46 protein-coding genes and 3 pseudogenes are annotated in these 44183 nt (G+C 46.1%); 21 read left to right on the forward strand and 28 right to left on the reverse strand.

The window, feature by feature from the left end; translation table 11 throughout:
- Positions 1-393: 393 nt before the first annotated feature.
- A complete protein-coding gene (locus tag QUB56_RS26385) occupies positions 394-2445 on the forward strand; it encodes a diguanylate cyclase domain-containing protein (RefSeq protein ID WP_332959196.1) in 2052 nt (683 codons plus the stop codon).
- The gene (locus tag QUB56_RS26390; RefSeq protein WP_332959197.1) at positions 2426-2959 is read left to right on the forward strand and encodes a GNAT family N-acetyltransferase; all 534 of its coding nucleotides are present in this window, start codon (positions 2426-2428) and stop codon (positions 2957-2959) included. The genes QUB56_RS26385 and QUB56_RS26390 overlap by 20 nt, the downstream gene beginning before the upstream one ends.
- Before the next feature lie 20 nt (positions 2960-2979).
- Here QUB56_RS26390 and hppD read toward each other — a convergent pair whose 3' ends face one another.
- The 5 genes from hppD to QUB56_RS26415 form a co-directional block, all read right to left on the reverse strand.
- Complete coding sequence (hppD, locus tag QUB56_RS26395) at positions 2980-4041, reverse strand: 4-hydroxyphenylpyruvate dioxygenase (RefSeq protein WP_332959199.1); 1062 nt, start codon at positions 4039-4041, stop codon at positions 2980-2982.
- Between the two features lie 365 nt (positions 4042-4406).
- The gene (locus tag QUB56_RS26400; RefSeq protein WP_332959201.1) at positions 4407-5114 is read right to left on the reverse strand and encodes an SDR family oxidoreductase; all 708 of its coding nucleotides are present in this window, start codon (positions 5112-5114) and stop codon (positions 4407-4409) included.
- Between the two features lie 83 nt (positions 5115-5197).
- On the reverse strand, positions 5198-6607 hold the full coding sequence (locus tag QUB56_RS26405; RefSeq protein ID WP_332959202.1) for an NYN domain-containing protein: 1410 nt from the start codon (positions 6605-6607) through the stop codon (positions 5198-5200).
- A 42-nt stretch (positions 6608-6649) separates the two neighbouring features.
- Positions 6650-7921: an APC family permease gene (locus QUB56_RS26410; protein ID WP_332959203.1), complete on the reverse strand. Its 1272-nt coding sequence runs from the start codon at positions 7919-7921 to the stop codon at positions 6650-6652.
- 420 nt (positions 7922-8341) lie between these two features.
- Complete coding sequence (locus QUB56_RS26415) at positions 8342-9745, reverse strand: NYN domain-containing protein (RefSeq protein ID WP_332959204.1); 1404 nt, start codon at positions 9743-9745, stop codon at positions 8342-8344.
- 78 nt (positions 9746-9823) lie between these two features.
- On the opposite strand from QUB56_RS26415, the gene QUB56_RS26420 reads away from it, so the two are divergent.
- From QUB56_RS26420 to QUB56_RS26425, 3 genes are all read left to right on the forward strand, one after another.
- Entirely contained in the window at positions 9824-11332 is a 1509-nt protein-coding gene (locus tag QUB56_RS26420) for a UbiD family decarboxylase (protein ID WP_332959205.1), read from the forward strand.
- 304 nt (positions 11333-11636) lie between these two features.
- The gene (locus tag QUB56_RS37405; RefSeq protein WP_445243400.1) at positions 11637-11822 is read left to right on the forward strand and encodes a DUF6888 family protein; all 186 of its coding nucleotides are present in this window, start codon (positions 11637-11639) and stop codon (positions 11820-11822) included.
- A gap of 10 nt (positions 11823-11832) precedes the next feature.
- Positions 11833-12300, forward strand: coding sequence for a DUF6887 family protein (locus QUB56_RS26425; RefSeq protein ID WP_332959206.1), 468 nt, complete (start codon positions 11833-11835; stop codon positions 12298-12300).
- 127 nt (positions 12301-12427) lie between these two features.
- On the opposite strand, the gene QUB56_RS26430 is transcribed toward QUB56_RS26425, so the two are convergent.
- The 7 genes from QUB56_RS26430 to QUB56_RS26460 form a co-directional block, all read right to left on the reverse strand.
- Positions 12428-14848 (reverse strand): tetratricopeptide repeat protein, encoded by a 2421-nt coding sequence (locus QUB56_RS26430; protein ID WP_332959207.1) that lies wholly within the window; start codon positions 14846-14848, stop codon positions 12428-12430.
- A 104-nt stretch (positions 14849-14952) separates the two neighbouring features.
- A complete protein-coding gene (locus tag QUB56_RS26435; RefSeq protein ID WP_332959208.1) occupies positions 14953-15594 on the reverse strand; it encodes a hypothetical protein in 642 nt (213 codons plus the stop codon).
- A 163-nt stretch (positions 15595-15757) separates the two neighbouring features.
- The gene (locus tag QUB56_RS26440) at positions 15758-15970 is read right to left on the reverse strand and encodes a helix-turn-helix transcriptional regulator (protein ID WP_332959210.1); all 213 of its coding nucleotides are present in this window, start codon (positions 15968-15970) and stop codon (positions 15758-15760) included.
- Between the two features lie 20 nt (positions 15971-15990).
- Complete coding sequence (locus tag QUB56_RS26445) at positions 15991-16203, reverse strand: helix-turn-helix domain-containing protein (RefSeq protein ID WP_096831645.1); 213 nt, start codon at positions 16201-16203, stop codon at positions 15991-15993.
- Between the two features lie 20 nt (positions 16204-16223).
- A complete protein-coding gene (locus tag QUB56_RS26450; protein WP_332959211.1) occupies positions 16224-16436 on the reverse strand; it encodes a helix-turn-helix transcriptional regulator in 213 nt (70 codons plus the stop codon).
- 20 nt (positions 16437-16456) lie between these two features.
- Positions 16457-16669 (reverse strand): helix-turn-helix domain-containing protein, encoded by a 213-nt coding sequence (locus tag QUB56_RS26455; RefSeq protein ID WP_006635455.1) that lies wholly within the window; start codon positions 16667-16669, stop codon positions 16457-16459.
- A 20-nt stretch (positions 16670-16689) separates the two neighbouring features.
- Positions 16690-16902: a helix-turn-helix transcriptional regulator gene (locus QUB56_RS26460; RefSeq protein ID WP_332959212.1), complete on the reverse strand. Its 213-nt coding sequence runs from the start codon at positions 16900-16902 to the stop codon at positions 16690-16692.
- A 124-nt stretch (positions 16903-17026) separates the two neighbouring features.
- On the opposite strand from QUB56_RS26460, the gene QUB56_RS26465 reads away from it, so the two are divergent.
- The 4 genes and pseudogenes from QUB56_RS26465 to QUB56_RS26480 all read left to right on the forward strand — a co-directional run.
- Positions 17027-17269 carry a hypothetical protein gene (locus tag QUB56_RS26465; RefSeq protein ID WP_332959213.1) on the forward strand — a complete coding sequence of 81 codons (243 nt, stop codon included), beginning with the start codon at positions 17027-17029 and terminating at the stop codon, positions 17267-17269.
- 84 nt (positions 17270-17353) lie between these two features.
- Positions 17354-17643: pseudogene (locus tag QUB56_RS26470) on the forward strand (ISAs1 family transposase); the annotation flags it as partial.
- Positions 17644-17954: 311 nt separating this feature from the next.
- Positions 17955-18116 (forward strand): hypothetical protein, encoded by a 162-nt coding sequence (locus QUB56_RS26475; RefSeq protein WP_332959214.1) that lies wholly within the window; start codon positions 17955-17957, stop codon positions 18114-18116.
- A gap of 354 nt (positions 18117-18470) precedes the next feature.
- Positions 18471-18708: pseudogene (locus QUB56_RS26480) on the forward strand (transposase); the annotation flags it as partial.
- Positions 18709-18961: 253 nt separating this feature from the next.
- Here QUB56_RS26480 and QUB56_RS26485 read toward each other — a convergent pair.
- From QUB56_RS26485 to QUB56_RS26495, 3 genes are all read right to left on the reverse strand, one after another.
- Positions 18962-19678, reverse strand: coding sequence for a GUN4 N-terminal ARM-like repeat domain-containing protein (locus QUB56_RS26485; RefSeq protein WP_332959216.1), 717 nt, complete (start codon positions 19676-19678; stop codon positions 18962-18964).
- Between the two features lie 232 nt (positions 19679-19910).
- Positions 19911-20483: a hypothetical protein gene (locus QUB56_RS26490; protein ID WP_332959217.1), complete on the reverse strand. Its 573-nt coding sequence runs from the start codon at positions 20481-20483 to the stop codon at positions 19911-19913.
- A 280-nt stretch (positions 20484-20763) separates the two neighbouring features.
- Positions 20764-20973, reverse strand: a complete 210-nt coding sequence (locus QUB56_RS26495) for a hypothetical protein (RefSeq protein WP_332959219.1) — start codon at positions 20971-20973, stop codon at positions 20764-20766.
- Positions 20974-21753: 780 nt separating this feature from the next.
- On the opposite strand from QUB56_RS26495, the gene QUB56_RS26500 reads away from it, so the two are divergent.
- The 3 genes from QUB56_RS26500 (at position 21754) to QUB56_RS26510 (ending at position 24448) form a co-directional block, all read left to right on the forward strand.
- Complete coding sequence (locus QUB56_RS26500) at positions 21754-22050, forward strand: hypothetical protein (RefSeq protein ID WP_332959221.1); 297 nt, start codon at positions 21754-21756, stop codon at positions 22048-22050.
- Between the two features lie 213 nt (positions 22051-22263).
- On the forward strand, positions 22264-22971 hold the full coding sequence (gene bioD, locus QUB56_RS26505) for a dethiobiotin synthase (protein WP_332959222.1): 708 nt from the start codon (positions 22264-22266) through the stop codon (positions 22969-22971).
- A 262-nt stretch (positions 22972-23233) separates the two neighbouring features.
- A complete protein-coding gene (locus tag QUB56_RS26510) occupies positions 23234-24448 on the forward strand; it encodes a M20 family metallopeptidase (protein WP_332959224.1) in 1215 nt (404 codons plus the stop codon).
- Between the two features lie 128 nt (positions 24449-24576).
- Here the strand turns inward: QUB56_RS26510 and QUB56_RS26515 are convergent, their stop codons facing one another.
- Together QUB56_RS26515 and QUB56_RS26520 are read right to left on the reverse strand one after the other, a co-directional pair.
- Positions 24577-25557: an aldo/keto reductase gene (locus QUB56_RS26515; RefSeq protein WP_332959226.1), complete on the reverse strand. Its 981-nt coding sequence runs from the start codon at positions 25555-25557 to the stop codon at positions 24577-24579.
- Between the two features lie 470 nt (positions 25558-26027).
- Positions 26028-27419 (reverse strand): glycoside hydrolase family 10 protein, encoded by a 1392-nt coding sequence (locus QUB56_RS26520; RefSeq protein ID WP_332959228.1) that lies wholly within the window; start codon positions 27417-27419, stop codon positions 26028-26030.
- Between the two features lie 232 nt (positions 27420-27651).
- Here QUB56_RS26520 and QUB56_RS26525 point away from each other — a divergent pair, with 232 nt between their 5' ends.
- The 3 genes from QUB56_RS26525 to QUB56_RS26535 all read left to right on the forward strand — a co-directional run bounded on the left by QUB56_RS26525 (position 27652) and on the right by QUB56_RS26535 (position 30680).
- Positions 27652-28941, forward strand: coding sequence for an FAD-dependent oxidoreductase (locus QUB56_RS26525; RefSeq protein ID WP_332959229.1), 1290 nt, complete (start codon positions 27652-27654; stop codon positions 28939-28941).
- Positions 28942-29067: 126 nt separating this feature from the next.
- Positions 29068-29727 carry a DUF2834 domain-containing protein gene (locus QUB56_RS26530; protein ID WP_332959231.1) on the forward strand — a complete coding sequence of 220 codons (660 nt, stop codon included), beginning with the start codon at positions 29068-29070 and terminating at the stop codon, positions 29725-29727.
- 200 nt (positions 29728-29927) lie between these two features.
- A complete protein-coding gene (locus QUB56_RS26535; RefSeq protein ID WP_332959233.1) occupies positions 29928-30680 on the forward strand; it encodes a gamma-glutamyl-gamma-aminobutyrate hydrolase family protein in 753 nt (250 codons plus the stop codon).
- A gap of 4 nt (positions 30681-30684) precedes the next feature.
- Here QUB56_RS26535 and QUB56_RS26540 read toward each other — a convergent pair whose 3' ends face one another.
- The 9 genes and pseudogenes from QUB56_RS26540 to QUB56_RS26580 all read right to left on the reverse strand — a co-directional run bounded on the left by QUB56_RS26540 (position 30685) and on the right by QUB56_RS26580 (position 36427).
- Entirely contained in the window at positions 30685-30873 is a 189-nt protein-coding gene (locus QUB56_RS26540) for a CPXCG motif-containing cysteine-rich protein (RefSeq protein ID WP_332959235.1), read from the reverse strand.
- Positions 30857-31318, reverse strand: a complete 462-nt coding sequence (locus QUB56_RS26545; protein ID WP_332959237.1) for an SRPBCC family protein — start codon at positions 31316-31318, stop codon at positions 30857-30859. The genes QUB56_RS26540 and QUB56_RS26545 overlap by 17 nt, the downstream gene beginning before the upstream one ends.
- 39 nt (positions 31319-31357) lie before the next feature.
- The gene (locus QUB56_RS26550) at positions 31358-31681 is read right to left on the reverse strand and encodes a transcriptional regulator (RefSeq protein WP_332959239.1); all 324 of its coding nucleotides are present in this window, start codon (positions 31679-31681) and stop codon (positions 31358-31360) included.
- Between the two features lie 53 nt (positions 31682-31734).
- Positions 31735-31920: pseudogene (locus tag QUB56_RS26555) on the reverse strand (type II toxin-antitoxin system RelE/ParE family toxin); the annotation flags it as partial.
- 19 nt (positions 31921-31939) lie between these two features.
- Positions 31940-32590 (reverse strand): hypothetical protein, encoded by a 651-nt coding sequence (locus QUB56_RS26560; protein WP_332959241.1) that lies wholly within the window; start codon positions 32588-32590, stop codon positions 31940-31942.
- 155 nt (positions 32591-32745) lie between these two features.
- Complete coding sequence (locus QUB56_RS26565) at positions 32746-34401, reverse strand: radical SAM protein (RefSeq protein WP_332959243.1); 1656 nt, start codon at positions 34399-34401, stop codon at positions 32746-32748.
- A 393-nt stretch (positions 34402-34794) separates the two neighbouring features.
- Positions 34795-35304: a signal peptidase II gene (lspA, locus tag QUB56_RS26570; RefSeq protein ID WP_332959244.1), complete on the reverse strand. Its 510-nt coding sequence runs from the start codon at positions 35302-35304 to the stop codon at positions 34795-34797.
- Positions 35305-35462: 158 nt separating this feature from the next.
- Positions 35463-35900, reverse strand: a complete 438-nt coding sequence (locus QUB56_RS26575) for a hypothetical protein (protein ID WP_332959246.1) — start codon at positions 35898-35900, stop codon at positions 35463-35465.
- Positions 35849-36427 (reverse strand): biotin transporter BioY, encoded by a 579-nt coding sequence (locus QUB56_RS26580; protein ID WP_332959248.1) that lies wholly within the window; start codon positions 36425-36427, stop codon positions 35849-35851. The genes QUB56_RS26575 and QUB56_RS26580 overlap by 52 nt, the downstream gene beginning before the upstream one ends.
- 384 nt (positions 36428-36811) lie before the next feature.
- On the opposite strand from QUB56_RS26580, the gene pstS reads away from it, so the two are divergent.
- The 4 genes from pstS to pstB all read left to right on the forward strand — a co-directional run bounded on the left by pstS (position 36812) and on the right by pstB (position 41237).
- Positions 36812-37996 (forward strand): phosphate ABC transporter substrate-binding protein PstS, encoded by a 1185-nt coding sequence (gene pstS / locus QUB56_RS26585; RefSeq protein ID WP_332959250.1) that lies wholly within the window; start codon positions 36812-36814, stop codon positions 37994-37996.
- Positions 37997-38460: 464 nt separating this feature from the next.
- On the forward strand, positions 38461-39417 hold the full coding sequence (pstC, locus tag QUB56_RS26590) for a phosphate ABC transporter permease subunit PstC (protein WP_332959252.1): 957 nt from the start codon (positions 38461-38463) through the stop codon (positions 39415-39417).
- 34 nt (positions 39418-39451) lie between these two features.
- Positions 39452-40345, forward strand: coding sequence for a phosphate ABC transporter permease PstA (gene pstA / locus QUB56_RS26595; protein ID WP_332959254.1), 894 nt, complete (start codon positions 39452-39454; stop codon positions 40343-40345).
- A 91-nt stretch (positions 40346-40436) separates the two neighbouring features.
- Positions 40437-41237 carry a phosphate ABC transporter ATP-binding protein PstB gene (pstB, locus tag QUB56_RS26600; protein WP_332959256.1) on the forward strand — a complete coding sequence of 267 codons (801 nt, stop codon included), beginning with the start codon at positions 40437-40439 and terminating at the stop codon, positions 41235-41237.
- A gap of 647 nt (positions 41238-41884) precedes the next feature.
- Here pstB and QUB56_RS37410 read toward each other — a convergent pair.
- On the reverse strand, positions 41885-42148 hold the full coding sequence (locus tag QUB56_RS37410) for an NblA/ycf18 family protein (RefSeq protein ID WP_445243399.1): 264 nt from the start codon (positions 42146-42148) through the stop codon (positions 41885-41887).
- A 135-nt stretch (positions 42149-42283) separates the two neighbouring features.
- On the opposite strand from QUB56_RS37410, the gene QUB56_RS26610 reads away from it, so the two are divergent.
- Positions 42284-42880 (forward strand): phycobiliprotein lyase, encoded by a 597-nt coding sequence (locus QUB56_RS26610; protein WP_332959258.1) that lies wholly within the window; start codon positions 42284-42286, stop codon positions 42878-42880.
- Here the strand turns inward: QUB56_RS26610 and QUB56_RS26615 are convergent.
- The gene (locus QUB56_RS26615; protein WP_332959260.1) at positions 42859-43026 is read right to left on the reverse strand and encodes a hypothetical protein; all 168 of its coding nucleotides are present in this window, start codon (positions 43024-43026) and stop codon (positions 42859-42861) included. The two genes, QUB56_RS26610 and QUB56_RS26615, sit on opposite strands and share 22 nt — an antisense overlap.
- A 154-nt stretch (positions 43027-43180) precedes the next feature.
- Here QUB56_RS26615 and QUB56_RS26620 point away from each other — a divergent pair, with 154 nt between their 5' ends.
- A complete protein-coding gene (locus tag QUB56_RS26620) occupies positions 43181-43939 on the forward strand; it encodes a phycobilisome rod-core linker polypeptide (RefSeq protein ID WP_332959261.1) in 759 nt (252 codons plus the stop codon).
- The last annotated feature ends 244 nt before the right edge of the window (positions 43940-44183 follow it).

The raw sequence follows: 44183 nt of genomic DNA on the forward strand, positions 1-44183 counted from the left end.
CCCAAATCTCAAATCGAAAATCCTCAAGCCCCCGCATTTATCCGTGGGGTCAATCTAAAATCTCAAATCTAAAATCTCAAATCGATTGACTGCGCTTTCTCAAAAAACAAGTGGGTCAAATTAATATTTAGCCCCCTTTTTTTAATCAGCCAAAAACTGCTTGGAGAATCCAAAGTGTACTGTTTCCATAAATAAATTAGTCAGCGGTAACAGTTGGTGACATCCGCCAGTATAAAAATTCTCCTGAGAAATAGCAGCAAAACAACAACTAACTTTATCTGCTAACCTTTGAGAGTGATGCTCTACAATAACGAAATACTTCCAACATTAACTGTAGAGAGCAGCCCAAGAAGTCTTAATATTCTTCTTTCTAAGCTGTTATCCTTACGCAGGATGGAACACCTCGCAGTCGCTCGGGAACTTAAGATTAAAGAAATATCGGTGAAAGTGCAAGATTTTGCCGACATTCATGAGGAAGTAGGGGAAGGGAAATACCTGCCAGAGAGTTGTCCTGAACTAATCGAAATTGAAGGGATTATTGAAGGCATTCTTGAAGAAGAAGAGCAAGAAACTTCGTTAAAATCAATTACCAAGGTTCTTAAAGACGGAGCTTATTTGTATCAAGATTTGTACATCTTTGGTTATAAGAGACAAGCCAATGCTGACAGATTGATTATTTTATGCGAAGATGTGAGACATAGCATGGCAGCTCAGGAAAGCATGGTTCAGGCTGCCAACGAAAACACTATTAAAGTCGATTACTTAGCTGCGACTGGCGATTATATTGACAAACTTATTAATTCCCTAGGCGATGTTTTGTTAGTAACAGGAACATCGGGACACATCAAAAAAGTGAATCAAGCTGCACAGCAATTATTTGGATATACCGAGTCGGAATTAATCGGCAAATCCCTATCCCTGATTACCGCTGAGGAGGAATTGTTGCGAAAAGCCAGCCAGCTACCTCCTGCACTTAAAAGCGAATATTGGCCTCAAGTAAAAGTAGTTTGCGAAACGAAAATAGGTTTAAAGCTGATTGTCGCGTTTTCATGCTCTACTTTCGAGATAAGCATAGGAAGCCAGTATGCAGATAGCGAGGTTATACAAGATTTTGTTTATATCGGCAAAGACATTACCAAGCAACAGCGCATAAAAAATTGTCAAGAAGCACAGTATGCTGTTACTCATATCCTGTCAGAATCAAATTCTCTAGATAGCGCAACTCCGAGAATTTTGCAAGCTATTTGCCAAAGTTTTGGGTGGGATATTGGCGAACTTTGGATACCTGGAGAGGGGGATAAAGAAACTGAATTTTGTGTGGGAATAAAATCTGAAAAACAGCCGATTTGGTGCCTGCCGCTTTGCTGTCTGATCGAGGAAACTACTGGTTTGCAGCGGGTGGCAGTTTGGCAGGCAGGGGAGGAAGTTAGCAAGTTTGCTGAAAACGGCCAACAAATTACTTTGGCTGCAGGTGCGGGTTTGCCGGGATCGGTTTCCAAGAGCGGTTCTACGCAGTGGATTACTGATATTGTGGGCGATCGCAATTTCGTGCGATCGCGCTTGGCCCAGGAAGCGGGACTGCGCAGTGGATTCGGTTTCCCCATTCACGCTAGGGGCCAAGTTGTAGGAGTAATGACTTTTTTTTGCCGGGAAGAACTGCCGCCGGATGAAGATTTACTTCAGATAATAGGTGTTGTAGGTTCTCAATTAGGGGAATTTGTCAAGCGCAAATATGCCGAACAAGAGTTGCAACAAGCTGAAGCTTCAATCCGATTTTTGTACGAAGAAGAAAAACGGCAAAGTGAAGAATTAGCTCGGCAAAACTTAGCTTTAGAACAAGCCAAATTAGAATTAGAAGTAGCTAACATGGCATTGCAGCGGCTCGCTTCGGTGGACGGATTGACTCAAATTCCCAACCGCCGCTGTTTTGACAAACAATTGGAGATAGAATGGCAGTGGATGGAGCGAGAACAAGAGTCGCTGTCTTTAATTTTGTGCGATATCGATTTTTTCAAACTTTACAACGATCGTTACGGGCATCAAAGAGGCGACGAATGTTTAAAACAAGTGGCAGAGATTTTAGCTAGCAACGCTCGGCGGCCGGGAGATTTAGCCGCCCGCTACGGCGGCGAAGAATTTGCGGTAATTTTGTCGCGAACTGATGTGAAAGGAGCAATGCAGGTAGCTGAATCCATTCGCCGCGATTTGAAAGCTGCGACAATTCTTCACGCTACTTCCACGGTAAGTGAGTTTGTAACTCTCAGTATGGGGATCGCTTATGCTGTGCCTGCTGCGGGGTTATCGATTGAGGCGTTAATTGGACACGCCGACCGAGCGCTGTATCGAGCTAAACTAGAAGGGCGCGATCGTATAGTTTGCCTAGACTTGAAAAGAGAATTTCAGGGTCCGAAAGGAGTATTTTCTGATGATTGTGAGAGAAGCTAAAATCGCTGACGCACCTGCAATCGCACGGGTTAATCTAGATACTTGGCGGACAGCTTACCGAAAAATCATACCAGCAGATTACCTCGCACAGTTATCCTATGAAAAGCGAGAAAGCAATTGGCAAGAAATCCTCGCAAACGCAGAAAAAAGTAAAAATTTTGTCTGCGTTGCTGAGAATGACTCGGGACAAATTGTGGGTTTTGCTGCGGGTGGTTGCGAGCGAACGGGCAAATATGTTTATGAAGGTGAATTATTTGCTATCTATATTTTGGAAGAATATCAGCGTCAAGGAATCGGAAGGCAACTCGTGAGAACAGTTGCCACAACATTGGCAGAATTAACTTTGAATTCAATGCTGGTTTGGGTACTGGGAGACAATCCAGCCTGCAGGTTTTATGAATTTTTAGGAGGTGAAAAAGTGGAGGAACTACAGACAAGCAGAGCAGGAGTTGCACTCAAAGAAATTGCCTACGGGTGGAAGGATATCGCAGTGCTCGTGGACAGGTCAGCCTGACCTAAAAAGGGGAAGTTTTATCAATCATCGATCAAACTTCCCCTTTTCATTTGTTCCCGTTCAATTGCCTCAAACAAAGCTCGAAAATTCCCCGCCCCAAAACCTCCAGCTTGCAACTGTTTGCCGTTAACTAAAGTAACTCGGCGCTCAATCATCTCGAAAAAGAAAGTCGGTTCTGCAAAAATTGGCTGGGTAAAGATTTGCAGCAGCATCGCTGCGGGAGTATCTTCTTGCCAATCTGCCAAAACTTCAGAAGCTGCAATTGCTGGCCAATCTGCGGGCAAATAGTTTTGCCGCTGCTGCAATTCGGAGTAGTAGGTTGGAGGAACTGGCAGAAAAGGCAAACCGCGCGATCGCAAATCGGCAACAACCCCCACAATATTATCAGTTTGCAAAGCCATGTGCTGAATTCCCGGTCCCCGATTTGCACTCAAAAACTCTTGAATTTGAGAATTAGCTGATGCCGGTTCATTAATCGGGAATTGCACCCCACCTTCAGCGTGTACCATAACTTGGCTCCGCAAAGCCGAATTCTCAGTCTGAATGTCAAAATTTTGCTGCGGTTGAAAACCTAATATTTTTTGATACCAACGAACAGCACTTGACAAATCGCCAGATTCCACATTTAACACTACGTGGTCAATCAACGTAAACATCGGCAGCTTACCCGCAGCCGAGAGCAGTGAATGGTCGCCAATTCGCTCAACCAGCGTGTGGCTTAAATCTCCCCAACCACCGATTTTTGCCCGCTTTAAATAGCCTCCTTCGTTTAGGTCTTCTTGAATCGGTTCCAGGATTTTAGCGCCTTCGGCAGCCGCTCTAGCTACCGCTAATTCGATATTTTTTACCCGAAAACCCACATCGGCAATCCCGGGAGGATGAAACTTCAACCAACTAGCAGCGGGACTAGCGGAAGTTAGGGGCGAAGATAAAACAAAACATACATTACCGCTGCTGACAACTTCAGTTCGAGTGTGGCTGTTGGCATAACCTGCTGTTGATTGAAAGCCTAAGCGACTGACAAACCATTCGCGGGATATCTTAGCATTTTCAACGTAAAAGTGAATGCGATCGAACTCCATAATCAATAATTGAAAATGGAAAGTGAAAAATGGAGAATCGGCTGATTTTCAGTGGGAAACTGCCAGGGAGGAATTGAGGAATGGATATTTTTCATGTGTTTTTTGTGCGCCCGCTTAATAATAACGTAAAAATTCAATACCCTAACTCCCCCTGAAGGCAGAAATAGGTCGGCAATTAAAAGAAACCCGGTGTCTGCGATAACTTGGATTTGGCCGCGAGGTCTTGGTCAAGTGGTAAGGTTTGCCGAGGCGCACCCTACATAAATAGGTTGCGCGCAACTTCTCAAAATTAAAGATGTCATAATCTTTATGGCTTTGGGCTGACGCTGCCGAATCCCGAATGCCTTCAAATCACCCCTCAATCGCTAAAAGAACAAATGACTTTCCGGCTGAATATTAATCTCCATCGGCACAGCTTGCGGGTCAGCCGCAAGAGCAAACATAATCGCATTTGCAGCAGTTTCGGTACTCAGCATTTTTGACCGGTCTACTTTCAAACTCACATTATCCCAAAACGGAGAATCCACCCCGCCAAAATAGAATAGCGTAAACTTAATGCCGTAGCGCCGCAGCTCATCTGCCATGCACTTGCTGAAACCAACTACCCCAAACTTTGAAGCGCAATAAGCCGTTCCCATCGCCATCGAATGCTTGCCCAAAATCCCGATGACATTGCAAATGTGGCCGGATTTGCGCTCTTTCATCACATTGGCCGCTGCTTGAGACGTGTAAAAACTGCCTTTTAAGTTCAAGTCAAGCATTGCATCTAAATCAGCGGGTTCTAACTTGTTCCACTGCTTGAGAATTCCGGCACCGGCGGCGTTTATGAGGGCATCAATTTGTCCGAAATGCCCCGCCGCTTTTTGCATTAGCGTCTCGACTTGCGGTAAATCGGTGATATCTGTGGGCACGCACAGTACCTCTGTTGCTGAAAGTTCGCTAGCTAAAGCGTCTAACTTACTGCTGTCTCTGGCGGCGAGCACTAGCCTCGCACCCGCATCAGCGAGTTTGCGAGCCACTGCTGAACCGATGCCGCCAGTCGCACCCACCACAACCACAACTTTGTCTTGCATATCCCTTTACATTTCTTTACGTCCAGATTGTATGATAACTCAAGTTGCTAGTAATGGGGATGCTTATATATTTTAATTTTTAATTAATTGAGGGAAACTTGCCAGCCTTTTTCTGCTTTTTTTAGCTGGAGAGAAGCGCAGGATTGCAAAAATTTAGTAAATTTCCTACCGAGATTAAAATCTTTAATTATTTGGGTAATTTGTTTGCCGTATTGTCTGTGAAATTCGCTGCCTACATTGGAGAGAAATACAGAATTTTCAGGAGAGTTGTCGGTTAAGTCGCCAACGATTTTGACAAGAGCTCTTTCCAAGTCTTCCAGAGAATTAATATCTGTCAAGCTGGTAGGTGCTGCCTGGTGGTTATTCAGATTTTCTTGGCTAAGTATTGGGGGTGGGGGCGACAGTTTGACTTCAAAAAGAGTGACATAAGTTTGAGAAGTTTCTGAGGGTTTGTGAATGACAAAATCGGTGGGATATTTGAGAAAAATATCCCTGGTTTTAGTGCCGAGGAAATGATGGGCAACAACTTGATTTAGGACTAAACCGTAATTCTGTCTAAATAAAGATGAAATTGTAGACAGTGCAATCCACTGAGTAGAGGCGCGTTGTTGCTCTTTTTTGATTAATTCTTTTAGCTGAATAACTAATTGTTCTACGGGTGTAATTTCCGGTATGGTTACGAGGGAATGGGTTTCCACTTGTCCAGTTTGGCTGTTTAAAACTATGATTTTATCTATTTGTTTGCGGACTTGAAATACGGTTAATCCGTGGGCTTGCAGTGTGTTGCTGAGGTGAGTGAGAGCTCGATCGGACGAACAGACAAAAATCTCTTTGGCTGTGGGATAATGTACGAAAATCGAGGCGCCGACTGTAGCCATTTTTAAGTCGGCGCTGTCTTTGCCGGGGGGGACGTGAATTAGTTGATAGCCGCGCTGGTGAAATTCGGCATCTTTCTTGCCCATGCTGCGCCAGTTGGCAAAGGCAACTTTGATTTGGATGGGATAGTGGCAAATTCCCTCTAGGAATTTTTCGGTTTCGATGGTGAGTTGCAAGTTTTCGACATCTAACAGCAAAATAGCAATGCCGAGAGGAAGCGGGGCTGGTTGATTGGCTGTTGGAGTTGGAGGTTCTGAGGAAACTGAGTTTTGTGATTTAGCTGGTGCTGTTTGAGATGGGGCTAGCTGCTGAATTTTGGCCCATAATTTGCTGAATTGAGGTGAATTAACGAATTCTGGAACTAGGAGAATTTGTAGGTATTTTTTCGCTGTCAGCAGCAGGGAATCTGTATCGCTGGCTACTCTGAAACTTTTTGTCAATTTTCCAATCAAAACTGACTGAAAAGTAGGTTTTGCCCAGGGGGTGTTCCTGTATTTTTCAGCTATCCATTCGGGATGCTGTTCCTGAACGGTAATTAGTGTTTGAGCGATATAGCGACTGATGGCGCTGAATGCGGGAGATTCTTGAGTCGCAAGCTCGGAAGTTCGATCGGGCATGGCCCTCTACAATGCGGAATGCTGTTTCAATTTATCACAATTCTAGTTTCTCGCCGGGAGTCGGACGATCGCCCGCCAAATTAAACCGGCGGCTATTAATGCCAATCCTGTCAGCCAAATTTCCCTCTCCACCGAGAAAGCCAGAAACAGACAATTCCCCAAACCCACCCAAGCCAACCACTGCGGATAAAGCCTTTCGGCGGGGGAAAGTTGCAGGGCGGCGAGGTTGGTGATAGCGTAGTATATCAAAACACTAAAAGCACTGAAGGACCAAGTGGTTTTGACATCGCCGAGGAGGATTAAAAGTGCGATCGTAACTTCGACAACCACCACAGCTACGTAGGGAGTTGTCCCCTCTGGATTCAGCCGCGCCAAGACTCTTGGCATATCCCGACGCCGCCCCATCGCCAGCCAGACGCGCGACAGCCCTAAAATTAAGTTCAGCAAGACTCCCAACATAGCGGTAATTGCACCGACGGCTAGCAGTTGAGAAACTCCTGGAATTGGGAAACTGCGGGCGATGACTTCCAAGGGTGCAGTCCTGCCGCCTGGAAGTAAAGACAATTTATCTGGTTCCCCCGCGCCCGCGACAACTATTGCTACCGCCACGTAAAGCAGCATTGTCAGCCCCAAAGTTAAAATTATGGCTTTTGGAATGGTTTCCCTCGGTTCCCGCACTTCCTCGCTCATTGTGGTGATGCGGGCGTAACCGCTGTAAGCGACAAACATCAGGGCGGTGGCCTGCAGGATGGAGCCGATCGAGCTATCATTCTGTAGCGCGGGCATGGACCACCTTACCTCTGGCAAACCGACAGCAACAAACACCGCTAAGGATAGAAGTGTAACTGAGACTGTGACTGTATTGGCAATATTCGATCGCCTAATTCCTGTCAATACAATTAAAGTGAGGGCGGCGAGGGCGATTAAAGCTGTTAGGATCGGGTAAGTGCGATCGGCTATACCAACTGCATTTAAAAAATACCCCGCAAAACCTAAAGCAGCAGTAGCCGCTGAAGCCGTTTTCGCCAACAGAAACATCCAGCCGGCAGTGAAACCCAGCCAAGGATTGAGATATTTGTAGCCATATTCATAAGTACCGCCGCTAACTGGATGATTTGCCGCTAATTGAGCGCTGTTAAGGCCATTGCAAACAGCAACAAAAGCTGCAATACATACAGCTAAAATCACTCCCGGCCCAGCAACTTCAGCAGCAATGCCGATACTCACAAATACTCCGGTACCGATGATTGAGCCCAGGCCCATGAGAGTTGCGCCAAAAACACCTAACTCTCGCTTAAGAAGCGGTGAAGACATAAATATAGCGGTTTTCTATTCAGTGCCATACTGATATTAGGTTAGATCTAGCAATATTTGCAATGATTCCGGCCGGGGCCTAAACCGCCGCCTCAAAAATCAAGTCCCCAGCTAGGAGGACTGAAATATTTATTGAGAATGTTGCCAAATCTGAGTCAACACTAATATCAATTCCGGTGGCATTGGAATGATTAAACCACAGAGTACGCTCCAGAACGCAGAGGAAGAGAAGAGAGAGATGAATAATTCCGATGAAGGGCGGATTTGATATAATTCAAATACTATTACTATTTCCTAGTGTTCTTAAGAGGACTTTAACTGTGAGACAGGGACTTAATTCTGTCGGAATATAGCGGCTGATAATTTCGCACGGTTCGGCGGGCGATTTACACCGCAGGTAGGGTCTCCTTTATAAAAAAGCTAGGGAAGTGCGATCGCCACTTGATAATTCTTACCATCTTTTTTAACTTTAAAAGTTTGGCATGACTGCAAAAAATTAATTACCTTGCTGCCCAAATTCAGCGATTGCAGTTTTTTAGTAATTGGTTGATTGTATAACTTATTAAATTCGCTGGCAACCTGGTTAATCGGGATATAACTACCTGGAGAGTGAGCAGTTAATCCTGTGATAATTTTGACTAGAGATGCTTCCAGGGTAGCAGAGGAATGAGTTTTTGAAGTGGAGGATTTTTGGGCGCGCGCCACTTGATGTTCCTGACCGATTAATTTTACTTGAAAAACCCCAGATTCCGACTGCAAATATTTGAGTAAACTGGATTTTTTGCCCAAAAAATTTTTCGCAACAGAATCAGCATGAGATTGATACTTAACCAAAAAATATTCCTTGATTTTGACCACAGGAATAGCATCCTGTTTTAACTCAATTTTTGCAGCTTCAATTATTTCTACAAGTATAGTTTTAAAAACATCCAGCGACTCAATAGCATTTGAATTGAGACCAGGCATTATTTCGGGCAAATTTTGCTCCGCAACATTTTGATGGACAGCAAAGGTAGCCAAAGATGCTTCAAGCACCGGGGTAACTTCGTTTTGTGCTGACTCCGACAGTGCAGCAGGGGAAGTTGTAGAAGGGAAAACAACAGTCCGGCGCTCTTGAAAAAGCTCAGCCAGACTAGAAAAACGAGCGATTCGCTCATCAATAGATTTGTGTTCAGCCTTCAACAACTCTGCAACTTGATTAGCCAATTCTTCAAAACTAGGGATTTCCATTTCCCTCTCACAAGAATAGTGATGAGTATCACCAGTCAGAGGATTTTCAACAGACAAAACCGAATTTTGCCGGCGCACCCGAAACACAGTCAATCCCTGATTTTGCAACTGATTGCAAAGATGATTTAACAAACCATCCGAAGAACAGACAAAAACTTGTCGCACATCCCGATATCGATATAAAATAGCAGCGCCAAAAGCAATCATCTTACCATCAGCACTATTAGCACCGCCCGGAACGTGAATTAGTTCGTAACCGCGATCGTAAAGTTCAGCATCTAGCTTGCCCCCTAGGGGGTTTTTCCAGTTAGCAAAAGCAATCTTAACTTGCAGGGGATAGCTGCACAGACTGGCTAAAAACTTTTCCGTATTAATGTCTAGTTTCAAGTTTTCTGCATCTAGCAATAAAATCGCAATTCCCCGATCGCACTCTGCGCTTGTTTCTGGGGCGATCGCACTTTCGGTGCAGCCACTGTTAGACGGCGGCAAAGGCTCAAACAATTGTTGGCGGCGAGCTTGGGACGGATAAAACTGCCGGCGCGGGGAACGACGGCTGTTGCGAAATCGATCGGGGGAGCGTCGGGTATTTTTCATTAACTGACGATCGTAGCCTAACTTAGGGTGGTCGATCGGCTCATAATAACAACAGAACGTTAACAATTCTTAAAAAAAATGGCAAGAGACTTGCGGGGATTCCTAAAACTACTCGAAGAACGGGGACAACTGCGCCGGATTAGCGCCTTAGTCGATTCCGACCTCGAAATTGCCGAAATTTCCAACCAAATGCTGCAAAAAGGCGGTCCTGGACTGCTGTTTGAAAACGTCAAAGGGGCCGAATTCCCCGTCGCCATCAACCTCTTGGGTACGGAAGAGCGCGTTTGCTGGGCGATGAACATGGAAAAGCCTCACGAACTAGAAGAGCTCGGCAAAAAACTGGGAATGCTGCAACAGCCAAAACCGCCGAAAAAGATTTCCCAAGCGATAGAATTCGGCAAAGTCCTGTTCGACGTAGTGAAAGCCAAACCCGGCCGCGACTTTTTCCCAGCTTGTCAGCAAGTAGTATTTGAGGGAGAAGGGCTGGATTTGAACAAAATCCCGATGATTCGCCCTTATCCGGGAGATGCGGGCAAAATTATCACCCTGGGTTTGGTAATTACCAAGGATTGCGAAACGGGCACGCCGAATGTGGGGGTTTATCGGTTGCAGTTGCAGTCAAAAAATACGATGACTGTACACTGGTTATCGGTGCGGGGCGGGGCGCGGCACTTGCGGAAAGCGGCGCAGGCTGGTAAAAAGTTGGAAGTTGCGATCGCCCTTGGAGTTGACCCCCTGATTATTCTCGCCGCAGCAACCCCAATTCCTGTAGATTTATCGGAATGGTTATTTGCGGGACTTTACGGCGGTTCCGGCGTGCAATTGGCGAAGTGCAAAACGGTAGATTTGGAAGTACCGGCGGACTCGGAAATTGTGTTAGAAGGAACGATTACCCCGGGGGAAGTTCTGCCCGACGGGCCCTTCGGCGATCACATGGGTTATTACGGGGGCGTGGAAGATTCGCCGCTGGTGCGATTCCACTGCATGACGCACCGCAAAGACCCGATTTATCTGACCACATTTAGCGGGCGGCCGCCGAAAGAAGAAGCAATGATGGCGATCGCGCTTAACCGTATTTATACGCCTATTTTGCGACAGCAAGTATCGGAAATTGTCGATTTTTTCTTACCGATGGAAGCGCTGAGTTATAAAGCGGCAATTATCTCGATTGATAAAGCATATCCCGGTCAAGCGCGCCGGGCTGCTTTAGCATTTTGGAGTGCATTACCGCAGTTTACTTACACTAAGTTTGTGATTGTTGTCGATAAAAGTATCAACATTCGCGACCCGCGTCAAGTAGTTTGGGCAATTAGTTCTAAAGTCGATCCGGTTCGGGATGTATTTATTCTGCCGAATACGCCTTTTGATACGTTAGATTTTGCCAGTGAAAAGATTGGTTTGGGAGGCAGAATGGGGATTGATGCGACTACGAAGATGCCGCCGGAAACGGATCACGAATGGGGGGAAGTTTTGGAGTCCGATCCGGATGTGGCGGCGATGGTAAAAAGGCGTTGGGCTGAGTACGGTTTGGCCGATTTGAATTTGGGAGAAGTCGATCCGAATTTGTTTGGATATGAGATGAAGTAGGGGAATCAACCGTAAAATCTGAGATATCGTCCATCCTCGATCGACCTGTAGGGGCGGGTTCACCAACCATTTATGACACAGATAGACAATCTCAAAAACCCGCCCCCACCCAACGAAAAATCTCAACTTACCTCTTTTTAATGCGATCGAGTGCGATCGAGACTTATGCACTCAGACAAAGAAACCGGGTTTTTATCGAGTCTTTGCACTCTAAGGAAGTATTCTCGAAAAAACCCGGTTTCTGGGTTCCTATGCGTAAGTTATATTATATCCTAAAGTTTGTGCCACAATTGAGGAACGAAGGATTAATCCCACTCACGAACAAGCCCAAGCCTGTCTGCGCGTTTGCCAGATGTTCTCTAGCTACTACCGAGATATTCAACTATTCCGTTTTGACCCAGAAAGTCGCGAAGTTTACATTTTCGTAAGCGAGGAATTGCAAATTATGGTCTTCCCATCAGGCAACTGGAGTTTTTTAGATGAAACCTAATTTTAAACAAATGAGCGTTCCTGAACTCAGGAAATACGTGCTAACACATCGGGAGGATATGGAAGCTATCCGGGCATTATTTCATCATCCGAGTCTGAAATACCAAGAAATGCCTCCTTTAGTGACTGGAGATGGTATGCCAATTGCGGAAAATATTCGCATCGCTGAGGAAGCAATTAAGAAAAGAGTTGAAATCGATCGCGAAAAACAACAACAACGGGAAAAAGCACAGGAGGATGGATTACGCCAAAAATTAGAACTGGAAATTGAGCAAAAACTTAGAGCAAAAATTGAATTAGAAGTGGAACAGAAGTTGCAGGAAAACTTAGAAAAAGAAATTGAGGCTCTGATAAGTGCGATCGCCCAATTTTTAGCAGCAACTAGCGGGTTTTCATCAAAACTGGCAGGGTCGATCGCACTTTTGGCAATTCAGCAAGGGATTGAGGATTTTGGCGATTTTGATAAGCGATGGAATTGAGTGCGATCGGGACTTATGCGCTTCGTCAGAGAAACCGGGTTTTTTGCCGAGTGTGCGGGCTGTAACGAAGTATTCTGGAAAAAACCCGGTTTCTGGGCCCCATGCGTAAGTCCTGTTTAAACAACAGCTACTCCGTCTCCCGAAGTTGCTGAAGCCTTGCTTGCGTTGTTGGATGCTGGGAAAGTTGCGAGTCTTGACCCGCTGACATCGCCTCCCAGAGAAAATAAATGAAATTGCTCCAAGCGGTTTGGGTGTTGGGATGATTCTCTCCCAATTGGTTAAACAAGATTTCTAATGCTCCCAGGTAAAGCGATTCCGCCTCCGAGTAGCGCTCCATTGCACGGTATAGCTCTGCCAGATTGTTCAAACTCAATGCCGTATCGGGATGGTCAGCTCCGAGCTCTTGCTCCCTGATCGAGAGCGATCGCACATACAGGGGTTCTGCTTCCGGGTAGCGTCCCATTGCATAGTACAGCCCTGCCAGATTGTTCAAACTCATAGCCGTATCGGGATGGTCGGCTCCGAGCTGTTGCTCGCAGATCGAGAGCGATCGCACATACGAGGGTTCTGCTTCCGGGTAGCGTCCCATTGCATAGTACAGCCCTGCCAGATTGTTCAAACCCAATGCCGTATAGGGATGGTCGGCTCCGAGCTGTTGCTCGTAGATCGAGAGCGATCGCACATACAAGGGTTCCGCCTCCTGGTAACGTCCCATTGCACTGTATAGTTGTGCCAGATTGTTCAGACTCGTTGCCGTATCGGGATGTTCTGCTCCGAGCTTTTGCTCTCTGATCGCAAGCGATCGCACATACAAGGGTTCCGCCTCCGGGTAGCGACCCATTGCATGGTACAGCAATGCCTGATTGTTCAAACTCAGAGCTGTATCGGGATGTTCCGCTCCGAGCTGCTGCTCCCTGATGGCGAGCGATCGCACATAAAAGGGTTCCGCCTCCGGGTAGCGTCCCATCGCACGGTATAGCTCTGCCAGATTGTTCAAAGTCGCAGCCGTATTGGGATGGTCGGCTCCGAGCTGCTGCTCGTCAATAGAGAGTGAGCGCAGATACAAGGGTTCCGCCTCTGGGTAGCGACCCATTGCATAGTACAGCACTGCCAGATTGTTCAAACTCATTGCCGTATCGGGATGGTCGGCTCCGAGCTGCTGCTCGTCAATAGAGAGTGAGCGCAGATACAAGGGTTCCGCCTCTGGGTAGCGACCCATTGCACGGTATAGCAATGCCAGATTGTTCAAACTGCTTGCCGTATCGGGATGTTCGGCTCCGCAGCGTTTCTCTGTCATCTGGAGGCAAGCTTTCGACCACTTCTGGGCCTCTGCCCACAAACTCTGTCCCTGGGCAACCCGCGCTAAGCCTATGGAAGACCACGTAGCATCACTATCTTCCAGCAAATGCGACCATTGCTCCGCCACCACTTCCAAATGGGGCAGCGCCTCCTTCACCCGTTCCTGCACCTCCAGCGTCACAGTCTGCGGAATCGTCTTCGCCACCGCTGTCAGCACCACTGCAAAGTTGCTCCGCAAAATCTCAGCATCGGCGTGTCCCTGCAATTTGACTGCAAAAAACTCCCGAATCAAAGCATGAAGTTGATAGCGTGGCTGCACCAGCCCCGATTGAGCCGAATCTGAGATTTCATCCTCCACCAGCGACAGCAAACTCTGTTCCAGCAGTTCGTAATCCCGACAATCTTCCAAATCCTCCTCATCCCAATCCGGCAAACACTCGGCTACCAACTCCCAAGGAATCGGAGCCTGAGCAAACACGCTCAGCAGACACCCCAGCGTCCGCGCCGGAGGGTTCAACTCCGCCCAACTCAACTCAAAAGCTGCCGCCACTCCGCGCCTAGCCGTCATCCCAGCTTCCGCCTCCCGCAAGGCCCGCGCCTCCAATCGCTGACTCTGCAACCGTTGCAGCATTTCTGCCAAGGACAGCGCCCGCTTGCTCCGTAGATAGCGCCCTACCAGTTCGATGCCCAAAGGCAAATAATCTAACCACTGACAAAGCGCTTGAGCATCTTCAAGCTGGGCATCAATCCGTCCCAGCCCGTTTCCCGGCAAATCCCCAGCCGTCAGCCGCAGCAAGTTTAGCGCCGCCTCTGGTTTCAACACTTTTAACGGCAAACACCCCACAGGCGGCGGCACAAATTGTCGCGCTGTCAGCAACACCTTAAAGCGGGGATTTCTCGGGAGCAACGGCAGCAACGCTCGGTAATCCTTGACATCATCCAATACCAGCAGAGCATTGCCAGAGGTTTGTTTTGCCCACTCTTCGTAGCAAAACTGCAACCGTTCCTCCAGATTGTCGAGAGTATCCGGCGGCTCAATTCCCATTCGCAGCGCTTTCTGCAACACCTGCCGTGCTAAATCGTTGTCCCGGACAAACAGCCACCAAATCCCTGCTGGATAGGTGTTGCAGTCGCGGTGAAAAGTTGCATACTGCCATGCCAATTCTGTCTTGCCGATGCCGCCCATTCCCGACGCAGCGGCAATGGCAACGCGGCTCCTATCCTGCAACAATCCGTGCAAGTCCTGCATTTCCTCATCCCGTCCGACAAAGTTTTTTGAACCGAGTTCCGAGGGAATATCGTATAGTTGGTAAAAACTTGTGAAACCTGGATTAGGTGTTTTTCGCTCCAGGTCTAGGACTTTTTTGCTAATACTTTAGCCCACTTCCGAAACGTTGGGAAATGCCGCTGTAAAAAATTCTCTGTATCCAATTCAGCCTCGTAGGAAATTCCCACAAACGGTGGAATGCTTGAAATTACGCCTTTAAGTTTTGCGGCCGCTGTCGCTCCCGGTTGGTTTAGCTTGTCTCGAATCTCCTGCAAAATCTGAATTACCTGATCGGGATACTGTCGCTGCACTTCAATTTGCCCAACTTCTTCGACTATCTCGGCAACAATAATCTCAGCCTCATGTTCGGGAATTTCCACCGTTTTCGTTTGCCGAGCGAGAACCTGCCAATTCTCCTCTTCCTGCTCCCGAATCTCCTTGCGTAGCTCTCGGATTTGCTGTTTAATTCGGATCTTTTCTTCTTGCGGTGCTAAATTTAGAGCCTTCTGCTTGCCCACTAATTGCTCTTGCAGCAATTCCAAGTTTTCTTCCATGTCAGACAGACGATCGATCGGCATTGATATAACTCCGGCAGACTGAACAACTCCTGACTCTAGTCTACATCCGGAAAATTCCAATATCCGCATTAATACGATCGAACTGATATCTTGCATTTGTTGCCCGATTCCGGCAGGGGTTGAAACCCCTGCCTCAAAGCGAAAGTCCACTTAAGTGGACTGAAGAAAGGATTGATTAAAAATTTAAAAAAAAGGATGGAAGCGGAGATCGATCGCCTTTTCAGTCGTCTTTAGACGACTTGAGCTTTGAGGCGGGGGTTTCAACCCCCGACGGACTGTTGCAAGAAGTGCAAAAACTAAATCACAAATTAGTTCAATGTTCCAAAACCTCAACCAAATCTTCGATCATCAAATCGAAGACAGCAGCAAGTTTCTGCAAAGCCGTATAGTCCACCGTTGCCAGTTTAGGAGCTTGTGCATAATTTTTGACTGTGCTGTAGGGAATGCCCGTTCTGTCAGAGACTTCTTTGAGCGTCCAACCCTTTTCCTGGGCTAGTTCTCGAACCCGCAACCGAATTAATCCCATCTTCCCGCTGACAAATCAGTTTACTGTTCCAAAATCTCAACCAAATCTTCGATCGCAATATCGAACGCACGGGCCATCTTGTCCAAAGCTGTGTAGTCAACGGTAGCCATGCCTGGAGAATTGGCATAGGTAATGATCGTGGTGTATGGAATACCTGTTCTTTTGGATACTTCTGTCAGATTCCAACCCTTCTCTTGAGCAAATTCCCGAACTCGCAGTCTAATTCGTCCCATATTCCCAACGATAAATCAGCTTACTCTTCCAAAATCTCAACTAAATCTTCGATCGCAATATCGAACGCACGGGCTATCTTGTCCAAAGCTGTGTAATCTACAGTTGCCATACCTGGAGAATTAGCATAGGTGGCGATCGTGGTGTATGGAACACCTGTTCTGTTGGAGACTTCCCTGAGAGTCCAACCCTTTTCTTGAGCAAATTCTCGAACTCGCAGCCTAATTCGTCCCATATTCCCAACGATAAATCAGCCTACTCTTCCAAAATCTCAACTAAATCTTCGATCGCAATATCAAACACGCGAGCCATTTTGTTTAAAGCTGTGTAATCTACCGTTGCCAGCTTGGGAGAATGGGCATAGCTTCTAACCGTACTGTAAGGAATGCCCGATCGCTCAGAAACTTCTTTAAGCGTCCAACCCTTTTCCTCAGCTAGTTCTCGAACCCGCAACCGAATTAGACCCATCTTCCCGCTGACAAATTAGTTCAATGTTCCAAAACCTCAACCAAATCTTCGATCATCAAATCGAAAACAGCAGCAAGTTTCTGCAAAGCCGTGTAGTCCACTGTTGCCAGTTTAGGAGCATGGGCATAATTTTTGACCGTGCTGTAGGGAATGCCCGTTCTCTCGGAAACTTCTTTCAGCGTCCAACCCTTTTCCTCAGCTAGTTCTCGAACTCGCAACCTAATTAACCCCATTTATGCTTGACATAAGCTACGTCTTTGGCTTTTAATAGTTAAATACAGCGATCGCCCTTGATTTCTGAGGTCGCAGGGCGATCGCCTTTCATTCACCACCCACAAACGTGGGAAGGATTTTCCTATGATACCAAAACAACCGACATATCGCGATCGACTTCAACCTTGGCATCTAATTCGCCACCTCCCCAAATGTCAGCGGTTAACAGTCGCCCGTTTCGCCCGCCGCCGCGATGCCGAATCTTACTTGAACGCGCTGCGCCGCTTAATGCCCGCAGTCCCGCATACAATTGTGTTCGTAAATGCGGTGTCTGTGTTGGATGAAAACAGCGTTCCAATTCAAACACAATTGCCGATCGAAGTTTAATGCGATCGAACTGATATCTTGCATTTGTTGCCAGATTCCGGCGGGGGTTTAAACCCCCGACCGACTAATGTTGCTAAACTTTAAAAAGAACATTTACTTAAAGACATTATCGCGATTGCAATTCTAGCTATCATCAGTGGTGCAGACGGATGGGTGCAATAGAATCCTATGGTAATGCCAAATATGAATGGTTGAGAAAATTTCTATAATTACCGAATGGTATACCATCTCATGACACATTTAGTCGGGTATTTGCCAGAATTGAACCGCACCACTTTCAAGAATGTTTTTTGAGTTGGGTAAATGCGATAGTCGGGGAATTAGAACTAAACGCGATCGCCATTGATGGCAAAACAATGAAACAATCTTATGACCAAGAATTTCTTAATGGTACCCGCCACGTGATTTATCCGTGGAATCAATCCCTTTTCGAAAATCGAAAATCCTCAAGAAAGAGCATTTATCCGTGGGGTCAATCTAAAATCTAAAATCTAAAATCTAAAATCTAAAATCGATTGACCGAACTGACCAGCAAAAAGCGCTACATATAGTTACTGCCTGGTCTTCATCTCATCAATTTGTTTTAGGGCAAAAATAAGTCCATAAAAATTCTAACTAGCTGACAGCAATTCCGGAATTAATAGAAATTTTAGAAATTGCCGAAACTGTAATAACCCTCAATCCTATGGGATGCAAAAAAGACATAATATCTCTGATTATCAACAAGAAAGGAGATTATATTTTAGCTTTAAGATGGAATCAAAAACTCCTGTACAAAGCCGTAAAATCCTGGTTGGAAGTAGCTCAAAAAGCAGATTATTTAGGTAGAGAGTACAATCCGGCATGAACAAGTAGAAGCTGAACATCATCGAGTGGAAAAAAGACAAGTCTGGACTGTGGATGGATCCGAGTTACCACCTCTGCATAATCAAGAATTATGGACGGGATTAAAAACAGTTATCATGATAGTTAGTGAACGACGATTGTGGAATAAAACCACAACGGTCGCTCGTTTTTACGCTTAGTAGTTTAAGCAGTAATGCTGAGAGAATTGCTGGGGCAGTCCGCAGTCAATCGATTTTAGATTTTAGATTTTAGATTTTAGATTGACCCCACGGATAAATGCTCTTTCTTGAGGATTTTCGATTTTCGAAAAGGGATTGATTCCACGGATAAATCACGTGGCGGGTACCATCACGAAATTCTTGGTCATTGGGGCATTGAAAATAGCTTACATTGGACACTCGATGTTACATTCTCCGAAGATGAAAGCCGGAAGAGGAAACAGCACTCTCCCGAAAATTTTGCACTTCTACGTCGCTTGGCTATAAGTTTACTAAAACCAGAGAAAACTTCCGGCACAAAGTATAAAAATGAAGCGGTATCGAGCGGCAATGGACAATAATTATTTAGTTCAAATTTTAAACTCTGCCAGTTAATGCTCGAAATCTAACACCTATCTAAGAAGAAAAATTATCCGGCTTTAAGAAGTTGAGAAAATCTTAAGGTTATGATTTAATCTGCTTAAGTAGGGTAAAAATTAATGATTTTAAGAAGGTTTTTTTAGTTATTTAGTAATGCACAAATTCAGGTTTTTGTCAAATTAATTTAGATGCGTTTACCCAGGCGAACCAACAAATGTGGGGCCGAACATCCAGCCCGCCCCACATTCTCCAAAAGCCACCAAACCCTTCACTTCACCCAAGCCGGATGAGCCATCAAAGCCGCAAACGGCTGCACACCCCGCAACTGATTCGACAGTGGCAAATGACCCCTAGGCGCGCTCAAATCCCAAATAAACTCTTGCGGATACCGCGTCCAATTATTCCCCTTCTTCCAGCCAATTAGCCGCCACAACTTCTCCCAATTCTTCCCCGAACTGAGCCAAATTTCCCGCTGCACCGAAAAGCCAAATTTGCCTTCGGAATGAACTTTCCATAGCGTATTAATTGTTTGCAAATCCGCCATCGGCAAACTCTCCACTTGCGTAAAATACAGCCACTTTCTCACGGAAGCTGCATCACCCGCCAATTCACAAAGCTTGTCTAAAGTCAAGCGATCGGCTTCTTGAAATTCTTGTAACGCCAATAATTGTTGTAGCGGAGTGTAATCAATATTAGAGTCCGATCGCAGCGGGACAAGCCCAGTCGGAAAATTCGCTTGCAAAAACTCCGCCGCTCTCGGAGAATTAGCACTGTAAAGAATTTGGTAAGCCTTACCCATTACCGCAGTCGGTGCCTCTGACTTGCGCTCTAATAAAAATTCCATCAATACATCCCAACCGGAATCTGCTATTTGTTGTTGCAGCAGTTGCAGTTGAGTTTTTTCCGAACCAGACCTCAACTGAGAGCGGAGTTCGGCTGTATCGGCCGCCGAGTCTAGAGGAGAAGTAGAAATCGAGTCAGTCATGAGAAACTATCAGCTATCAGCTATCAGCTATCAGCTATTAGCTGAAGCCCTGGTTTTCCCCCATTGTACAATGGTACTGACTCCGATTCACTTCTGTGTACTCGGATAGCTGGGCGCAACGCCCCCTAGTTTAGCCTCACGCCCGCACACTCTTCGCCAATGGCAGCAATCGCAAATAAGTCTACCATCTGAATTTTACGATCGATGCCATTTAAAAGAGTTGTTCTTGAACCTAGTCGTCCACGATCGAAACCCATGCAGAGAACGAAGGCGGAAAAAAGTTTATGTCATATTCCGAGTCTTCCCACTCTTTGACCCAAAGCGGCACGGCGCCGGGGCGAGGAGTGGCAGCAAAGGTGCGTTCTTTGACTTCGATCGAGTGAAATAGCTGTTTTAAAGTATCTCCCCGATCCAAAGCTTCGCTGAGGATGTCGTCCAAGTCAGGATCGAGCCGTTTGACGCGGTTTTTGTCGTCCTCAAGCCACAGAAGTTTCAACGACTTGAGATCCCTCGGACTGAGGATGCTCTTGTAGTACACGCGCTTGAGGGTCGCTACGGGCTCCAATGAGCGTTCGATCCGGCGAATTTGCTGAACTCGCAGGTAGTGCCATTCCGCTAAACGCTTGCTTTCCGAAGGCGGGAGGGTTCCCTTCCCTGCTGCGTGTTTGTAGTCGTATTTAATCAAACTGCAAGCCATATTGGCCAGCAGGTGAATCAACTGTTTTTCTTTGGGTGTCGCCTGACGCCGTTCCTGGGTTCTTGTCAATACGCGCTGTCTGCGGGTAGTTTCGAGAGTATTTTCCATTGGGTTTTTACGATATGAAATACGATTGTGACAGATCCGAATCCCGAACATCCGAAGGTAAGGAAGTTGATAGGCGGGGAAACTCCACCGACAGACTCGCCTTACCTGTTTATTTTCTCATTCACCGTTCTCTGAAACTGACCCCACCCCCGGGATTAAGTAGACTGATATTGGGATCGAGTTTTAACCGCCTCGATCCGAGGCGGTTGCGACAACAAATGCCACCACAACCAAAACCACACCCACAACCGCACAAGAGATAACCACACAAGAGTGCCAATTATTTCCTGCCTTTACCCGTTTTTACCTCTTCTTGCTCGCCATCCTCATTCGTTCCAGTGTAGTCAAAGTCAGGACGGCTCTCCCAAGCCGTAAAACTGCTGGCTAATGTAGGTTGTAGGGCGATCGCAGAAGCGCTGGCGCTACCTGCATCGAAAAAGCCGAAGCCAGCCGAGGCAATTCGCTCTAATACTAAGATGCTGTTTTTCATGTTCGATGACCCTGATTTGCGTAGATTGACACTTTTTGGCTATCCCGATCTATTAGAAATGGGTTGATGCAATAACCCACTTGTCTTCTGATAAATCTGCCTGTCATAATCAATTCAGACAGGCACACCCGCTTGCGATCGGAAACGCCAGAAGTGACGTGTTACTAATGTCCACGATCATCCACCAACCAGAATTTTTTGGGTAGTGGAGCGAAAGCCATCAGGGCGTCGATCCATCAGGGAGTTATGCCATCAGGGTGCTAATCCATCGGGTAGTTAAGCCATCAGGGCGCATCTTCTACAATTAGCCACAGACTTAACTTTTATAGTTGAGCGAGTGGTTTGCCGGGTTCTGACAACGCCTTTAAGAATTAAACTTTTTGTGGATTCATCCCGAAAAGTTTGTTCTTATGAATCCCACAATGCGAAAGCCCGGGGAAAGTCAGCAGCATGGAATTCCATGCAATCTAAGTCAACTAAAAAAAACGCAGATTAACGATATCTCCCACTCAAGCAGTCCTCAGCCAAACGCTGAGGTTTTTTATTGGCAGCCCTTGCTAAGCCTTTTCCTCCGGCATTCGGCAGGCAGAGCTCAATGCCGAAGGTTGACCGTGCTGCGGTTATGAGTTTCCCTGGCAATATCATACCACCGGCTGAATTTTAAAGTAGTTTTGTAAAAAAATGTAAAAAAAGGGCGTTTTATCGTTCTCAATCCGAGAAGAGTGAAAATTCATATAATTAGGTGAATAAGTGTAAAGAATCCCCAACTTTATAATTTTGATGAAAGGATCTGGTGCTCGTTTTGGTTTTGGCCGCCGAGTCGAGGCTTGGCTGCTTTCTCAAATTTATCCGTTTGAAAATTACCTTGCCGCCGACGGTAAACCTGATGTGAAGATTTGTAACGGTCGCCGGTCTCACAAAGCGACCAAGCAACATCTATCACTTGGCCGTTTTTGCAAATCTTTGGGCTATGCGCCGTCACACTCGTGGCAGCGGGGACATCAACAAGTCGAGAGTCAGCGGCGGTTGAGATTTGTGTCCAATAGCTTTGTGGCAGTGGATATTTACCAGGATTGAACCACAGCGGGCGCGACTTAACAACGACATCGGCTGACGGCTAGGGGAAATCATGGATGCGGAAAAACTTAGCGGGCGGTCCGTGAAACTGGCGCGCGCGTGGCGGGTAAAGCAGTCAAGCTATTGTTCAAAGAGCTTGTGCATGAGCTAGTTTATTTGCCAAAAATATGGTTAGAGTGAAGTTGAAGCCAATTACTTGTTAGCTATTTGCCAATGAACTCGTTGCTAATTGCTGGAACTGATACCGACGCGGGCAAAACTGTTTTGACCAGCGCTCTGGCTGCTTATTGGCAAATGTATTTTCCCGATCGCAGTTTGGGAATTTTGAAGCTGTTGCAAACGGGAACGGGCGATCGCGAATTCTACACCCGTTTGTTAGCCCTCGACCAATCCCCACAAGAACTCAATCCGCTGCACTTTGACGCGCCTCTAGCACCGCCGATTGCCGCAGAACGGGAGGGGAGACATATTGAGTTAGAAAAGGTGTGGACGGCGCTGCAAAGCCTCTGCAAGGGCAAGGATTTTGTATTGGTGGAAGCTTTGGGAGGACTGGGTTCGCCTTTAACGCGGGAACTGACGGTGGCCGATATTGGCAGGGATTGGCGACTGAAGGGAGTTTTGGTGGTACCAGTGAGATTGGGGGCGATCGGGCAAGCGGTGGCTCATGTTGCTCTCGCCAGACACACTGGTTTTGATCTCAAAGGTATTGTGCTTAATTGCGTTAAAGCTTATTCTGAACAAGAAATTGCCGAACTGGCGCCCGTTGATTTGATCCAGTCGCTGACTCAAATACCTGTGTTGGGTATTTTGCCGCATTTAGATGACCCGACTGACCTTACCAAATTAGCTCGAGCAGCTTCAGAATTAGATTTAGAGCGGTTACTACCAGGGGTTAATTTAGTTCCTCAGACTTCTAAATAACCCTATTCTAAACACCTCTCTTTATCTGCGATCTCTGCGCCCTCTGCGGTTAATAAAAAAAATCTCCTGCACAAGTCAAGTAGGATTGACATAGCAATTATGTTTGATTTCTGAACAAGGTTTTTTTGACCGCAGAGAGCGCAGAGGTTGCAGAGAAAGAGAAGAGATAGTTACAGGAATTATTCAAAGTTGCTATCATTAGGAATGATAATTGATTGACTGATTAGACCTAAAACCAAATAAAAAAAAAGGAGAAGAAAATATGATTTCTACTTTGCCGAATTTAACATCTGTCGATTTATCTCAGTTGCGGCTTGAAATTAGAAATTTGCAGCCTCAGCTAGTCGAATGGCGGCGCCGCTTGCACCAAAAGCCGGAGTTGAGTTTTCAGGAAAATTTAACGGCGCAGTTTGTCTCGCAAAAGTTGCAGGAATGGGGCATTGAGCATCAAACTAATATTGCTGAAACTGGTATTGTCGCAACTATAGACAGCGGCAAACCGGGGCGGGTTTTGGCAATTCGAGCTGATATGGATGCTTTGCCGATTCAAGAGGAAAATGAGGCGGATTATAGATCGCAGCATGATGGAATTATGCACGCTTGCGGTCACGACGGCCACATTGCGATCGCCCTCGGTACTGTCTGTTATCTTGCCAAGCACAAACACAGCTTTTCGGGTAAAGTAAAATTTATCTTTCAGCCCGCCGAAGAAGGACCAGGAGGCGCAAAACCGATGATTGAAGCGGGAGTTTTGAAGAATCCTGATGTTGATGCGATCGTCGGCTTGCATTTGTGGAACAATCTACCTTTGGGGACTGTAGGCGTCCGCAGCGGCGCGCTGATGGCGGCTGTCGAAGTTTTTGACTGCACGATTTTTGGCAAAGGTGGACACGGTGGAATGCCACATCAGACTGTGGACTCGATCGTAGTTACAGCCCAAATTGTCAGCGCTTTGCAGGCCATTGTCGCGCGGAACATTGACCCGATCGACTCAGCGGTAGTAACTGTCGGCAAATTCCACGCAGGCGACACCCACAACGTCATCGCCGACACCGCTCAAATCGGTGGCACCGTGCGCTATTTCAATCCAGCATATCAAGGTTATTTTGGCAAGCGAATCGAGCAAGTAATTGCCGGAATTTGTCAGAGTCACGGGGCAAATTACAAATTAGATTATTCTGCGTTTTACCCGCCGGTGATTAATGATTCAAGAATAGCTGAATTGGTGCGCGGCGTCGCAGAATCCGTTGTCGAAACTCCTGCGGGAATTGTTCCCGAATGTCAAACAATGGGCGGCGAGGATATGTCGTTCTTTTTGCAAGAAGTGCCCGGTTGCTATTTCTTTTTGGGTTCAGCAAATCCCGAGAAAAACTTGGCTTACCCGCACCATCACCCGCGTTTTGATTTTGATGAAACTGCGTTGGGGATGGGTGTAGAAATGTTTGTGCGCTGCGTGGAAAATTTTTGTGTGATGTAAATCAGGCTTTCAGGGGCGGGCTAGAAGCCCACCCCACAAGAAAATTTAGTTTTTGTGGAACAAGCAAATTCATGTCTTGTGGAACAGGCATCTTGCCTGTTCGTGAGAATGGTACAACATCTCAGATATTACCGAGTTTGAAAGATATTCTGCACCATTTTTTTATCTACACTCGCCGCCGCCTTATCCAATTCTGCAATCTCGCCCGAGTCCAACTCCCAGCCCAAAGCACCAATATTATCCATCGCCTGTGCCACAGATTTCGCCCCAGGAATCGGAATAGTTTCTTTGCAGATGCACCAGTTGATTGCTACCTGCGAAACAGTCTGGTTTCTGAATGCCGCTATTTCTCGCAAACATTCCAAAAGCGATCGCATTCCCGGAAGTAGCTGCTTGCACGCCAAACCTCGGATACCCTTAGGAAGAAAGCCATTTTCGGAATATTTACCCGTCAGCAACCCCAAGGCTAGAGGACTGTAAGCAATCAATTTTATCCCCAATTCATCGCAAACATCTTTTAACCCGAGTTCTGTCACCGGATAGGTGGAAAGTAGCGAATATTGCACTTGTAAAGTAACAATAGGAATTTGGCGGGAGCTAAATCTTTGATGCACCCATTTCAGCCGTTTCGGCCCGTAATTAGACAAGCCCACTCCCTTAACCAATCCTTGCTCGTAAAGGTCAGCCAGACCATCCAAAAGAGCCCCCTCTTGCCAAGGAGCGTAATTAGCTGTAGACCAGTGCATTTGCACCAAATCTACATTTTTTCCGAGGCGCGAAGCAGAGGCTTTACCCGCCGATATCATTGATTGTCGCGTCAGTCTCCAAGGATAAGCCGCGAGTTTTGTCGCAATACAAATATTTTCTTTATTTGCACCTTGATATTGTTGAGAAAACTGGCCCAAAAGCTGTTCGCTGCGTCCATTTAATTTCCCTGTTCCGTAAGAGTCGCCGGTATCGAATAAAGTGACACCGCTGCTGACGCAAAGATTGAACGCGGCTTGCAATTGCTCGTCCATACTTTCATCGTAGCCCCAGAGCAATCTGTTGCCCCAGGCCCAAGTGCCGCAGCCCATTTTTGGCAGTAAAATTTTTTGGTGAGTTTGCATTTTTATTGATGGTAGTTGTTATAGCAAGTCCGGTTAAATGATCGAACAGAAGTTTAGGGGCGGGTTTTACAAACGATAATTGCCTACAGCTGATTATCTCGTAAACCCGCCCCGGCTAGTATGATTAATCAACCGAAGTTAATATTAGCAGCAATACAGATATTCTGATTTTGACACAACAATGTTATGTTCCTAATGTATTGCAGGCAATTATTAGCTAGGCGGGGGCGGGTTTTTAGTTCCTTTTAGTTGCCGTCAATATTGTTGGTACAACCCGCGCCTCCGAATTAATCGTTTCTAACTATAGCAATCCTAAATCATTTGTGTAATTCTTGTAGGGGCAAACCCCCCGTGGTTCCCCCGATGCAGGCCGGGGTAGGCACGGGGGCACTACCCCTACATCTTTTTACGACTCCTGCAAGGATTGCTATAATGACTAATGACTAATGACTGATGACTTTTTAATTCTTTTACGTGGTTGGCAAGGGCGAAGGGGCGCTGTTTTTGGTAGGTTGATGCGGCTTAGCTTTGGGGTCTGGTTTGGGTGGCGCAGGTGGAGGAAAAGTCGCGGCGCGTCTGGGTATTTGTTGCGCTGTTCGGAATGCAGAAAACGGGAAAAAATTGCTAAATTGAGAAAGTCGATCGGCGATGGGTTCGGGCGCATATTCCCACAAGCTTTCATAGTAGAAGAAAGCGACGCCTAAGCCGAATTCTTGGACTGCTCGCACCTGAGATTTAATTTGCTCAATCGGTACGGGGTTATTTCTCAAACCTGTCATAATCCCTACTCCGGTGGGAATCTTTTGCTGTGCTTCTTGCATTTCTGGACGGTTAATCTTGCCCACAAATGATTCTAAATTGGGACGGTACACTTGCACGATTAGCTCGTCGGCAATATCCAAACGTACCCAAGACAACCAATCTTGTAGGTGATGTTTATAAGCAAAATCGTAGTAATTGGGAGAAATCGAGAAAATTGCATTGGGTTTGGCTGCTTTGACGGCTTGATTTAGCTGGGACATAAAAGCGGTAATTTTATTTGCTCGCCACTGCACCCATGCGGGATTTTCAAAATCTTTTGGCGGAGGTTGTTTTGTTTCTTTGGTATACAAAGCAACTGTGTAGTCATCGTATCCAAATTCTGACGGCAAACTCATGTGGTCGTCAAATTGAATGCCGTCTGCGTTGTATTGAGTGGTGATTTCTAGTACGAGTTCGGTAATGAATTGCTGCACTTCTGGATGAAAGGGATTGAGCCAAACTACTTCGCCACCTGCGCCGTTTGATGTTTGGCTGCCGTCCTGTTTTTGTGTCAGCCAATCGGGATTGTTTAAGGCTAATTCTGATGTGGGAGGAGCCATAAAACCAAACTCAAACCAAGGAATTACTAGCAGGCCTTGGCGGTGAGCTTGAGCGATTAAATCGGCGAGCATATCTTGTCCGTCTAACCCTCTGTAAACAAAGGGTTGAATGTCTCTTTGCTGCGCTACATAGCTGGGATACATTGTATAGCCAGAATTCCAGACAACGGGATAGATTGTGTTGAAATTTAACCGTTTTAGATTGCTGACAGCATCTTTTAGTTTGCGGCGATCTCGGAGGATGTCTTTGTCGTTTGTCGTCATCCAAACGCCGCGAATTTCCTGGCGGGGTGGCTGGGCGATCGCCGGAATGAAGTTGTTCGCCAGCAATACTATAATGAATGAGAGGGCAAACAGAAGCGGGAAAAGAGTTTTAATCGATCGCTGCCAACTGCGCGGAATGATGCGTAATGTCATAGTTTTGAATGGTGAGTTAGCTGTCGAAACACACCCCAGGATAATTTGGTAATAAAATTTGATCGCTATACAGTCTACAGCCATTTGCGCTGATTTTGGAATCGGTTAAGTGAAATGGGTGGATTGCTGTTATGCGATCGCAACTGAGCCAAGTATAATCTCGCTCTACAGAGGGTAAGTCAGAGCATTCTGTCTAAGTGCTGGGAAATCATTAATTACGCACTGCAAGCTCTCCTTACCGGACTGTGCGGCCTGCCGGAGTGCGAGTGCTGTACAATATCGGGGAAAAGAACATTTCGATCGAACATCTGTAATTGTGAAACATTTAGTGTTAATTGGCGGCGGTCACAGTCATGCTATCGTATTAAAAATGTTCGGTATCCAACCTCTGCCTTCCGTGCGTTTGACTCTGATTAGCGACGTGCTGCACGCGCCTTATTCGGGGATGCTGCCGGGACACGTTGCCGGGTTTTACAGTTATGATGAATGTCACATCAATTTGCGATCGCTCGCTGAATTTGCCGGGTGTCAAATATTAATCGATCGGGCGATCGCGATCGACCTTAACAAAAATTTAGTTATTTGTCAAACTCGCCCTCCGGTTAATTTTGACTTGCTTTCTGTGGATATCGGCAGCACTCCTGCGACTTTATCTGTACCGGGTGCCGCAGAATATGCAATTGCAGCTAAACCCGTACCGGAGTTTTTAGCTAGCTGGAATCAGTTAATTTCCGAAAGGCGAAACCCTCCCCAAAAACCGCTGCGGATAGCCATTGTAGGCGGCGGTGCAGGCGGCGTAGAATTAGCATTAAATATGCAATCTCGATTGGGGAAGGAAGAAGGAAGAAGGAAGAGGGAAGAAGGAAGAGGGAAAAAGGAAGAGGGAAGAAGGAAGAGGGAAGAAGGAAGAGGGAAGAAGGAAGAGGGAAGAAGGAAGAGGGAAGAAAATTTAGAAAATTTATCATCAGAAATTCATTTATTTCACAGCGGTGCTGAATTGATGCAGGGACACAATCAGCGGGTGCGCCGCCGCCTTAAAGAAATTCTGATTAATCGTGGCGTTAAAGTGCATTTGCCGGAAAAAGTCTGTGCAGTAAAAAAGATTGAGACAGAAACCAATCCTCAATTCCCTACCAATTACCAAATTTCCTGTAAATCAGGTTTAGAATTAGAGTGCGATCGCATTTTTTGGGTAACAGAAGCATCGGCAGCAAATTGGATAAGAGAATCCGGTTTAGCAGCCGACTCAAACGGCTTTATGCAAGTCAACGATTGCCTGCAATCAGTCTCTCACCCCAACGTATTTGGGGCTGGCGATATCGCTGCGATGGTTAATTATCCGCGTCCCAAAGCAGGCGTGTTTGCCGTGCGTCAGGGCAAACCGCTGTTTGAAAATTTGCAGCAGTTTTTATTGGAAAAACCGCTGAAACCCTTTGCACCGCAGGAACAATACTTAGGGTTAATTGGTACTGGGAATAAAAGGGCGATCGCATCTCGCGGATCTTTCATGTGGGAATCGGCGCTGCTGTGGTACTGGAAAGATTGGATCGATCGCCAATTTATGCAAAAATTTAGCAATCTGCCCAAAACCCGCAATACCAAATAGCAATACATTCAGATATTCTCCTCTCTTCCTCTGCGTCCTCTGCGTCCTCTGCGGTAAATAAAAAAAGTCTTATTCAAAAACCCTTTAAGCTTATTATAGTAATATCAGAAGTAAGAAAAACTAACTATGTTGCGAAAAATTGGATTTTGGCTGATTTGGATTGCATTTAGCACCTACGCCTTTGTATTTGCACCACCCGACAGCCCAGAAACCATCACACTAATTACCAATCTTTCCACAGGCAAAATAGCAGACATCAACCCTTTAATTGTAGCGTTGTTCAACATCATGGGAGTCTGGCCGCTCATCTACAGTTGCCTCTTATTTGCTGACGGCAGGGGGCAGAAAATACCTGCATGGTTGTTTGCCACTTTATCCTTTGGCGTCGGCGCCTTTGCCTTGCTGCCTTATTTAGCCCTGCGCGAACCTAATCCAGAGTTTCCCGGTCATAAAAATATCTTTTTAAAGATATTAGACTCCCGTTTTACTGCCATTGTCCTAACATTGGGCGCGGCAGCTTTAGTTTCCTTTGGCTTGACAAAAGGCGATTGGTCTGATTTTATTGGACAGTGGCAGACTAGCCGCTTTATCCATGTAATGAGTTTAGATTTTTGTATGCTTTGCCTGCTATTTCCTGCCTTATTGGCAGACGACATGGCCCGCCGAGGAATGCAGAATGCCGCAGCATTTTGGGCAGTAACATTAGTGCCGCTGTTCGGACCACTGGCTTATCTGTGCACGCGCAAACCGCTGATGGAAACTAATACTGAAACAGTTACAAATTAGACAGCAGTGCAGCGAATGCTCACTTTAATCTAGGAATCAATCACAAGTAATCAGACAAGAAACAGGCAAGATGCCTGTTTCACAATAAGTAAGTAAGTTTTATTGTGGGCCGTTGCTCCTAGCCCGCCCATGAAATACTGATTACAAATAGTGCCAAATCTGAGTATTAATCTAAATAATTATCTCCCAGTCTCTAGCAAATGAAAAAATTTCCGATTGTTGGCATCACAACACACAACCGCTGTTCAGCAGGCGAGTATCGCTTAAATGGGACTTATATTGATGCAGTGCAAGCAGCAGGAGGAATCCCGATTTTGCTGCCGCCCAATCAATTAGATCCGGGTAGCATTTTTGATGCAGTAGATGGTTTGATTTTTTCCGGGGGCGGAGATATCAACCCAGAACTTTATGGCGGTTATGTCGATCGCACAGTTTACTCGGTTAATGCAGAACGCGACAATTTTGAATTAAACTTAGCAAAGCTAGCTTTGAAGGCTGACATACCTGTGTTGGGGATTTGCCGGGGAATGCAAATCCTGAACGTAGCCAGCGGTGGCAGTTTGGTGATTCACGTACCGGATGCTTACGGAGACGAGGTTAATCACGGATCGGGAATTCCCCCGCGTGCGATCGAGCATACCATTGAAATTGAGCCAAACAGTCGGCTAGCCAAAATTATGGGAAAAACTTCAACAACAGTTGTTTCCTGGCATCATCAAGCAGTGAGGAAGGTAACATCCGATTGGCGAATTGTAGCCGATGCACCTGACACTTTGGTAGAAGCAATGGAGCACTGCTATCACCCTTGGATGATAGCAATCCAATGGCACCCGGAAATGTCGCCAAACTGTTCGGTAAACTCTCGAATTTTTCGGGCTTTCGTAGAAGCAGCCGCTTCAAGATTGATAAATTCTACCAAGTCAGCCTCAAAGGCAATTCCTACATTTTTATAGTCACTTATTCTTGATAGTCAGTATCTATTTCAATATCCAGAGTATCTTCATCTATTCTGATATAAAGAACATTCGGGCGACAGCAAACCTGACAATCTTCGATATAAGATTGCTCCATACCACCGCTGGTATCAACAAAAGTGGTATTCGGTTCGCCGCAGAAAGCACAGTAATATTCAGCCGTTGTTTGCATCTTTTTCGCACTCTCTTTTTGTGACTTCGTGGCGGTAGCGAAACATATCTGTTAAGCGCATTTCCACCCACCAACCTAACAGCAAATCGACAATCGGGCCGCCCGGTATCGAAAATGCGATCGCATCTGTCAATCTAGTCTTGCCATTTTCTGAGGTAAACTCGTGTCGGTGAGTCCAACGTGCCATCGGCCCCTCAGTTTGTTCATCAACAAACAAGCGATATGGTTCGCACTCAGTGTGAGTCGCCACCCATTTTACAGGAATCGGCCCCAATAACACGCGAAATTCGGATACAGCACCCACATCGAGTCCCCCTTCGCGGCGAATGATTTTCACCGGTTGCCAAGGCGGAGTCAAAAGTTGCAGAATGTCGGGCCTTTCGTGAAAGTTCCAGACTGCTTCAACAGTGGCATTAATCAGCGACGAATATTTAAAATTGGGCATTGTATCGTTGGGCTAGACAGTTAAGTGCGTGAAGCGAAGCTATCCCGAAGGGAATCGCCTTTCAGCATTTGCAGTATTATCCTCTGTATCAGTACAAACAGCAACGGTTAGTTTCAATCCCAAAGCATTGAGCCAAGTTCCCAGATTATAAATCGTATCACTTCCTTGTAGCGATAGCAATTCATCCAGTTTTTTTAAGTGCAATTCATATTCTTCTGGAGTCATTTTTGGTTGACCCAGAGCTTCAGCTACATCGCCCAGAGTTCCTTTCAGCAATGCTTCGTCAGCTTCTCCCCCTTTATCTAATTTAAAATGACTTTTGAGATAGAGTGTCGCATAACTGAGGTTTTTTAGCCGTGCCATCAAAAAGTCATGATACGGTAAACTTTTATGCTTTTTTTTACTCTTATAATTTGTCAGTATTCTATTGCTTGGCGAATGTCTCGTTCTTGAGTGCTTTTATCTCCTCCGCACAGAAGAAGTATAATTGTTGTTCCTACTTGCCCACAATAGATTCGGAAACCAGGGCCATAGTCTATCCTTAATTCAAAGACTCGATTTCCAACTGACTGACTATCTCCCAAATTCCCCAAAATAATTTTGAGTTTGCCAAAGGTGAACTTAGGATGGGTCAGTAGGACAGTTACTAGCTACTTTGGATTTTGTGGGCATGAGTTGAGGCAATTTAGTAAGAATACGTTCTATTTTTTGTTTGGGATTTTTTTCAAAAGATGTTAATCGAACTTTGAAAAACCGCCCTTGAACTACAGTCAACATAATTACAGATTCTCCCTGTCTTCCAGAAACTATAAGTTTTATAGGTACAAAGAAAAACTTGAATTCACCGAATTCTCGAATGGAAGTGACTCCTATATCTGCTTTTTGGTATATTCCCTTTTGAAGAGCGTATCTCACTCCTTCTATAGCTGAATTAAGTGCTTCTTGTATAAAAGGAGAATCCGGAGAATTTCCAAAATTTTGATAATTAAGATCGTACAGATATAAATCGAGAGTATTGTCTTTATTTTGCCATTTGGCTCCGTAGCCCTGTCCTGCATCTCTACTGAGAGCCTTATAGTCAATTATAGTAACAAATTCTAAGTCCTCGATTTTCCTAAACGATTGGGCAATATAGCAAAGTTCCAACTTATCTGGTTCTCTATTCTCTTGGGCGATGAATATTGGGTTTCCATAGGAAGCAGATATCTTATGAAAAGAACCTGAAACTGGCAAAATAACTAGGAGTGTAAGGATTAAATTTTTCCATTTCATAAGAGTACACCCTCAAAAAATTTTATATCCAATGAATTTGAGCTTTGAAATATAGAACCCATTTGAGATCTGTTGCTGTTACCGTGAACCTTATGCCAGATGAATTTCGGCTATGACGGCTAATAACACGCATGAGGCTATTATAATCTAATTTACTAAACGCAACTTAGTGAATTCTCACATTCTTGATTTGGTTGTCGTGTTGTATGACTCATCGCCTCAGCCAAATGCTTTTTTAAAGTCGCCTCAGGTAGCGGGCCTTTTAAATGACTCCAAGGCAAAACCTGCTCCAATTCCCACTCTTGAAAAACATAAAAATCCATCTCCGGCAACTGTCCCCGCAACTCCTTAAACGCCCGCCGATAACTGCCCAAAGTATCGCCGTAATGCCGCACTAACTCCAACAGCCGAGACAGCCGCCGATCGCCCCTGGAGAGCAACCCCTGAATCACAGACCAGTTATAGCTTTCAGGTCTAAATTCTAAACCAAGCTTGCGCAATTCTTTATCTAAAAACTTCAGCCTCTTCTCCGCATCTTTATTCACTCCAAACCACTGAAAAGGAGTGTGAGATTTCGGGACAAAAGTGCTGCATCCCAGAGTCAACCGCAAACCGGGAGCGGCTTTTCTCATCGCCCGCATCATCGCCACCGTCTCCTCTAAATCCTGCATTTCTTCGCCGGGAATTCCCGCCATCCCGTAAAGTTTAATTCCCTTTAAGCCGCCCGCCTTAGCATTGATAGCAGCTTGAATAATTTCGTCATTTGTGAGTTTTTTGTTAACGATTTGGCGGAGGCGATCGCTCCCGCTTTCCACCGCAATTGTCACAGATTTGCTGTCTCTATTGGTCAAAATTTCTGCCAATTTAACTGTCACCGTATTCGTCCTTACCGAAGAAAGACTAAGCCGCACCCCGTCGTATTTCGGATGATTCAAATGATCCAGCAACGCTTCAAATTCCGGGTGCTGAGTGACCGAAGCACCCAACAAACCCAAACGATTAGTCACAGCTAAACCTCGATCGATCGCCGGAATTAGCGAACCCTCCAAACTCGCAGTTCTAAACGGCAAAGTCAGATAACTTGCCAAACAAAAACGGCACATTTCTGGACAACTCCGAACCACTTCCACCATGTAAATATTTTCCCAAGCCGCTTTTTCTGTCACCACAGTGGAAGCAGATAAAGTATTGCCACGATAAGTCTGTTTTTCAACCATACTGGGAATGCCCGAATCGACAGGCTGAATCGATTTAATACCCTCAGCAGCATCCAGATAAATTACTTCGTACAAACTGGGGACGTAAACTCCCGGAACTTGGGCTAAATGCCGCAATTTAGTTTGTCTGTCGGCGGTACGGACTTCTTTACAAGCATCAATAAAATTGTCAACGAGATGTTCGCCATCTCCGAGCAAAATCACATCAAAAAAATCGGCAAAAGGTTCTGGATTAGCAGTAAAAACCGGGCCACCGCCGAAGACGATCGGATGATTATCAGTTCGTTTTGACGCCCAAATCGGAATTTCTAGAGATTCCAATAAATTTAGAATATTTACATAGTCGAGTTCCCAAGAAAGCGAAAATCCCAGTAATTCTGGATGTCGGGGAAGTTGTTCGCGGATATCAGTAAATAAACGGCCCACTTCAATATCCGATCGCACAGCCAAAGTTGCCCACACTATCTGATAGCCGAGACTGGTAATACCCACCGTGTACTCGTTGGGAAAAGCAAAAATAGTCGGGATAGCATCAGCATCGGGGGTTGCTGGGGCAAATAGTAACCGTTCTTGGGCAAATGGATTAGGAGTCATTCGATTTTAGATTTTAGATTTTAGATTTTAGATTTGGGAATTTAGATTTTAGATTTGGGAATTTAGATTTTAGATTTTAGATTTGGGAATTTATCCCACGGATAAATCTGGGGGTTGGTGACCAAATTGCTTTTGATCGCGAGCGAGTTTAGCCTTAGCACTAAAAAATATAATTATAGCTCATAAATGACCCTAACTTTAAGCTGATACCTATACCTTCTGACAACAGACAACGGACAAATGACCGGAAGCAATTGGTTGTCACGCCGCCGGATTCATCAGTGGATAAGCAAAAAAAGCTCCGCATCAGATCGACCTGAGAACGGTACAGCCCGCGGGTGGTTAATCGAAAATCGAAAATCTAAAATCTAAAATCGATTGACTTGTTGAAAGTTAGTCTGAAATAGAATTGCGATCGTCTTGGCTTCTCGGCGGCGGTGTACTGTGAAAAGTTGCAATCAGCAAACAGATAATCCCAGCATTAATAAACACATCGGCTAGATTAAATACGGGGAACCGAATTATCCGAAAATCGATAAAATCTACAACGTGCCCCGAAATAAATCGATCGATCCCGTTCCCCAGTGCTCCCCCCAAAATCAAACCGTAACCAGCTTGTTCCCAGCGGTTAATTCGCGGTCCGAACCAAGCCAGCACTATCAATCCCACACTAACGCCCAAAGACAGCCAGCGCAACCAATTCGCCCCGCCATTGCTGAACAGACTAAAAGCCGCACCGGTATTAACAACATAAGTGAAGTGAAACACCCCGGGTAACAGCGGCTGCGTCTGCGGAGGAACCGTCAAGTCAAAATTTTGCACCACCCAAAACTTAGTCAGGTGGTCTAAAACTAAACTGATAACACCAGCCACCCAGAACAAGGGATTTCTTTTAAAACGCATGAATTAAGCAATAGAAAATGGGGCATCGGGCATGAGAGAATTTACTCGTATCTCACTTGTCATTGCGAGCAGAATGCAGTGCAGCAAAGCAATCCCAGCCGCAGCGAGATGACTCTCCCGTTTCGCAATGTATAGTATAACCTTATTTTGCACAATTATCAGTTACCTCTTCCTTCTTCCTTCTTCCTTCTTCTTTCTTCCTCCTTCCTTCTTTCTCCTTCCTTCTTCCTCCTTCCTTCTTCCTTCTTCCTCCTTCCTTCTTCCTCCTTCCTCCTTCCTTCTTTCTCCTTCCTTCTTCCTCCTTCCTTCTTCCTTCTTCCTCCTTCCTTCTTCCTCCTTCCTTCTTCCTTCTTTCTCCTTCCTTCTTCCTCCTTCCTTCTTCCTTCTTCCTCCTTCCTTCTTCCTCCTTCCTTCTTCCTCCTTCCTTCTTCCTTCTTCCTCCTTCCTTCTTCCTCCTTCCTTCTTCCTTCTTCCTCCTTCCTTCTTCCTTCTTCCTTCTTCCTTCTTCCTCCTTCCTTCTTCCTTCTTCCTTCTTCCTTCGCAATTAATAAAACATCAAGCGGCGCAAAGTAAATGACAGCACTGCGATCGCACAAACTACCGCCAATTGCCCCGGCAGAGGATAAACCGAATATTTAAGAATCTCATCGAATAAAGGTGTTTTTTTTGCCGGAGATAGCAAGTAAGTAAAAATTAGATAAATTAAGCCGATCGCGTGAATAGTGAACAAACCGCACAAACAGCTAAAAGCCATAGATTCCAGCCGCGAAGCCACCTTAAAAGCCACCCAGCCGCACACCCAAGCACCAGGCACAAAACCCAGCAAATACCCAAAACTCGCTTCTTTGAGATAGCCGATGCCGCCGCCTTGAGAAAAAACTGGCCACAAAGTTAATCCTAATGCCAAATAAGCAATTTGCGAGAGAGCCGCAGCATTTTTCCCCCCCATGCAGCCTACTAGCAAAACGGCTCCAATTTGATAGGTAACACCTAAAGAGTACGCCTGAAGTCCTCGATCGTCCCAGAACCCAATAGGAATTGTGACAGATGCAGGCAAAAAAGTGCCTCCTATCGTCAACAGCAAACCAATAACAGCCCAGATTAATTCAATAGGAGCAGGCATTATCATCAAACGGCATTCGTCAGAAGGTATAAGGCAGAAGGCATTTGTCCGAAGCAAGCTTCTATGCGCGCAGCTTTTAAATTCTTAATACTACCACTACTGTCAAAAAAACCACCATTGTATGGTTTTCTGGTTCTCAAGCCTGGATCTTGTGATAATTTAATCGGGAATTTTTCGCGATCGGGCGATCGAATGCTTGTTTCCCTACCAATTTATCTTGCCTCTATCTTATAAAATCCCACTCGTCAAGCTCATCAATATTGATTAATAATATTAATTAATATTAAATTGCGATGAAGTGTAAAGATTCTTAACCTAACCTTTACTTTTGCGCGCTATGCTGATGCGGGACACCGATATAACGATCGCAGATTTTTTATACCTATGCTTTTTCGTCTCAACTTGATTAATTCAAACCGTGTGACTACCGCAATTTCCGCTACGGCGATCGCCCTCAGTCTAGCAGCTTGCGGCGGCGGCAGCACAACCACAGGCAGCAGCCCGAGCCCCGGCGACACCGCAGCATCCCCCGGCGCTTCCCCCGTTGCAGCCACCGGCACAGCAGCAAACACCAAACTCGCCCTAGCTTCAGACGTAGCCATCACCGCAGCCGGCGCCTCATTCCCCGCCCCTCTATACCAGCGTTGGTTTCAAGACTTCAACAAAATCAACCCCAAAGTACAAATTAACTATCAATCAGTAGGCAGCGGCGCCGGAGTCGAACAATTTACCAAAGGAACAGTAGACTTTGGGGCCAGCGACACCGGCATGAAAGACGACGAAATCGCCAAAGTTCCAGCAGACAAAGGCGTTATCTTGCTCCCCATGACAGCCGGCAGCATCGTCATCGGCTACAACCTGCCAGACTTAACCGAACCGCTGAAACTGCCACGGGATGTTTACGCAGATATCTTCGCCGGTAAAATTACCAAGTGGAACGATCCCAAAATTGCAGCCGCCAACCCGACGGCTAAATTGCCAGACCAAGCCATCACCATCGTCCACCGTTCCGACGGTAGCGGTACCACCGCCGTCTTCACCAAACACCTGAGTGCCATCAGCCCCGACTGGAAAAGTACAGTAGGCGACGGCAAAACAGTACAGTGGCCCGTAGGCGTAGGGGCAAAAGGCAACGAAGGCGTCACAGCCCAAATTCTGCAAACCGTCGGCAGCCTCGGCTACGTAGAATACGGCTACGCCAAAAACAACAATCTCAAGTTTGCTTCTTTGCAAAACAAAGCAGGCACATTTGTAGTACCTAGCGACGAATCAGCTTCTCAAGCTTTAGCAACTGTGCCGCTGCCGGAAAACCTGCGAGCATTTATCGAAGACCCCGAAGGCGCTCAATCCTATCCAATTGTCACCTACACTTGGATGCTCGTCCCCAAAACAGTTACTGACCCCAACAAAGCCAAATCCATCGAGGCAATGGTTGAATACGGCTTAAATGAAGGTCAAAAAGTTAGTTCCGAATTGGGCTACGTTCCTCTGCCCCAAAGCGTTAAAGAAAAAGTAGCCGCGGCCGCTGACGGCATCAGCCCAGACTACAAGATTGAGGTTGCCAAATAGTAATTGTTGACTGTTGAGTGTTGAGTGTTGACTGTTGAGTGTTGAGTGTTGTCAGAGGGGAAAAAGCCCTTCGGCATTGCGCGTGCAGGTAAAAATCAGGAAGAACGAAGAGAGATGTTTCTGTGGGGCGGGTTTTACCAGAAATATTTGTTAAAAAGTCAGGGTATTAATAAATCCGCCCCTCTTCTATGTAACAATCGGTGCATCTGTGTAGGGGCGGGTTTCACCAACCATAATTGCCTAAAATGAATAATCTGATAAACCCGCCCCCGCTTGGGCGGTAAATCGCCATCTACCTCTTTCAAAATACAAGGGGTGGGTTTTACCAGAAATACTTGTTGAAAAGTTAGGGGATGAATCAACCCGCCCCTATGTGATTTGATTTATGGTCTTTCTTTCTGCTTCCTTCTAGCTTTTTCCGAAACAGGCTATTTTCGGCTACTATATATTGGGTTTTTTTTTCTATGATTTCAGATAATAACAGCGCTCAATCAGAGAGCCGGTCGCGCTCAGGGGCAGAAAAATCCTTAGACCAAGGCTTTATCTGGCTGACTCGGATTTTGGGAATAGGAGTTGGTGTAATTTTGCTGGCAATCGCCCTCACCGTTGGTTACAGGGCTTTACCTGCGATTCAACAGTACGGTTTGGGCTTTCTGTTTGGCAGTAGCTGGAATCCGGTTAAAGAAGAGTACGGTGCGCTGCCGATGATTTACGGGACGATCGTCAGTTCGGCGATCGCGCTCCTAATTGCAGTACCATTAGGAGTAGGGACTGCCATCTTCTTGAGCGAAGATTTTTTGCCAGTACCAGTGCGCACAGCTTTAGTTTTTTTAGTAGAACTTTTAGCCGCCATTCCCAGCGTAGTCTACGGTTTGTGGGGAATTGCTGTATTGATTCCCATGATTACAACTCTCGGCAAGTTTCTCAACGGTAATTTCGGATGGCTGCCGATTTTTAGCACCCCGCCAGTGGGCCCGGGAATGTTACCAGCCGGAGTAATTTTGGGAATCATGACTTTGCCCATTATTACTGCTATCTCCCGCGACTCTTTGGCCAGTCTCCCGCCCGATTTGCGACAAGCATCTCTAGGTTTGGGAGCAACTCGCTGGACAACCATTTTTAGGGTACTCGTACCTGCTGCTTTCTCCGGCATTGTCGGCGGAATTATGCTCGGGCTCGGTCGCGCGATGGGAGAAACAATGGCCGCCACTCTGTTAATTGGCAATTCCAATCAGTTAAGTGCTTCTGTGCTAGCTCCTGCAAATACTATTGCTTCTTTGATGGCAAATCAATTTGCCGAAGCTTCGGGATTGCAAGTGGCGGCTCTGATGTACACGGGGCTAATTCTGTTTATTCTGACGCTGATTGTTAATATTTTGGCAGAGTGGATTGTTTCTCAAGTAAGAGCGAAGTACAACTAGAAGTTGGCCGCAATTTCCTACATAGTTTTAGTTTATGTCAAATAGCGTCTCCGATGAGAATTCTTTGGTATCGAAAACAGGAAGTTTGAAGAAGGTAAAAAACAGCCCGCAAGCGCTGTTTAGTCTGGGGATGACTGTACTGGCTGGAGCTAGTCTCGCAATCACTCTGCTGCCTTTGTTTGCAGTGCTTTCCTACGTCACCGTACAAGGTTTCAATCGCCTGAATTTAGACTTGTTTACCAAGCTGCCACCGCCGCCCGGACTATCGGGAGGCGGTATTGCTAATGCAATTGTCGGTACATTGATGACGGTGGGAATTGCTGCTTTAATTGCTGTTCCTTTTGGTGTATTGGCAGCCGTTTATTTGTCGGAATTCAGCAGCGGCAAAATCCCTCGCTGGGTGCGCTTTGCTACTAATGTCCTCAGCGGCGTTCCTTCGATTATTGCCGGGGTATTTGCCTACGGTTTGTTCGTGGTAAATATGGGAGGTTTTTCGGCAATTGCAGGGGGCGCGGCGCTTGCCGTGCTGATGTTGCCGACGATTGTGCGGACTACTGACGAAGCTCTACAAATCGTCCCGCAAGATATTAGATGGGCGTCGGTTGGTGTGGGTGCTTCTAATTATCAGACGGTGTTGCAAGTAGTTTTGCCGGCGGCAATTCCGGCTATTTTAACGGGTGTGACGCTGGCAATTGCTCGCGCTGCTGGAGAAACTGCTCCTTTGATTTTCACGGCGCTAAATTCGCCTTTTTGGCCGGCAGGATTTGATAAGCCAACTCCGAGTCTTTCGGTTTTGGTGTACAACTTTGCAACGGTTCCTTTTAAGGCACAGAAAGAATTGGCTTGGGCTGCATCTTTGATTTTGGTGTTTATGGTTTTATTGACGAGTATTCTTTCTCGCTGGGCTACTCACAAAAAAGTGTATTGAAGGGTGAGTTTTAAAAAGGCATTCATGCACTTATGGTGAAGGCCGAATGTAACCCAGGTTTTGAGTAAAATTTGAGAGGATTGTTACCTGTATGATGATGGATTTAGACAAGCAAACGGAAACAGTTTTAAGGACAGAAAACATCAATATTTTTTACGGCGCTTTTCATGCAGTTAAAAATGTTTCAATGGAGATTCCTAAAAATCGCATTACTGCCTTGATTGGACCGTCGGGCTGCGGTAAAAGTACCATTCTGCGATGTTTTAACCGCCTCAACGATTTAGTTAGCGGTTTTCGTTTAGAGGGTAGAATTGATTACCACGGTCAAAATCTTTACGATCCTGATATTGATGCTGTGGCGGTGCGCCGCAAGATTGGGATGGTGTTTCAAAAGCCGAATCCTTTCCCGAAGTCGATTTATGACAATATTGCTTATGGTGCGAGGGTGAACAATTATAAGGGGGATATGGATGAGCTGGTGGAAAAATCGCTCAGACAAGCTTATTTGTGGGATGAGGTGAAGGATAAGTTGAAGCAAAGCGGTTTTTCTCTTTCGGGCGGCCAGCAGCAGCGTTTGTGTATTGCTAGGGCGATCGCGATTAATCCTGATGTAGTGTTAATGGATGAACCTTGCGCTTCTCTTGACCCGATTTCTACGATTAAGATTGAGGAGTTGATGCGGGAACTCAAGGAGAAGTATACGATTGTGATCGTTACTCACAATATGCAGCAGGCTTCTCGGGTTTCTGACCTGACTGCTTTTTTCAATGCTAAACTTTCTGACGATGGGAAGCGGTTTGGCTATCTTGTGGAGTGTGACAAGACTGAGGTAATTTTCCAAACTCCGAAGGAAGAGTCTACTTTAGATTATGTGAGCGGTCGTTTTGGTTGAGTCCCCGACAGGTTGAAGCCTTTCGCTACACTTGCCTCTCGTCTCTCTCGCTTGAGGCTAAAAACATTTAATTTGCTGAGGATGGTAGCGACAACAAAACCCGCGTAAAACTTTTGTGAATTGAGAATCCCGCTTTCTTGGAGAAAGCGGGATTCTGGGTTTTATGTTTAATAGCTCGATCGCACTTTTTGCAGATACAAGCCACTGATTTTTTTGATACTCCCCACTGATGAATCAGGGGGATTCTTGACTAAATCCGGTAGGGACTTTCAAAGGCGTTATCAATGCACCTCTACCCACTCAGATTGGACTAATCCAAACTTTGTGTATACTTTTAGTTTTTTCGTTTTCAGAGTCCATCACTTATGCCAGGTAGGTATGCTCCACATCTTGATATTGCTTGCCAGTTGAATAGGCTTTCTACATAAAGTAGTAGTGGCTTACTGTGCCGGAATTTCACCGAGACTAAGACGTTTCAAGGCCTAGATGGTTGTTCTTAATTACTAAACTTACCCTGAGCATAAAACTTGAGTTATGCAATCATTTGTGCAATTATTCTCGGCGACAGTCGTCGCTGCCGCTTTCCTCCCCATGTCTAAAGCCAAGGGCTTTTCGCTCGCTTTTTTCTGAAGAAATGCTCGAAGAGTTTACATATTCTTCATCCAATGCTTTAACAGGTTTTCTTTGACCATGTTTTGCCGCATAACTTCGAGCAAGTATTCCTGAGCTTGGTCTTGGCTTAACCTTTTGACTTCTTCGCGCAGCACTTGTAGTTTGAACTGCTGTTCCATACTGAGGCTGGTTGTAGGCATATCCATAAATCGCTCCTCCAGTTTGCTGAGATTGATGCGAGATCGATCGGAATGACGTTTCGCAGGATTTGTTGTTTCTCCTACATTGTAAACTATCATAACATTCGCTTGACAATATGTCCAAAGTAGACATTTTGAGACTAATTTGTGTAGCAAAAGTACATCTAAGTGGGGGGAGCCTTATCATAAAAAGGCGTAAACACCGGGAAGCCTAAGCCAAAGGAGCTAGTTCGTATGGATGCAATGGAGTTTTTTCAAAGCAGCGCTGGGGAGTGGCGTTCTCAGCGCAGCACTCACCACCTCGCTTTCCGCCAAGCCGAGATTGGGGATTCAAATATTCAGGTAACGGCGCTGGGTGCGGATGACGCGCGAGTGGCCGAGATTTGCAAGATGCACTCCGTCGATCCGAGCCGGGCTGCTGGGGGGGCTTTTGTAACTTGGCACGGCTCTATGGCCTGGGATAAGGATGATGAGAATCATAAAGGGTCTACGGTGTTCGCGATCGTCCCCGATCCTGAAAATCCCCGGCAGGGTTTGATGTTGCGGGAACGGGGCTATGCGGAAATTATGCCGGTGGCTGGCCGTTTTGAGATGGATGATGAGGATGGGCTGCTGCTGATTACGGAATACGAGACGATGAGTTCGATCGAGCGTTTCTGGTTTGCCAATCCCAACGTGCGGATGCGGACGAGTACCGTAAAGCGCTTTGGCGGTTTCAGCACATCGACTTTCTGTACGGAAATTCGGGTGCAACCAGACTCGGATGTAACATCACAACCCGCAGCAGCTCAAGAGGCCCCCAGCGAGTTTTATTCGGCTCTGGGCTGGTAATTTGACTGTTGACTGTTGACTGTTGACTGTTGACTGCTGACTGTTGACTGCTGACTGCTGACTGCTGACTCCTGACTGCTGATTGTTGACTGCTTTCGGGTCAACTGCCCACTGCCCACTGCCCACTGCCAACTGACAACAGTCAACAGTCAACAAATGTTACAGATTGTTGCAAAAATTCAGGAAAATCAGATTTAGATTGCGGGAATCCCCTAATCTGTATGTTGGTTAGTTGTATCGTTATGCTGGCAGCTCACGGTGTCAACTATTTCTGAAATTTGAGATAACGGAGATTTTAACGTGGCGCTTCCTTTATTAAGCTACGCCCCCAAGAGCCAAAACCAGCGCGTTGCTGGTTATGAAGTAGGGGGCGACGAGCAGCCGAGAATTTTCACAACTGAAAATGTGCTCTCGTCTGGAGACATCGAAAATTTGATTTGGGCTGGATATCGCCAGATTTACAGCGAACACCAAATCCTCAAGAGCAACCGCCAAACGTCTTTGGAGTCGCAACTCAAGTTCGGCCAAATTACGGTGCGGGACTTTATTCGCGGTTTGGCGACTTCGCCCCCTTTCTTGGAACGGAATTACCAAACTAACAGCAACTATCGGTTTGTGGAAATGTGCGTGCAGCGCATTTTGGGCCGGGATGTTTACAGCGAGCGCGAAAAGATTGCTTGGTCGATCGTGGTAGCCAATAAGGGGCCTCAAGGCTTTATTGACGAGTTGGTCAATAGCAATGAGTACCTGGATAAGTTCGGCTACGATACAGTACCTTACCAGCAGCGCCGAATTTTGCCTCAGCGAGTTGGAGGGGACACTCCTTTCAACTTGAAGACGCCCCGCTACGGTGAGTACCACCGTTCCCAGCTTGGCTTCCCGCAAATCATCTGGCAGACAAGTGTCCGCCGTTTTGTTCCTCAAGAGCAGCAGCCCAAGGCTGGCGATCCGGCGAACTATTTGGGTATGGCGCGCAATATGCCCCTGCCTGCTACTCCGCCGCAGCGCGTGGCTCTGGCTAATATCAATATCGACACGATGGTTCCCCGTCGCCGGTAATTGATGCTGTCTGATGCAATTATTTGTGTCGGACGATCGACTGAATCGATCGGCTTTTAGGCTGAGAGAGTTTTGAGTCTTGAGTTTTGAGGTTTGAGTTTTTTGATAAACTTGGAATCCAAAACTCGGGACTCATAATTTTTTGTCATTAGGAAGAAGGAAGAAGAAAGAAGGAAGAAGGAAGAAGGAAGAAGGAAGAAGGAAGAAGGAAGAAGGAAGAAGGAAGAAGGAAGAAGGAAGAAGG

This window comes from Microcoleus sp. AR_TQ3_B6 (assembly GCF_036702785.1).
Taxonomy (GTDB): Bacteria; Cyanobacteriota; Cyanobacteriia; order Cyanobacteriales; family Microcoleaceae; genus Microcoleus.

What these genes read in the sequence shown, in the direction of transcription:
- QUB56_RS26500 (WP_332959221.1), top strand. Translation starts at nt 21,754, where the DNA reads ATGAAAGGATCTGGTGCTCGTTTTGGTTTTGGCCGCCGAGTCGAGGCT.
- QUB56_RS26565 (WP_332959243.1), bottom strand. Translation starts at nt 34,401, where the DNA reads ATGACTCCTAATCCATTTGCCCAAGAACGGTTACTATTTGCCCCAGCA.
- QUB56_RS26440 (WP_332959210.1), bottom strand. Translation starts at nt 15,970, where the DNA reads ATGGGATTAATTCGGTTGCGGGTTCGAGAACTAGCCCAGGAAAAGGGT.
- QUB56_RS26545 (WP_332959237.1), bottom strand. Translation starts at nt 31,318, where the DNA reads ATGCCCAATTTTAAATATTCGTCGCTGATTAATGCCACTGTTGAAGCA.
- pstB (WP_332959256.1), top strand. Translation starts at nt 40,437, where the DNA reads ATGATGATGGATTTAGACAAGCAAACGGAAACAGTTTTAAGGACAGAA.
- QUB56_RS26465 (WP_332959213.1), top strand. Translation starts at nt 17,027, where the DNA reads ATGATACCAAAACAACCGACATATCGCGATCGACTTCAACCTTGGCAT.
- QUB56_RS26530 (WP_332959231.1), top strand. Translation starts at nt 29,068, where the DNA reads ATGTTGCGAAAAATTGGATTTTGGCTGATTTGGATTGCATTTAGCACC.
- QUB56_RS26425 (WP_332959206.1), top strand. Translation starts at nt 11,833, where the DNA reads ATGAGCGTTCCTGAACTCAGGAAATACGTGCTAACACATCGGGAGGAT.
- QUB56_RS26420 (WP_332959205.1), top strand. Translation starts at nt 9,824, where the DNA reads ATGGCAAGAGACTTGCGGGGATTCCTAAAACTACTCGAAGAACGGGGA.
- QUB56_RS26460 (WP_332959212.1), bottom strand. Translation starts at nt 16,902, where the DNA reads ATGGGGTTAATTAGGTTGCGAGTTCGAGAACTAGCTGAGGAAAAGGGT.
- QUB56_RS26405 (WP_332959202.1), bottom strand. Translation starts at nt 6,607, where the DNA reads ATGCCCGATCGAACTTCCGAGCTTGCGACTCAAGAATCTCCCGCATTC.
- lspA (WP_332959244.1), bottom strand. Translation starts at nt 35,304, where the DNA reads ATGCGTTTTAAAAGAAATCCCTTGTTCTGGGTGGCTGGTGTTATCAGT.
- QUB56_RS26445 (WP_096831645.1), bottom strand. Translation starts at nt 16,203, where the DNA reads ATGGGACGAATTAGACTGCGAGTTCGGGAATTTGCTCAAGAGAAGGGT.
- QUB56_RS26510 (WP_332959224.1), top strand. Translation starts at nt 23,234, where the DNA reads ATGATTTCTACTTTGCCGAATTTAACATCTGTCGATTTATCTCAGTTG.
- QUB56_RS26390 (WP_332959197.1), top strand. Translation starts at nt 2,426, where the DNA reads ATGATTGTGAGAGAAGCTAAAATCGCTGACGCACCTGCAATCGCACGG.
- pstC (WP_332959252.1), top strand. Translation starts at nt 38,461, where the DNA reads ATGATTTCAGATAATAACAGCGCTCAATCAGAGAGCCGGTCGCGCTCA.
- bioD (WP_332959222.1), top strand. Translation starts at nt 22,264, where the DNA reads ATGAACTCGTTGCTAATTGCTGGAACTGATACCGACGCGGGCAAAACT.
- QUB56_RS26580 (WP_332959248.1), bottom strand. Translation starts at nt 36,427, where the DNA reads ATGCCTGCTCCTATTGAATTAATCTGGGCTGTTATTGGTTTGCTGTTG.
- QUB56_RS26515 (WP_332959226.1), bottom strand. Translation starts at nt 25,557, where the DNA reads ATGCAAACTCACCAAAAAATTTTACTGCCAAAAATGGGCTGCGGCACT.
- QUB56_RS26455 (WP_006635455.1), bottom strand. Translation starts at nt 16,669, where the DNA reads ATGGGTCTAATTCGGTTGCGGGTTCGAGAACTAGCTGAGGAAAAGGGT.
- QUB56_RS26475 (WP_332959214.1), top strand. Translation starts at nt 17,955, where the DNA reads ATGGGATGCAAAAAAGACATAATATCTCTGATTATCAACAAGAAAGGA.
- QUB56_RS26415 (WP_332959204.1), bottom strand. Translation starts at nt 9,745, where the DNA reads ATGAAAAATACCCGACGCTCCCCCGATCGATTTCGCAACAGCCGTCGT.
- QUB56_RS26560 (WP_332959241.1), bottom strand. Translation starts at nt 32,590, where the DNA reads ATGAAATGGAAAAATTTAATCCTTACACTCCTAGTTATTTTGCCAGTT.
- QUB56_RS26520 (WP_332959228.1), bottom strand. Translation starts at nt 27,419, where the DNA reads ATGGCTGTAGACTGTATAGCGATCAAATTTTATTACCAAATTATCCTG.
- QUB56_RS26385 (WP_332959196.1), top strand. Translation starts at nt 394, where the DNA reads ATGGAACACCTCGCAGTCGCTCGGGAACTTAAGATTAAAGAAATATCG.
- QUB56_RS26485 (WP_332959216.1), bottom strand. Translation starts at nt 19,678, where the DNA reads ATGACTGACTCGATTTCTACTTCTCCTCTAGACTCGGCGGCCGATACA.
- QUB56_RS26610 (WP_332959258.1), top strand. Translation starts at nt 42,284, where the DNA reads ATGGATGCAATGGAGTTTTTTCAAAGCAGCGCTGGGGAGTGGCGTTCT.
- QUB56_RS26540 (WP_332959235.1), bottom strand. Translation starts at nt 30,873, where the DNA reads ATGCAAACAACGGCTGAATATTACTGTGCTTTCTGCGGCGAACCGAAT.
- QUB56_RS26490 (WP_332959217.1), bottom strand. Translation starts at nt 20,483, where the DNA reads ATGGAAAATACTCTCGAAACTACCCGCAGACAGCGCGTATTGACAAGA.
- QUB56_RS26410 (WP_332959203.1), bottom strand. Translation starts at nt 7,921, where the DNA reads ATGTCTTCACCGCTTCTTAAGCGAGAGTTAGGTGTTTTTGGCGCAACT.
- QUB56_RS26430 (WP_332959207.1), bottom strand. Translation starts at nt 14,848, where the DNA reads ATGCAGGACTTGCACGGATTGTTGCAGGATAGGAGCCGCGTTGCCATT.
- QUB56_RS37410 (WP_445243399.1), bottom strand. Translation starts at nt 42,148, where the DNA reads ATGATAGTTTACAATGTAGGAGAAACAACAAATCCTGCGAAACGTCAT.
- QUB56_RS26495 (WP_332959219.1), bottom strand. Translation starts at nt 20,973, where the DNA reads ATGAAAAACAGCATCTTAGTATTAGAGCGAATTGCCTCGGCTGGCTTC.
- QUB56_RS26450 (WP_332959211.1), bottom strand. Translation starts at nt 16,436, where the DNA reads ATGGGACGAATTAGGCTGCGAGTTCGAGAATTTGCTCAAGAAAAGGGT.
- pstA (WP_332959254.1), top strand. Translation starts at nt 39,452, where the DNA reads ATGTCAAATAGCGTCTCCGATGAGAATTCTTTGGTATCGAAAACAGGA.
- hppD (WP_332959199.1), bottom strand. Translation starts at nt 4,041, where the DNA reads ATGGAGTTCGATCGCATTCACTTTTACGTTGAAAATGCTAAGATATCC.
- pstS (WP_332959250.1), top strand. Translation starts at nt 36,812, where the DNA reads ATGCTTTTTCGTCTCAACTTGATTAATTCAAACCGTGTGACTACCGCA.
- QUB56_RS26535 (WP_332959233.1), top strand. Translation starts at nt 29,928, where the DNA reads ATGAAAAAATTTCCGATTGTTGGCATCACAACACACAACCGCTGTTCA.
- QUB56_RS26550 (WP_332959239.1), bottom strand. Translation starts at nt 31,681, where the DNA reads ATGGCACGGCTAAAAAACCTCAGTTATGCGACACTCTATCTCAAAAGT.
- QUB56_RS26400 (WP_332959201.1), bottom strand. Translation starts at nt 5,114, where the DNA reads ATGCAAGACAAAGTTGTGGTTGTGGTGGGTGCGACTGGCGGCATCGGT.